This window comes from Pseudonocardia sp. CA-107938, from assembly GCF_050936315.1.
Lineage (GTDB): Bacteria > Actinomycetota > Actinomycetes > Mycobacteriales > Pseudonocardiaceae > Pseudonocardia.
In genome coordinates, this window is record NZ_JBNJNA010000002.1 from 1,230,261 (window position 1) to 1,285,163 (window position 54,903).

Below are 54,903 nucleotides of genomic sequence, written 5' to 3' on the forward strand. Positions count from 1 at the left end.
GAGCAGCGCGAGCAGGAACGAGCCGGCCAGGAGCTCGGGTACGCGGAACAGCCGCACCTTGGCCAGGAACACCTCGGCGAACGCCAGCGCCGCGGCGAGCACGGCCACCTTGGCGACGAACGCGGCGACCCCGACCAGTACCGCGACGAGCCCGGCGTCGGTGGCGATCCCCCACGGCAGGAACAGGTTGGCGAGCAGCCCGAGGTAGACCGACAGCCGCATCGCCGAGCCCAGCTCGATCAGCGCAAGATCTGGTCCGGCGTACTCGAGCACCATCGCCTCGTGCACCATCGTCAGCTCGAGATGGGTGGACGGGTTGTCCACCGGCAGCCGCCCGGTCTCGGCCACGATCACCACGATCAGCGCGACTGCGGCGAGCAGGCTGGCCGGCGAGACCACCCTGGCCGGATCGGCCAGGGTCGAGCTGATGATCGCCGAGAGGTTCGTGGAGCCGACCCGCACCGACAGCGCGAAGATCGCCACCAGCGCGGTGGGCTCGACGAGAGCCAGGATCGTGGTCTCCCGGCTGGCGCCCATCCCGCCGAACGCGGTGCCCGTGTCCAGGCCGGCCAGTGCCAGCACGACGGTGCCGTGCGCGAGCAGGGCCACCACCACGAACAGGTCTGCGACCGCCGGCAGCGCAGATGCGGTGGTCACGAACGGCGCGATCACCGCGACGGTCAGTGTCATCGCCACCATCAGCACCGGCGCGGCGCGGAACATCTCGCTGGTGCCGCGCGGCGTGATCGACTCCTTGCGCAACTGCTTGCGCAGATCGCGCCACGGCTGCCCGACCCCCGCGCCCACCCGGCCCTCCAGCCGGGCCCGGACCTGCCGCATCAGCCCCACCACCAGCGGCGCTCCCGCAACGATCGCCACCGCCTGCAGGACGGCGCCGACGACCCCGAGCGCGATGATCATGCGATCACCAGCAGGACCAGCAGCGCGCAGAGGGTGTAGAAGCCGTAGCCGAGGTAGCGGTGCACGCTCCCGGTGGCCAGCAGCCGCCCGGCCCGTCCCCACGCCGCGGCCGCGGCCAGCATCGGGTCGTAGAGGCGTCGCTCGACCCGGTCGGGCACCCGCCTCCGGTACGCCACCGCCGAGACCAGGTAGCGCGACTCCCGTAGGTGGGTGACGTCGACGTCCTGCACCGGCTGCAGCACGTCGTCGAACACCCGCTGCAGCGGCTCGGCGAACGAGGTCGCGGTGTACTCCATCCGCTCGGTCAGCGGTCCGCCACCGCAGTCCCACAGCCGCGCCGTGCGGCGCGGTCGCCGCGCTCGTCTCACCAGGAGCAGCCGCGGCACCGTCACCACCAACACCGACGCGCCTGCCAACGCGACCGCCAGTAGGAGTGGTGAGAGCGACCCGGCGATGCCGACCAGCTCGATGGTGATCACCCCGGCCACCGGGGCCGGCGACCCGATGAGACCGGCCGCCACCTCGCCCAGCGTCGGCAGCACCAGCATGGGCGCGACCGCCACCCCGAGTGCGGCGAGCCCGGCCAGCGCCATCCCGATGATCATGGTCGGCGGGCTCTCCCGGGCCTGCGCGGCGGCGTCGCTGCGGGGACGGGCCAGGAACCCCACTCCGAACGCCTTCACGAACGTGACCGCTGACAGTCCGGCGGTGAGCGCCACCGCCGCGACGGCGATCGGCAGCACGATCGACGGCACGATCGACGGCACGATCGACGCGGCCGTGCCGGGTGCGGGCAGGCCGTGGATCAACGCCTGCACCAGCACCCACTCGCTGACGAACGCCGTTCCCGGCGGCAGTGCCGACGCGGCCAGCGCGCCCGACCCGAACGCCGCGGTCGTCAACGGCATGTTTGCCCGCAACCCGCCGAGGGCGTCGAGATCACGGGTGTCGGTGGCCTGCAGGACCGAACCGGCCGACAGGAACATCGCCGTCTTGAACGCGGCATGGCCCAGCACGTGCAGCAGGGCCGCGGCCAGGGCCAATGCGGCCAGCACGGGGTTCCCGGTGGCGGCGAACAGCCCGCTCGCGCCGACCCCGACCAGCACCAGCCCCATGTTCTCGGTGGTCGAGTAGGCCAGCAGCCGCTTCAGGTCGGTGCTGATGACCGCCTGCAGGATCCCGTACACCGCCGAGCCGGCGCCCAGCGCCAGCACGAGCAGCCACCACCAGCGCTCGCCCCCGCTCAGCAGGTCGAACCCGACCCGCACGATGCCGTAGACACCCAGGTTCACCATCGCTGCCGACATCAACGCCGACACGTGGCTGGGCGCCTCCGGGTGTGCGCGGGGCAGCCAGGCGTGCAGCGGCACGATCCCGGACTTGGCACCGAACCCGACCAGGCACAGCACGAACGCAAGTCCGGCCACCGACGGCGACAGGCTCGGCGCGGCCGCGCGCACCGCGGCGAAGGAGTCACCGGCCGCCGGCGCGGACAGCAGCAGCAACCCGATCAGGACGGCCACGAATCCCAGGTGGGTCATCACTGCGTACCAGCGCCCGGCGGATGCCACCTCGACGCGGCGGCGGTGCTCGGCGATCACCAGCACCAGCGAGGCCAGCGCCATCAGCTCCCAGCACACCAGGAACGTCGCGACGCTGCCGGCCACCGGCACGAGCAGCAACGACAGCACGAACATCGGGACCGCGGCCTGCACGCACCGCCCGTCCAGGCCGTGGCGCGCGTACCCGATCCCGTACACCGACGCCGCGACGGTGACCGCACCGCCGACGGCCAGGAACACCCCGCTCAGCCCGTCCACTGCCACCACGACACCCGAGAGCGGCAGCACCGCGGGCAGCTCGACCGACCACCGCTGCCCCAGTGATGCGGCCGCACCTGCCACCACGCCGGCCGCCCCGGCCGCGGCCGTGAGTGCCCCGACCAGCACCGGTCGCGCGCCCCGCCGGACCACGAGCGCGGCCACGACGGCGGCGAGTGCGGTGCCGACCGCGGCGCCCAACGCTGCTGCGATCGGACTCATCGCCCGGTCAGCGTCCGCAGCGACTCGACGATCACCTCCGGGCGTGGCGGGCAGCCGGGTACCTCCAGGTCGACCGGAACCACCTCACCCACCGGACCGACGACGCCGTACGCGCCGGCGAACAGACCGCCCGTGCAGGCGCAGTCGCCCACCGCGACGACCAGCCGCGGTGCCGGCACGGCGTCGTAGGTGCGGCGCAGCGGCTCGGCCATGTTCCGGGTCACCGGACCGGTCACCACCAGCGCGTCCGCGTGCCGCGGCGAGGCCACCAGCCGGGCGCCGTAGCGCTCGGCGTCGTACACCGGGCCGAACGCCGACCCGATCTCCACCTCGCACCCGTTGCACGACCCGGCATCGACGTGGCGGACCTGGACCGAACCACCCAGCGTCAGCGCGACTTCCGGTCGTCCCGCTGTCGGGGCGGCAGGGGCCGGTTCGGCGACCCGCCCGAGCCGCCGGATCTTGCGCCACAAACTCAGCACGGCATCGTCCATCCCACTCGAGCGCCAGGACCCACCGACGATCACCGCGTCGACGGACCGAACATCCATCATCTTGCCGTAGTCCGCACTTGCTAAGATGCGAAAGTCTGGAAATGGCATTGTGCCGTGTCAGGAGGTGCCGCGGTGAAGCAGGTGGCCCGGTACCGATCCCCTGCCGTCGCAGTGCTGAGCGGCCCTGGCGGCCCCGCGGCGGCGGGATCACGATCCGCGCGGGTCCAGGCAGACCCGGCTGCCCTCGCCGCGCAGGTGCGCACCTTGGGAAGGTTCGACCCGGAAAGAGTGATCATCCTGCCGGTCGGCGACGATCTCGCGGCTCGGGTGGACGACCTGCCGGATCAGTTCCGCGCCGTGGTCCTGGCTCAGATCGACCCCGTGCGCGCGCGAGAGGAAGCGGAGCGGGCGGCCGAGCACGGCCTGCGCCTGGTGGTGAGCGATCACGACGGCGCCGCGGCTGCGTTGTGCGCGGCAGTGCTGCGCCACCTCAGGATCGTCGGGCGACCCACCGAGGTCGCCAAGGTGGCGATCGCCGGTGGCGACCATCTGCCCGCACTGGCCCCGCTGCTGATGATCGCCGGCGTGTGCGATCTGCTGTCCTGGCAGGACAGGTACGCGACAGCATTCCCGTGGACACAGGCGATCCGCGATGCCGACGTCGCGGTCGACCTGCGCCCGGGGATGCGCGCTGCGGCTGAGGCGGAGAGGATCGCGCAGGACCGTCCTGAAGGCTCGATGCTGCGCCCGGCCGATGCCGCGTGGAGCCACCACGTCGTCGCGGGCGTGCTGCGCGTGGCGTTGGCCTGCCCGCCCGGGTCGATGCACCTGGATCTGGGCGTGTTGCGCGCATGCGCGACCGCGATGGTCTTCGCCGCCCCGCGACCCGGACACGGGCGGATCAACGACGCCGCGATCACCGACGCCGTGGAAGCGGCGGTGCGCCGCTGCATCGACCCGCGGCTGGCCACGTCGGGCGCACCCGACGGCAGTGAGGTGATCTGAGGTGTATGCCCGGGTCAACACTGTCTTCGGGCGGCGGGACCAGGTTGCCGCCGGCGTCGCACGCGCGGAAGGAACCGATCGCGCCGCGGTCGAAGCCGCCATCGGCAACCGGGGCCTGACGACCCTCATGGACAGCGACGCCGGCGTGGTCGTCGCGGTGTCCTACTGGGATCGTCCCATCCAGTCCTCCGCCCCCAACCTCACCCGGGTCCGGGAACGCATCAAGGCGGCAGCCGGCGGCGATCTCGTCGCCGAGAGCTACGCCGTCGCCTGGCAGGAACCCGGCCTCGCACCGGCATGGCCCGGCGCCACGGTGCGCATCGACCGCATGCAGATCGATCCGGCCACCGCTCTCGCCGAGCAGGAACTCATCCGTACACACCTGATGCAAGAGACCGTGTTCGACAAGGCCTTCCGCGGCGCCGAACTCATGATCGACCACGGAACCGGGGCGACACTACTGGCCACGACGTGGACCAGCGCCCCGGCGGCCACCCGCGCCCACGCGGTCGTCGCGCAGCTGCGCCACACGGGAGGCGGGACCACCATCACGCTGCAACGGACCGAGACCTACGTGCTGGTGCGCGGCTGCGGCCCGATCACCACCCCGGAACGGGTCGAGCGCAGGGTCGGGACCGATCGGCCTCAGGTGCGCGAGGCCCGCGTCGACGGTTCGGACGATGGGTGCGAGACGACAGTGGGGGCGCAGCTGCGGTGAGCAGACCCCTCTATCAGCTCAAGGCCGAGTTCTTCAAGACGCTGGGCCATCCGGTGCGGATCCGCGTACTGGAGCTTCTCGGCCAGCGTGAGCAAGCGGTGTCGGAACTCCTGGCGGCCATCGCGATCGAGCCGGCGAACCTGTCCCAACACCTGGCCGTGCTGCGTCGCGCAGGTCTCGTGACCACGCGCAAGGACGGATCCGCCGTGCACTACTCGGTGACCGGCCACCGCGTTCCCGAGCTTCTGGCGGTGGCCCGCTCGATCCTGACCGGGGTGCTGTCCGAGCAGATCGAGCTGCTGCAGGGCCTGCGAACGCCGTGACCGCGCACGCGTCCCTTGCGTCCTTGTCGCAGTCATGCGGGCCAGATGCCTGACCGGGTTCTGAAACCGCCCGGTCGACACGGCCGGGTCGACGCGGCCGGGCACACCGCCACGCGCATCAGGTTCGGTAGCGGGCCGCGTAGCGAGCAGCGGCCTGGGCTCGCCGCGGTGCCGATGCGGCGTCGCGGACCCGATCGGCCGTGCCCGGTGGGTAGCCGGCGGCCTGCACCCGATGCTCGACCGAACCGTCCATGATGAACAACGAGTACTGCAGGGCCACCAGCCAGCCCAACAGGACCGCGACCAGCCGAGCCCACAACGGACCAGGAATGACGATGACGATCGGCACCGCGAGCGGGCTGACCTGGACGAACGACCTGACCAGGTGGCGCAGTCGCCATGTGCGACAGGTCGCGTCGTGCAACACCCAGCCGCGAAAGGCCTGTGGCAGCCTGCCGCCGAACGCGTACCACAACCATCGCAACGGCCCCGGGCGCCGGCTCACCGTCACCCCTCAACCGTAGACCACCAGCAGCAGGCCAGCACTTGCGGGTTTTCGCAACTGCGTACATCATTGACTTCCGCTGAGGCTGTCGGAAGTTGGTGATCATGCTCGGGGAACTGCGCGAACAGACGATGCTGGCCCGGCACAACCTCGCCATGGCCAGGCAGAACGGACCTGACCACGACGTGGACATCCACCAGGCCCGTCTCGACGACCTGCTCGACATCGCGCACCGCCACGGAATCGATGTCGCCGCCTGGATGGACCAGGACACGGACTCAACCTCCGACCGTGGCGCAACGGAGCCGGCCACCTCTGAGGACTCCACGACCATCGCCCCGGGCTCGAGCATCACCCCGGAACCGTGCGAGCGGTCCACCGCAGGGATCCTGGGCGGACTTGCGAGCCTCAGCCCAGGTGATCACCAGGCTCCGGCCGGACCTCCCCGCCATGGCGTCGCAGAGCGGGCCATCGCCATCCACACCGCAGAGTGCTGGCAACACCATGAACGCAACGACCGCCACGCACCCGATCGCCGCTGAGGCCGAGCCGACCCGGGTGGCGTTGACGTCCGACATCGGTGAGGGGTTCGGGCGCTGGAGCCTCGGCGAGGACGATGCTCTGCTCGAGATCATCACGAGCGCGAACGTCGCCTGCGGTTTCCATGGTGGCGATCCGGGCATCATGCGGCGCACGTGCGCCATCGCGGTGGCGAACGGGGTGTCGATCGGGGCGCAGGTCAGCTATCGCGATCTGCACGGCTTCGGCCGTCGGTACATCGCGATGCCAGGCCCAGAGCTCCGGGACGACCTGCTGTATCAGATGGGAGCCCTGGAGGTCTTCGCGCGGTTGGCCGGCGGCCAGGTCGACTACGTCCGGGCGCACGGCGCTCTCTACAACGCGACCGCCAAGGATGCCGAGCACGCCCAGGCACTCGTCGACGCGACGGTGGAGTTCAACAAGAACCTCCCGCTCCTCTGCCAGGCGGGCACCGAGACGTGGCGTCGTGGCCAGGATGCCGGTCTGCGAGTCGTCTCGGAGGCCTTCGTCGACCGCGCGTACACCGCCGAGGGGTTGCTGCAGCCCCGCACCCAGCCACACGCATTGCTGCAGAACGCGGACGAGGCCGCTGATCGGGCCGTGCACATGGCGACCGACGGCGTCATCACCGCGAACGACGGCAGCCGGATCGAGGTGCGGGCCGAGGCGTTGCTCGTGCACTGCGACACCCCGGGCGCCGTCGAGATCGCTCGCCGGACCCGAGCCGCGCTCGAGGCTGCAGGGATCGAGCTTCGCCCGGTGCGGTGAACCGCAGTGCGGCACGGTCGATGCACCGGTCGACCGACGGATCGGGCGACGTGATGGGCCGCGGGCACCGCTCCCCAGCGTGCCCGCGGCCCCGCACGGATCGCGACAGTGGTGCCCATGCCCGCGATCCACGGCCCGGCGATGTCGTTCACGGTCGCACGGCGGCCGAGCCGCCGGGCAGGGTCGAAGGTCCTTCGGGCCGAACGATCTGCCCGTCGGGGACGAGCCCAGCCGCATCGTCAACCTGCGGCGGTTTCCTGGGCATCGGCCTGCTCACGGCTCACACTTCGGGTCGGGTGACCGGGCCCGGCCGTGCCGTTCGGCCCTGGAGGAGGGTGCGCGAATCTGAGCGTCCCGTGGTCCAGGCGTGCGCTCACTCAGCCGGCGGCGCGACTGGGGCGACGTGCCCAGCCTGGATCGCGGTGCTCATCAGCGTGGCTGTGGCTGGGGGAGTGCGGGGGAGGGGCGGTGATCAGGGTGTCTGCCACGGGTCGGCGTGGGGTGGACGGCACGGGCCATCCGCGGCCGATGCGCAGCAGTACTTGGGGGTTGTGGACGCCGCGGATCAGTGAGCGCAGCCGTTCCCGGGTCTGGTCGACCTCGATGATCTGGGAGAGGAATGACACTGCGAGTCCGGCGAGGGTGGCGGTGAGCAGTACCCGTTGCATCGCCTGTCCGGTGCTGACTTCGGAGGTCGGACCGAACATCTGGGCTGAGAGCACCACGATCGCGGGTCGGGTTTCGAAGACGATCCCGGTTTGGGCGGTGGTGCGGCCTTGCCCGTCGGTGAAGTCGCGCTTCACCCAGCGGTCGTGCAGCGCGGGGCGTTGCTCGCCGGGCAGGGCGGGGATTCCGTCCGCGCGGTCGGGGCTGACAGCGGTCCAGCGGGCGAACTCGGCTTGGAAGGCGGGATCGGCTTGTTGGACGGCGTAGGCCTGCGCGGAGAGGTCCTGGAGTTGGGCGCGTTCATCGGGATCGTCGACGACGTGCAGCCAGGCGCCCTCCTCGACCGCGGCGCGGCGTAGCGCGGTCAGCTCAGTGCCGGTTACTGGCTGGTCGGTGAACGGGCGGCGGTTGGTGCGCCGACGGGGGATGGCGGCGAGCAGATCGCGTTGGCTCGGGGTGGGTGGTTTGCGACCGCCGTAGCGGATGGTGGCGATCAGGTCGGGGTAGGCCCGGTCGGCCTGGAGTGTGACCAGTGGTCGGATGCCCAGGCCGTGCAGGGCCAGTCGGAGGTTGAACAGCGCCGCTCCGCAGGCCAGGCGCTGCTCGCGGCCGTGTGGATCGGCTGCGGGGAGCCGGCGGGTGGGGTCGGCCCATACCTCGATCACGTCGGGTGCGACGCGGAACAGCCACGGCTGGCTGTTGTGCAGGGAGGGGGCGCGGCCTGCCGCGGTGAGCAGGCCGACGACGTCCTCGGACGTCAGCCCGAGCGCGGCAGGGATATCCGTCATGTGGTCATGATCACCGGCGGCGGCCTCTCCGACCACGGCCGAAAGTCCCGTCCTGGAGCCCCTGCAATACCTGTGTCGAGGTTCCTGTGGCGCGGTCCCTGCGGCGCGGTCCCTGTGTCGAGCGCTGCGCGGCGCGGGCTGCGGCGGCGGACAGGGCCGAAGGTCCGCGCGGAGGCGGAGGAAGACCCCAGAACACCTCGTCGGCGCGCGCCCAGTGTCGTCCCGCGCCGGGACCTCGGACCGTCGTCGAGCACCGCGGGGGCGAGCAGGCTCGGAACCGGAGACACACCGCTTCTGTGTTCGGAGGAAGGGACTGCTGTGGACACGACGGCGCGCATCGTGGTCGGAACGGACGGATCACCGGCGGCCGCGACGGCGGTGCGGTATGCGCTGGAGGAGGCGGGCCGGCGGTCGGTGCCGTTGCGGGTGGTGGCGGCCGTGGCGGTACCCGACTACTGGTCGGAGGCGCTGGCGGTGGCCAGGGATCTGCCGGACCTGCCGGACCTGCGCCCTGCTGCTCGCCGCGCGGCCCAGAACCAGGTCGATGAAGCCGTCGCCGCCGACCCTGCGCTGGGCGGGGTCGATGTCGTGGTCGATGTCCGTGACGTGGTCGCCGGCTCGCCTGGGCGGGCGTTGGTCGAGGTCGCCGCCGGAGCGGAGCTGCTCGTGGTCGGTCACCGCGGCCGCGGAGTGCTGGGCAGCGCGATCCTGGGCTCCGTCGGCCTGTACTGCGTCCTGCACGCGACGACCCCGGTCACGATCGTGCCGGCCACCTGGTCGCCGCAGCGCGCCCGGGCCACCGACGCCCACGCCGACGCCCACGCCGGCGCGGCCACCTGAACCCCGTCAGCTCGACTGCAGGAGACGACATGGCCGGCGACCCGGCGCACCCCACGATCCTGGTGGTCGTCGACCACAGCCGGGGTGTCCTCGATACCGTGCGGTGGGCGGCCCGCGAGGCCGCCATCTGCGGTGGTGTGGTGCGGCTGGTGCCGGCTCATCGTGCGCTGCTCGGCCGGCTGCTCGCCCGGCTGCTCGGCCGGTCGCGGACCGCTGCCGTGCTGGCTGCGGCTGTGCGGGCCGCCGCCGCGGTTGCGCCGCGGATCCCGGTCGAGCTGTCCGGGACTGATGCTGGGACCCATGGCCGGTCCCTGCTCGTCGCGGAATCCGCCGCTGCTGACCTGCTCGTCGTGAGCGGCCGGTGGTGGGGCCGGGTCTGGTCGCTGAGCGCCGGTCCGGCCCGGTGGGCCGCGCGTTGCCCGGTCGTGGTGCTCCCGCCCGCCTGCGGTGGGCTGGACCCGACCCGTCCGGTCGTCGTCGGTGTCGACGGGACCGCGGCGAGCACGGCTGCGGTCGACCTCGCGTTCGCGTTCGCGGCCGGCCGCGGGGTTGCAGTCGTGGCGGTGCACACCTGGTGGGACCGCATCACCGACGGCGAGGTCGAGGACCAGACCGGTTGGGCGCGTGTCGCGGCCGAGGAGCAAATGGTGCTCGACGAGCACCTCGCCCGCACGGCCGCGACCTACCCGGCCGTGGTGGTGCAGCGGATCAGCTGTGCCGGCTTCGCCGCCGGTGCGCTCGTGGAGCTGTCACGCCGCGCGCAGCTGGTCGTCATCGGGTCGCACCGCCACGGCCGCCTGGGCGCGTACCTGGTCGACTCGGCCGGGCGCGCCCTCGTCCGCGCGGCCGGGTGCCCGGTGGTCATCGCCCCGGTCGCGGCACCGAGGCCGGCGACCACGGTCGGAACTGGTGGTCGTGGTGGCTGATCGCAACCCGCTGCGCCGGCCCATCGACGCGGTGGAGGCGCTCGTCGGGACCGTCCTCGCGATCCTCGGTGGGGTCGCGGTGTTCGTCGCGCTGGTGATCGGGTTGACCGTGCACGGCCAGGTCGGCGACCAGGCACGACGCGACACCGCCACGTCGAGGCCGGTGACCGCCGAACTGGTCGAGGACACCACGGCGGTGGTCAACCCGTCGAGCGTCACCGCCCGACCGCGGGTGACCGCGAGCGTGCGGTGGACCGGGTCCGACGGCACGCCGCAGCAGGGCGAGGCAGCAGTGGAGGCAGGTCTGCAGGCGGGCGCGGCCGTGACCGTCTGGCTCGACCGCGACGGTCGACCGACCCATTCCCCGCTCACCGCCTCCGATGCGGTGCTGTGCGGGTTGCTCGCCGGGCTCGGTGCCGCCGTGGCCGCCGCCGCGGCCCTGGTGTTCGCGTGGGTGCTGATGCGCCATGTCGTGCTGGCGGTGAACTGCCGGCGGTGGGCGGACGAGTGGGCGGCGGTCGAGCCGCACTGGCGGAAGGAGCTGAGATGAACGACGAGGAGACCCCCGTGCTGGTCCGCGACCTCATGCGCGCGCACCCGGTGACCACGCGCCCGCGACACCCCGCCACCGCCGCGGCGACGCTGCTGCTCCAACACCAGACCGTGGCCGTGCCGGTGGTGACGGCCGAGGGCCGGCTGTGCGGCGTCGTCGACGAGACCGAGCTGATGCGCGGCTTGTTCACCGAGGCCGACCAGGATCGCGTGCTGCTCGTCGCCGATCTCATGACCCCGGCCCCGTTCACCGCCGCCCCCGACGACAACCCGTCACCGACCATCCAGGCACTGCTCGACGGCGGCACCCCACTCGTGCCCGTCCTCGACGACGAACGACTCGTCGGCGTGGTCACCGTCCGCGACCTCGTGGAGCACATCATCGAGCACCCAGGCGGAGCCCCGGACCGATTCGCCCGGCTCTCAGCGACGACGACGCCGGCCCCTGCGGCGTCGGCCTGAGCCCGGAGAAGGAGGAGACCGTGCTCGTCCGCGATGTCATGACCACGGCCGTCGTCACCGTCGGTCCGTCCACCGCCATTCCCGAGGCCGCGCACCTCCTGGTGCGGCACGGGTTCACCGCACTGCCCGTCCTCGACCCCGACGGGTACTTGATCGGGGTCGTCTCGGAGACCGACCTGGCGGCGCTGCGTCGCCACGACGCCCGGTCGCCGCGCCTCGCGGCTGAGATGGCCCTCGCGGCGCCGAGCCGTGTCGCCGAGGTCGCGACCCCGGACCCGGTCACCGTCCCGCCGTGGGCCGACGTCGCGGACGCCGTGGCCACGATGCGCCGCACCGGTCACCGGTCGCTACCGGTCGTCGACGGCCAGCGCCTGGTCGGGATCGTCACGCGGGCCGACGTGCTGCGCGCCGACGACGTCGTCGACTCCCGCATCGCCGACGCCGTTCGCCGGCTCCTGGACACCTACATCGGGCACGACCGCTGCGCCACGACCGTGTCGGAGGGTGCCGTGCGCGTCCGCGGTGTCCCGGCCGCTGAACGGCACGCCGTCGCAGTCCTCGTGCAGCAGCTGCCCGGCGTACGTGCCGTCGAGGTCGCCGAGACCCCCAGCGAGAGCCGATGACCAGCATGGCCCGTTCGGTCACGGCGACCTGGTGGATCTGGACAGCCGGATGGCTGGGCATGCTGCTGCTCGCCCTGGTCAACGGCACGCTGCGTGCCGTCGTCGTGCAACCCGTGCTGGGTGAGTCGCTCGCGCGCGCGATCGCCACCGTGGTGCTGCTCGCTGCGCTCGCCGCGTACGTGTGGTGGATGCAGGGCCGGTGGCCCATCCCGACGGCGCGCCAGGCCTGGCTCACCGGGATGGCCTGGGTCGTGCTGACGTTGACGTTCGAGTTCGGGTGGGGACGGCTGGTGGAGCGGCTGTCCTGGTCGACGATGCTCGCCGACTACGACGTCGCGGCCGGGCGGATCTGGGTGCTCGTACCCCTCGGGATCGCGGTCGCGCCCGCACTTTCGCGATTCGCCGCAGCCCGGCGAAGGTCCACGACCACCCGGTGAGGTCTGGACCCGTCCGCCACGTGGCCGCCACCACGGCGATCTGGACCGCGGGCACGCCCGGCCGGGTGACCGCATCGGCGAGCATCGCAGCATTCGGCGGGCGTCCCCGGCGTCCGGGTCTGCGGCGGCCGCCACGATCACCTCGAACAGGTCCGGGTCGAAATCCTCGGCCGTGCAACGCTCGACACCGGTCGACCTCACCACCCACGTTCGGGTGGTTCGTGCCGCAGCCAGGTCCTCCGGCCCGCACAGACGGTCCCAACACCTCAATCGCCGCCCGCCGAACCGGCCTCGGGCGACGCCGGACGCGGCCGACAGGAGCACGTTCATGGGGAACGTAACGGCCAGGACAGGGTCGGTCCCGGTCGTGGCCGGCCGCGTCCTGAGGCGGTGTGTGACCGTCGCCATCTGCCCCGGCCCGTGTTCCTGCACGACTCGTAGCTCGATCCCGATCGCTGAGCGTTGTTTCCACAGCGGGGTCGCCGACGTGGGCGACCGGCACGTGAGCGCCGAGCGGCGATGAGCGGTCGTCTGATCAGCCGTCGCCGAGCCATCGTGCTCGGCGGTCTCGGGGTGGTCGGCCTGGCGACCGGGGCGGTCGGCTGGATGAACACCTCCGCCGGCACCGATCCCGCGGAGGCGTCACGTCCGTCGGTCACCGGTGCGGACCTGCTGCAGCCGGTCGAGCTGACCAGTGAGCATGGACGGCTGCAGGTCGAGCTGGTGGCGGCCACCGGGGTACGGCTGGCCGGCCGTGACACCGCAGGGTTCGGCTTCAACGGGACCTCACCCGGGCCGACGTTGCGGGTGCGGCCCGGTGACGAGCTCGCGGTGCGCCTGGTCAACCGCCTCGACCGACCCACCAACCTGCACACCCACGGCCTGCGGGTCTCCCCGCAGGCCAACAGCGACAACCCCTTCGTCCGCGTTGATCCCGGCGACTCGTTCGACTACCTCTACCGCATCCCGCCCGACCACCCCGCGGGGACGCACTGGTACCACCCCCACCACCACGGCAACGTCGCTGACCAGCTCTTCGCCGGCCTGGCCGGCGCGCTGCTCGTCGACGTGGACCAGGACCTACCTGTCACCGCCGAGCAGGTACTGCTCGTCACCGACACCACGCTCGACAGCGCCGGCCACATCGTCGCGGCGACCGCCGGCGAGCGCATGATGGGTCGGGAGGGCGCACTCGTGCTGGTCAACGGCCAGCACCAACCGGCCATCGCGGCCGTGCCGGGAGCGTCCCTGCGCTGGCGGATCATCAACGCCTGTGTCTCCCGCGTCATGGCGGTGCGTCTGGAGGGCCACGGCCTCACCCGGATCGCCGCGCGGACGGCACCTACCTGCCCGCGCCGCTCGCCGGTCCGGCAGTTCTGCTCGCCCCCGGCAACCGCGCTGACGCCATCGTGCAACCGACCGCCGCCGGCCGCTACCGGCTCCTCGCCGACCCGGTGGACCGGGGCGGGATGGGCGGGATGGGCGGGATGATGGGCGGTGCCGATGCACCGACCACCGGCCCGGTCATCCTCGCCACCCTGGTCGTCGACGGGGTGCCCGTGTCGGCGCCGCCGCTGCCGACCAGCCTGCCCGCCGAGGTGCCGCTCGCCGGACCGACGGCACGATGGCGCGACGTCGCCATGCAGATGGGCATGGGCATGGGCGGGATGAGCTTCGTCATCGACGGTCGCCCGTTCGCGGCGGACCGGGTGGACCAGGTCGTCGCCGCAGGCGCCATCGAGGAGTGGACGATCAGCAACGCCGGCCCGCTCGCGCACCCGTTCCACCTGCACGTGTGGCCCTTCACAGTGCTGGCCAGCAGTGACGCAACCCCACCGACCGGCGTACCCCAGGACGTCGTCCTCGTCCCCGCCGGCGGGTGGGTCCGCCTGCGCATCCCGTTCACCACCCACTCCGGGCGCAGCGTCTACCACTGTCACAACTTCGATCACGAGGACAGCGGGATGATGGCCACGATCACCGTCGATGGTTGATCAGCTTCGGATCAGAGTTCTCGGCGCGGTGCCCGCGCTCGTGCTCGAGCGACGGCGTGCCTGCCCCGGACCGACCACCGAACCCGACACCGCACGCGCCCGACCGGACGCACGACGTTCACGGCGACCCCTTCCCCGGGATCGGACGGAGGCCGCCGATCCGACGCGGCGTGGTCCACCGCTGACGAAGGTCCTGCCGCGGGTCGCCGTCTGGCCCTACCTGGTCTGCTGGCGTGCCCTCAAGCATGAGCAGGCCCGCAGACCTGGACCTCACACCGTGCGGACCGAACCCCGGGGCGAGGAGCGCCATGTCTGATCGGAGGTTCACCGCGCGGGCCAGGACGACCGCGCTCGTGCTCGGTGTCTTGGCCAGTCGCCATCGGCTGCGTCGACGTGACTCCTGGAGCCGTGCGCAGTTGCTCGACCACCAGACGCGCGCGCTCGCCGACCTGCGAAGCCACGCCTACTCCCGCTCCGCGTTCTACCGGGGCTTCCATGCCGGTCTGCACGGACGGCCGCTTTCCGAGCTGCCGGTGTTGACCAAGTCACTTCTGATGGAGCGCTTCGACGAGCTCGTCACCGCACCCGACGTACAACTCGCGGGCGTCGAGCGATACCTGGCCGGGCTGCACGGCGAGGACCTGTACCGCGGCCGCTACTACGTCGCCGCTACCGCGGGTACGACCGGGCGCCGAGGGGTGTTCGTGTGGAACTTCGCCGAATGGCGTCACGTCGTCGCCTCCTACAACCGGGCGTTCGACTGGGCGGGCTCCACGGCTGGGCTGACCCACCAGGTCAGGACAGCCGTCGTCAGCTCCACCAACCCGACCCACCAATCGGCACGAGTCGGCGCCTCGATCCACAGCCGCTGGGTGCCGACGCTGCGCCTCGACGCCGGCGACGACCTCGCCAGCATCGTCACACGACTCACCGAGTGGCAGCCCGACATGCTCATCGGTTATGCGTCGATGCTGCGCCTGCTCGCCGAGGAGCAGCTCGCCGGCCGGTTGAGAATCGCTCCGCGGTTCGTGTTCAGCGCCTCGGAGGTGCTGACCGATTCCACCCGCCAACTCGCCACAGCCGCCTGGGCGACAGCCCCGCGCAACGTCTACGGCGCGACCGAGACGTCGGGGATCGCCGCGGAGTGCGGCCATCACCCTGGCCTGCACCTGTTCGAGGATCTGGTGATCACCGAGGTCGTCGACGAGGACAACCAGCCGGTACCGCCGGGCGAGTGGGGCGCGAAGGTGCTGGTCACCGTGCTGTTCTCACGCACCCTGCCGCTGATCCGCTACGAGATGACCGACAGCGTCCAGCTCGCCCGCCACCACGACTGCCCGTGCGGCCGGCCGTATGCGCTGCTCACCGGGATCCAGGGCCGCGAGCAGGAGGCGTTGCGCTTCCCGACCGGCGCCGGACCCACCCGCGTCGTGCAACCCGTGGTCTTCCACCACGTCATGGACCGGGTCAGCGCCGCGGGCTGGCAGATCGTCCAACGGCCCGACGGCCTCGACGTCCTGCTCGCCCACCCTCGCCGGGTGGATCCACTCCGCCTCGCGGCCGCCCTGCGCACGGCGCTGGCCGAGCACGGCGTGACCGCGCCGGAGATCCGGATCCAGCACGTCTCCGCGATCCCGCGCACCGCGCTGGGCAAGGCACCACTGATCACCACGGCGGCGGCCCGGCCGGCCGGGCCCCCGACCGCACCCATGGCAGGCCCGGAGCAGGTCGGCTAACACTGCGCCAGCATCTGCGCCGCGCTGCAGACGGCAACCACACACCATCGGGCCGACGCCGTTCCGAGCTTCGGCTCGGTTGACGAGTCGCGTTCCCGGGCATGGGTTCGGCAGTGCGGCATCAACCGCGGTCCACCCCAGGGCCGTGCTGCTGATCGGGGCGATCAGTATGCCGGTCGGAGCCGCCGGGGCTGCCCCCGTGGCCGCCCATCATGAACATCATCATCAGCGGGCAGGCCAGCACGAGCAGGCCGAACAGGATCGTTTGCATCGGCACACCGACAACCGCCAGGCCCACGATGAGGATCGCCAGCGCGATCGCGTACAAGGGCAGATGCCGAGGCTTCATGGTTGCCTCCTTCCCGAGGTCTCGATCAGCCTCTGACGCCGGCGCCTCGACGGTGAGGGCAGCACGTCACCGGACACAACACCGAAGTGCCCTCCTCGGATGGGCCTTGGTCTCTACTCCCGGCCGGTGTCCGACGAGCAGGCTCGGAGCCGAATCTCGGCAACCCGGTGAAGGGGGCTCCGCCATGAGCACGGCCGACATCGTTGTGCTGGTGGCCGCGGTCGCCGTCATCGCTGGACTGGCCTGGTACTTCTTCGGGCCCCGTCGGGCCCACGAGGCCCAGCTGGCCGACGGCGTGCAGCGGGTCGAGGTGACCGTGCGCGGCGGCTACCAGCCCGACATCATCAGGGTCCGCCAGAACGTGCCGCTCGAACTGGTCTTCGACCGCCAGGAAGCGGGCGACTGCAGCTCGCACGTGGTCTTCCCCGACCTCGGCGTCAACGCCGCGCTCCCGGCGTTCTCGCGCACCACCGTCCGGGTCGACCCGGCCCGGACCGGCACGTTCGGGTTCGCCTGCGGCATGAACATGATCCACGGATCCCTCGTCGTCGACCCCGCCGACGAACCCCGAGCCACGACGCCGCAGACACCCGCGACGGCGACGCGGGGCGAGAGCTCGACACCGGAGTCGGGTTCCCGCACCGCCGCCGAGGAAGAAGCCGCCCAGGCCCAGGAGCGGCGCACCGAGATCCTCGATCTCACCCGCCGGGTGCTCGTGGGCACGGTCCTGACCCTGCCGGTGCTGATCGCCGTGATGGCGCACGAGCTGTTCGGCGCCGACTGGGTGCCCGAGGTGCTTCTCGACCACTGGGTGCAACTCGGCCTGATCACCCCGGTGATGCTCTACACCGGCTGGCCCATCCACCGCACCGGCTGGCTGACCCTCGCGCACCGCTCGGCGGACATGAACAGCCTCATCACCCTCGGCACGCTCGCCGCCTACGGCTACAGCCTGGTCGCCACCGTGGCCCCCGGCCTGCTGCCCGAGGACCTCCGCGAGGTGTACTTCGAAGCCGTCGGCGTGATCCTCACCCTGATCCTGCTCGGCCGGCTGCTCGAGGCCCGCGCCAAGGCCGGAACGGGCGAGGCCATCCGCGCCCTGCTCGGCCTGCAGGCCCGCACCGCTCGGGTCGTGCGCGACGGCACCGAAACCGAGATCGCCATCGACGAGGTCACCGTCGGCGACGAGGTGGTCATCCGCCCCGGCGAGAAGATCCCGGTCGACGCCACCGTGCTCGGTGGCTCGTCGGCGGTCGACGAGTCGATGGTCACCGGCGAGCCGATGCCGGTCACCAAACACGTCGGGGACACCGTCATCGGCGCCACCATCAACACCACCGGCTCGCTGCGGGTGCGGGCGGCCAAGGTGGGCGCGGACACCATGCTCGCGCAGATCATCCGCATGGTGCAGCAGGCCCAGGCGTCCAGGGCCCCCATCCAGCGGATGGCCGACGCCGCGTCGGCCTACTTCGTGCCCGCCGTCATCGCGATCGCCGTCGCCGCGTTCGCCGTCTGGTACATCGCCGGTCCGTCGCCCGCGCTCACTCTCGCACTGGTCTCCGCCGTGGCCGTGCTGATCATCGCCTGCCCCTGTGCCCTCGGTCTGGCGACGCCCCTGTCGATCATGGTGGGGACCGGCAAGGGCGCCCAGGCCGGCGTCCTCATCCGCTCCGCCGAAGCCCTGGAAACCGCGCACCGGCTCGACACCATCGTGCTGGACAAGACCGGCACGATCACCGCCGGAAGACCTGCGCTCACCGACGTCCGCGCCACCGCGGCCCTGGGCGAGCAGGACCTGCTCAGGCTCGTCGCGGCGGCAGAGGCCGACAGCGAACACCCGCTCGCCGCCGCGATCCTCGCCGGCGCCCGCTCCCGCGACATCGCCACCGCTACCGCGACCGGGTTCGACTCGATCACCGGCAAGGGTGTCCAGGCCACCATCGACGGCCACGCCGTGCTCGTCGGCACCCGACGGCTGCTCACCGACGCCGGCATCGACACCAGCACGCTCGACCCCATCGCCGCCGAGTTCGCCGCCCAGGGCAAGACACCCATCCTGGCCGCTGTGGACGGATCACCAGCAGGCGCGCTCGCCGTCGCAGACACGATCAAGGACGACTCCGTCTCCGCAATCGCCGCGCTGCACCGGCTAGGCCTGGACGTCGTCATGATCACCGGCGACAACGCGCGCACCGCCGCCGCCATCGCCCGCGAGGTCGGCATCCACCGGGTGCTCGCCGAGGTGCTCCCCGAGCACAAGGCCGACGAGATCCGCCGCCTGCAAGCCGAAGGCCGCCGGGTCGGCATGGTCGGCGACGGCATCAACGACGCACCCGCGCTCGCCCAGGCCGACATCGGCCTGGCCATCGGCACCGGCACCGACGTCGCCATCGAAGCCGCCGACATCACCCTGATCTCCGGCTCACTGGCCGGCGTCGCCACCGCCATCCAGCTGTCCCGCGCCACCATGCGCAACATCCGCCAGAACCTGTTCTTCGCCCTCTTCTACAACACCATCGGCGTCCCCATCGCCGCCGGCGCCCTCTACCCCCTGCTCGGCCTGCGCCTCAGCCCCATCCTCGCCGCCGCCGCAATGGCCCTGAGCTCGCTGTCGGTCGTCGGCAACGCCAACCGCCTCCGCCGGCACCACCCCGCGTCACTCCCCGCCCCGCCGGCAGCCGCCATCGAACCCACCGTCGAAGTCGGCGGACAGCGCGATGGGCGTGGCTCGAGCGAGGCCGCGATCACCACACCGACAAGACCGGTCGGGCCCTGATCCACCGAGACTGGTGTTCGGCGGAGGGCTGGGGCAAGTGCGGGTCGTCCCCAGCAGGCCGTCGACAACGCCCGCCGTGTGCGCGCCACTGGCCGCGATCCGAGCTGGCCGGGTACGGCGTCGATGTCGACCTCGATCGCGCCGAAGGAGTCGACGTTCTCGCTGTGGGCCGGGGGAGCTGTGGGCCGCCAGCACCTCGTCGTCGACGTGGCGGCCGCCGCTGCACAGCGGCTCGACCGCGAGCCGGAATCACTCCGTCGTCCAGCCGATGACCGCATTCGTGGTCAAGGTCGGACACCACGCTGCTCGACTGCTGCTCCAGGTGCCGCGCCGGGACGGGCGAATCGGGCCCTTGTGCCCGAGCGTGCGGGCCGAGCGCCGCTAACCGGGGCGTGCCTGGTCCGGCCACCGTTTCCGTGACGGACGACGGAGGAGGAACAGCGATGGTTGCCGAGGAAGTACGCAGGAAGGTCGTCGTCGGTGTCGACGGCAGCCAAGATGCGCTCAGGGCAGTGCGATGGGCCGCGCGCGAGGCGAAGCACCGGTCGGCGGACCTGCACCTGGTGGCAGCGATCCTCTGGTCCGACGACCGGCTGCCGGGTGTCCCTGCGGTCGGTCGCGACCGGACCGGCGAGGTGCTGCGGCGCCTCGCCGAGGCGGCCCTCGACACCGCTGTGGCGGCCGCGGAGGTGACCGCTCCCGGGGTGGTCACGGTGCGCCGGGAGATCGTGGGCTTCGCCCCCTCGGTGCTGCGTGACGTCAGCACGGGAGCCGAGCTGCTGGTCGTGGGGGACCGAGGCCGGGGCCGGATCGCCTCGCTGGTCGCCGGATCGGTCGCGGTGGCGCTCGCATCGCACGCCACCTGCCCGGTGGTCGTCGTGCGCGGCGCCGGCGACGACACGGAGCCGGCGTCCGGTCCCGTGGTCGTCGGGATCGATGCGAGCCCGCGCAGCGAGCCCGCGCTGGCGTTCGCGTTCGAAGCGGCTTCGGCCCGCGGGGTGCCGCTGGTCGCCGTGCACACCTGGTCGGACGCCCTCAACGACCCGTACCTGGCGCCGCTGATCGACTGGGACGCGGTGGCGACCGAGGAGGCGCAGCAGCTGGCCGAGCGGCTCGCCGGCTGGTCGGAGAAGTACCCCGACGTGGCGGTGGAGCGGCTGGTGGCCCGTGGCCGCGCCGCGCACGTGCTGCTCGACCGGTCGCACGGTGCCCAACTGGTCGTGGTCGGCTCACGCGGGCACGGCGAACTCGCGGGGATGCTGCTCGACTCGGTCAGCAATGCGCTCGTCCATGGGGCAGCCTGCCCCGTCGCGATTGTGCGGTGAGGTCGGCTTCGAGTGCTGCGCCGCGGGCCCGGGACGAAAGCCCGGGTCCGCGGCGTCTGCGTGTCGGTCGGGCCCGTCAGGGGACGACGACCGCGCGGCCGTCGAGCCGGCCTTCTCGCAGGTCGTGGTACGCGTCGACGGCGTGCTCCAGGTCGTAGACGGTGGATGCGGCGCGTACCAGCCCGCGTGCGCCCAGATCCAGGACCTCGACCAGCTCCGATCGGCTGCCCCAGTAGGTGGTCTGGACGCTGGCCTCGTAGGGGAGTCCGAAGAACGACACCGGGAGGGTGCCGCCGGCGATGCCGACGATGGTCAGGTCGCCGAGCGTGCGGACGACGGATGCGGCCAGTGCCAGGGTCTCGTCGCTGCCCACGCAGTCGACGACGACGTCGGCGCCGCGACCGCCGGTGCTCTCCCGGATCGTCGAGGCCGCGTCCTCACCGGCGGGCACCGTCAGATCCGCGCCGACGTCGGCCGCCAGCCGCAGCGCGTCGGCACGGGAGTCGACCGCGATCACGCGGGCCGCGGTCGTCTCCTTCAGGATCTGCACACCGACGTGCCCCAGCCCGCCGACTCCGATCACCACGGCGGTCGTCCCGGGCGCGAGCTTCGACCACGAGCGCCGGATCGCGTGGTACGGGGTGAGCCCCGCGTCGGTGAGCGGAGCGGCTTCCGTCGGTGTGAGCGTGGCGGGCAGCGGCACCAAGTGGCGGGGATCGGGCACGAGCATGTACTCGGCCATGCCGCCGTCGAGTCCCAGGCCACCACCGCCGCCAGGTACGGGCGCCGCCGCCGGGTTCTCGCAGTAGGTGTCGATCCCGAGCAGGCAGCGCGCGCACGTCCCGCACCCCCAGGGGCCGTGCACGGCGACGGCTTGCCCGACCTCGACACCGGTCACGCCCGTGCCGAGCTCCGCCACCCAGCCGGCGTTCTCGTGCCCGAGGGTGAACGGTGGTCCCCACGGCAGGATGCCGGGCGCGAAGTCGTGCATCAGGTGCAGGTCGGAGTGACAGACCCCGGCCGCCCCGATCCGGATGACGACCTGGCCGGGCCCGGGTACCGGCCGCGGTACCTCGACCAGTTCTGGTTCGGATTTCCAGTCCAGCAGACGCAGCGCGCGCACGGGCACATCCTCTCGATCGCTCGGGGTACTACCCGTCGATCGTTCGACGTCCGCGACCGGCCGGGCAGGGCCGTCGGACTCCGGTCCCGCGGGCCGCACGACATCTGCCGGGTCCGGCGGTCCCGGGAAGGCGGTGACCTCCGGCCGTACCGATGCGGTGGTCACGGGGGCACGGTGCGTGGGCAACGACACGACGGAGGAGGGGCTCATGGACGACAACCAGCGCGTCGCGGTCAGCGACACCGGGATCCGCATCGGACCCGTCGATGAGTCCGGCATCGTGCGGAACGCCCACGGTGCACGGATCGGCGAGCTGACCCCTGACGGCGAGGTCGTCGACCTCGCCGGCATGCGGATCGGGCGGGCGATCACCTGCACCGCGTCCGCAACCTGCTGATCGGGGCCGATCGAATGCCCCGGACCGCCGGGATCATCGCCGGTGTCGACGGCAGCCGAGAGGGCCTGCGCGCCGACCGGCACGCGGCACGAACAGCGCCGTCCCGACGGCTGACCGCTACACGGATACGGGCGGAGGTCAGCCGCTGTGGGGTCGAAACGCCCACCGGTCGAGGGTTGGTCGCCGCTGCCGACTCGCCGTCGCGTGGCGTGGACTCGACCGATGCCGACCGACCCGATGCCAGAGCACCGCGACGCCCAGCGCCGACTCCTGTCCGACGGGGCCACCGTGACGGTCGCCCGGCTCGGTCCCGCAGATCGCGCGGCGGTCGCCCGGCTGCACGCCGATCTTCCCCTCACTGACCGCTACCTGCGGTTCTTCGGCGTGTCGACGGCCCATGACGACGAACTCGCCGAGCGCGTCGTCGGTCCCGGTTGGACGTCCGTCGGCGCGTTCGAGGGGAACGAGCTCATCGGGGTCGCCCACTTCTGCCACACGGGGGACGGCGACCCGGAGCTCGCCGTCGCCGTGGCGCACGCCCACCAGCACCGCGGAGTGGGCTCGTTGCTGTTGCAGGAACTGGTGGGCGCCGCCCGCGCTGCCGGGATCCCCCGGCTCTCGGCCGACGTCCTCACGATCAACCACGGCATGATCGACGTGCTCGACCACCTCGGCCTGACCGTGCGCAGCCACCCCTCCTACGACGTCCGGGAAGTGACCCTGAGCGTCCCGCCGGCCGGTACGACGGACGCGGGCGAGCACTACGCCGGCGCGGTCCTCGACCGCGCGATCGTAGCCGAGGTGGCCGGCCTCCGCGCGGTGCTGCGACCGCGGTCGGTCGCCGTGATCGGTGCCGGGCACCGGCCGACCTCGGTCGGCCGGCTCGTCCTGCGTCGCATCATCGAAGGCGGCTACACCGGGACCGTCGAGGTCGTGGCCCCGCACTCGGCCGCGGTGGCGGGGATCCCGGCGCGGCGCGAGGTCGAGGAACTGCCAGAGGGCATCGACCTCGCCGTGCTGTGCGTCCCGGCCGATGCGGTGCCCGACACCGCGCGGCGGTGCGGTGAGCGCGGGATCAGGGCCCTGCTCGTGATCACGTCGGGGCTCTCGGCGACCTCTGTCGCCGAGCTGCAGCGGATCGCGGACCGGCACGGCATGCGGATCGTCGGCCCGAACTGCCTCGGGCTCGTCAACACCGAACCCGATGTCCGCCTGCAGGCGACCTTCGGCGCACCCGCCGCACCGGGCTGCGTCGGGCTCGCCGTGCAGTCCGGCGGGGTCGCCATCGCGGTGACCGAGGCCCTCAACCGGCTCGGGCTGGGCGTGTCGAGCTCGGTCTCGCTCGGCGACGCCGTCGACGTCGGCGCGGCCGATCTCGCTGCCTGGTGGGGTGCGGACGAACGAACCGCCGCGGCGGTGCTCTACCTCGAGTCGATGCCGCGCGTGCACGACCTCGCCCGGCACCTGAGCAGGCTCGCCACCGCCAAGCCGATCGTGGCTGTGCGTTCGGGCAGCTCCGCTGCCGCCGTGCGCGCCGCCGCGTCCCACACTGCAGCCTCTGCCACCCCGCGCGCCCACCAGGAGGCGCTCTTCGCGCGATGCGGAGTCCTCGCCGTGGACGACCTCGACGACGTACCCGGGCTGCTCGCACTCCTGATCTGGCAACCGCCGGTCGCCGGCCGCCGCGTCGCGGTCGTCAGCAACGCCGGCGGCCTCGGCGTGTTGGCCGCCGACGCCTGCGCGCACGCCGGCCTCGACGTGTGCGCCCTGCCGCAGACCGTGCAGCGCGCCCTGACGACCTGCCTGCCCGCGGGAGCCGCCGTGGCGAACCCGGTCGACGCGACCGCGACCGTCCCGCCGACCGCCTTCGCGGACGCGGTCGACGTGCTGCTGACGTCGCCGTCCGTCGATGCGGTCATCGTGCTGGCCGTGGCGACCGCGGAGGGTGATCCGCTGGCCGGCTTCACGCCCCGGGCCGTCGGGAAGGAGAAGCCGCTGGTCGTCGTCCGGCCGTCGGTCGGTATCGGCGTTGCCCGCCGGGAGCTCGCGGACACCGCCGTCCCGGAGTTCGCCGAGGCTGCCGCCGCCGCACGCGCGCTGGCCACGGTCGCGCGTCGCGCGCGCTGGCTGCGGGCCGATCGGCACCGGACACTCACCCCGCCGCCCGACGTCCGTACCGACGTCGTCGAGGACACGCTGCTGGCGGCAGCGGGGCGGACCGACGACGGGTGGTTGTCCGCGGCAGCGGCGCTCGCCGTCGGCCGCGCGGCCGGCCTGCCCCTGACCCGGACGACGATCGTGGACTCGGCGCAGGCAGCGGAGCGGGCGTGGCGCGAGCTCGGTTGTCCTGTCGCGGTCAAGGCCGACGCCGAGGGCCTCGTCCACAAGTCGGCCGGCGGCGGGGTCCACATCGGGTTGGACAGCCGCGCCGCGATCCGCGCCGCCGTCCGCGATCTGCGTGGGCGGTTCGGTTCCCGCCTGCGCGGCATCGTGGTGCAACCCATGGTCGACGCCGGTACCGAGTTGCTGGTCGGTGCGGTCTCCGATCCCGTGTTCGGATCTCTGCTCACCGTCGGTCTCGGCGGGACCGCCACGGATCTCGTGGACGACCGTAGCCATTGCGCCGTGCCGCCCACCGCCGCCGAGCTGGACCATCTCCTGGACGGCCTGCGCTGCGCCCCACGACTGCTCGCACGCCCCGACGCCGACGTGGTGGTCGCGGCGCTCCACGACGCCGCAGCGCGGATCTCCTGGTTGATCGACCGCTTCCCGCAGGTCGTCGAGGTCGAGGTCAACCCGCTCGTCGTGTCAGCGGGCCGTGTGCATGCCGTCGACCTGCGGATCCGAGTCGGACGCGACCAGGGATCGGCGGCGACCCCGCCGGGTCCCGAGCCGACCAACGGTCGGCGATCGCAGGACTTCCGACCCTGAGCACAGCACCTCCGCGTGCCGAGACTCGTCATGTGACAGCCGAACCGCTGGTGACGCCGCCGCGGGACCATCTCCCGACGATCGGGTTCGAGCACCTGCGCCGGCTGGCGCTGGCCGCTGTCGGGCACCCGGGCGGACGGCCGTGGTGTCTCGCACCGATCGACGGCGGGGTACAGCTGCTGACCGACGGGCCCGCCGTCGACCGGATGTCCGATGCCGGGGCACGCGCGCTCCGGCTCGCTGCCGGCGCCGCCGTCACGAACATGCGCCTGGGCATCGCGATGGGCGGACACCGACCGGTCGTCACGGTGTTGCCGAGCTCCGGCCGGACCACCGTGCTCGCCCGCCTGTACCACGGTCCGCAGGCTGGGCCGACACCCGTGGAGCGGGCACTGGCGTCGATGATCATGCCGGTCAACCGCTTCCTGCCCCCGGTTGCGGACCTCCCGGCACCGCCGGGACTGCTGTTGCGGTCCCGGGCTGCCGTGGAAGCGGAGGGCCTGTGGTTGCGCACCCTCGACCCGCGACGCCGCGCACAGCTGGCGCATGTCGACGCGCGGATCGCGGCCCTGCCGGACGGCGCGCGACTCATGGAGCTCGGGAGCAACCACGATGTGCCGGCCGAACACGTGCGCGCCGGGTCCGCACTGCAGCGCCTGTTGCTGACCGTGCGCCTGCTCGGCGGTGCGATCACGCTGGTCGCCTGGCCCGCGGATCTCTCCGGCAGGTTGCGTGCTGCGTGCACGACGGGCTCGGGTGACACCGCGCTGACCGCGCACGTCCTGGTGGCCCTGAGCGCCTGCGGTGCCACGCCGTGGAGCCCCGGCGCGCGCGGGTGATCAGCGGCCGGACCGCTGCTGTGACCGGCTGAGGACTGCGATCGCGCACCCGATGACGAGCATCGTGGGCTGCAGCGGGTCGTAGCGGCCGATGACGGCCCACTGGGCGAGGATCCACCCGATCTGCAGCACACCGGCGACCGCCGATGCACCGTGCGCCCACGGCGTCCGCCGGATCTCCCCGTACGCGGCGATCAGCATGGGTACTGCGACGACGATGATCAGCAGGATGCCCGGGATCGTCCAGTCGGGGAAGGGGGTGGCCGCCAGCCAGTCGGCCGGCATGCCGATCGCGTTGCCGGCGACCAGACCGATCCCGCCGCCGACCGCGGACACACCGGCGATCAGCTCGAGCCCGATCAGCGCGGCCCGCGCGGCGCGCGCCGGTCGGGTCGGAGCACTCGTCATCGCCCCTCGGCGTGCAGTGACGCGGCGTACTGCACGCCCTGGAACACCCCTTCGAGCCAGCCCACGAGCTGAGCGTGGGCGACGCGCAGTTCCGCATCGGTCACGGCGACGCCGTCGCGCAGGTGCGGCGCGATCGCGTCGAACTCGCGGCACAGTGCGGTCGGCAGCACCGCCTCGACCTCCGCCACGGCGAGAGCGTGGGCGGTGACCAACCGTTCGCGGCCGGCGGTGTCCGGCGGTGTTGCGCGGATCTCCTCCAGCATCTGCTTGATCATGCTTCCGACGCGCAGCAGCTTGGCGGGATCGGGGACGGGGAACTGGTCCGGTGCCCGGTCGGCGGCGATGCTCATGACCCAACGCTAGGAACCCGGCTCCCGTCCGGGCAGGGTCGAGGGGCGCTGCCCGATCGGGTCCTCGGTCCCCTGGTCGATGGCCGATGGGTGGGGTCGTCGGAGGCCGCGCAGTGCCGTCGTCGGTGGCGGTCGGAGTGCCGGCGACCCGGTCAGGACGAGCATGCCGGCCATCGCCAGCGCCAGTCCGCAGGCGAGCGGCCAGACCCATCCGGGACGGACGGCGTCGCCGAGGAGGAGGATGCCCGCGAGGCCGGGCAGCACCGTCTCGGTGACCAGCACGATCGCGGTCAGGCGGGCCACGCCGGTCAGTTCCAGGGCACGGGCGTGCGCCGCCAGCCCGGTCAGCCAGAACGCCGCGACCAGCGCGATGGTCACCGCGCCGGGCACGACGCCCCGGACGTCGAGGTGGCCGGCGCGCACGGCCAGCGCCGAACCGCCGAACGCGAGACCGGCGAGCACCCCGAGCGGCCAGCCCCGCCCGCCGTCCCACACCGCGACGACCCCGGTGACGAGCAGCACGGCGGCGGCCACCATGGCCAGCACGGTCCAACCGGAGATCCCGACCTGGGTGTCGCTGCTCGTGCCGGCCGCGACCAGCGCCAGCCCCACCGCGCAGGCGAGCGCCGCGGCATGGTCCTGCCGGCGCAGCACGGTCCCGTACCGGACCCGGCTCGCGTAGACGGTCAGCACGATGGCGCAGCCGAGCACGGACTGGACGAGCACCACCGGCAGCCGCTGAAGCGCGGCGACCGTGCTCAGCCATCCGAGGCCGTCGACGGCCAGCCCCGCGAGATAACGCGGCTGGCGGGCGAGCGGGCGGCGGCGGGTGACGAACCTGGTCGCATCGGACTGCAACAGCCCGGCGACCGTGTTGAGGACAGCCGCGAGAGCCGCCCACAGCAGCCCCGCGACCGACACGGCTAACCGAGCGCGGTCAGTGCGGCGACCTCGCCGAGCTCGAGCGGGAGCTGCATCGACTCATCCTCGCAGGTCCGCGACGCCGACGCGGCGCGACGGGAGCCACCCGGGCCAGGCGGGCTCGGCCGGCGGCACGACGGTCACGGGGCACGGTGGGCGCCGGGACAGCGCGAGCGCCGGGGAGACAGCGACGCTGTTCAGCAGCGCGCCGCGGGTCGGCCGGCCGAAGACCAGCAGCCGGGCGTGCAGCGCCACGGCGGCGAGCAGGTCGCTGCAGCGGTCGTCGACCACGAGGGTCTCCGCGACCACGTCGGGGAACGCGAGCCGGCACAGCGACAGCTGGTGATCGAGGTCGGCACGGATCTCGGCGTTCGCAGCGTCCCACCGCAGCGCCTGTCGTCCCGCCGGGGCGCCGAGGTCGATCAGCGGGTCGTGCCAGGTGCGGATGGCGAGCAGTCCGGCGTCCTGCGACTCCGCCTCGGCGAACGCGAACTCGATCACCTCCGACCCGGTGGTCGGCCCGACCGCCACCATCACGGGGTACGGGTCGACGGAGTGCCGCGGCCGACCCGGCCGCGGCGTCGACGGCAGGTCGGGCACCACGACGACCGGGCAGTACGCGCCCGTCACCGCCGCAGCGATGTGCGTGGAGGCATCCGGGAGCACGACGAGCTGGGCGTCGACCGACGCCGCCAGCCCGGCGCGGTCGACCGGACCCGGGATGACCGTCGCGGTGAGGACGACCTCCGGGGCGGTGCGGCGGGCGACGGACACGGCCCTCGCGAACGACTTGCGGCATCCCACGTGGTGGCGATGGTCGTCGGGCAGCACGACCTGCACGTGCAGGTGCCGGCGAGCAGCCTCGAGCACCGCCCAACGGACCGCCGCCTCGCACGGGTCGTCGGGTTCGAGGACGACCGCGATCCATCCGACACGGCCCCTGGTCACGTCACCGGTCTCGGCCGGTGCCTGTCCGGTCTGCATGGTTGCAGCGTTCCGCCCGGCCCGTCCGGGCGCTGCGGGCCGAAGGCCGTGCTGCGGCCGGCATTGGTCCCGCCGGTGACGGTGCGCCGGACCCTGGGCCGACCGCGGGCGCGCGACGACGCTGCTGGAGCAGACCTGTCGAGGAGGAACCGTGAAGGCACTCGTCGTGGTGGAGTCGGTGTTCGGGAACACCAGGCAGATCGCCGATGCCGTCGCGAACGGGATCGGGCGGCACATGGACGTGCAGGTCGTCGACGTGCGCGATGCACCGGCGGTCGTGGACGGCGTCGACCTGCTCGTCGTCGGTGGTCCCACGCACGCGTTCGGCATGACCAGGGCCGAGACGCGACGGGCGGCGGCCGAGCAGTCCGGGGGCACCGTCACCGCCGATGCGGTGGGACTGCGCGAGTGGCTCGTGACCCTGCACGTGGTCGGCGCCGCGGGGGCGACGTTCGACACCCGGATGGACCGGCTGCGGCTGCCCGGCTCGGCGGCGAAGGCCGCGGGTCGGGCGCTGCGCCGGCGCGGGGTGCAGCTGGTCGCCCGACCGCAGACCTTCCGGGTCGTCGGCACCCGCGGTCCGCTCCGCGAGGGCGAGCTCGCCCGCGCCGAGGCGTGGGGCGCCCAGCTGGCCGTCCAGCTCACGCCCGCCCGGCCAGGAGCGGACGCATGACCAGCGCTGTCGGCAGCGTCCGGGTCGGCGCTCGCCTGGACACCCCGCTGAGCCGCTGGCTGTGGCTGGTGAAGTGGGTCCTGGTGATCCCGCACGCCATGGTGCTGGTGCTGCTCTGGGCCGGCTTCCTGGTGCTCAGCGTGGTCGCGCTGGTCGCGATCCTCGTGACGGGTCACTACCCGCGCCGGATCTTCTCCTACACACTCGGCGTCCTGCGCTGGACGTGGCGCGTCGCCTTCTACACCACCGCTGCGTTCGGCACGGATCGCTACCCGCCGTTCTCGCTGGGGGAGTGCCCCGACTATCCGGCGACGCTCGACATCGCCTACCCCGACCACCTCTCCCGCGGGCTGGTGCTGGTCAAGTGGTGGCTGCTCGCGCTACCGCACTACATCGTGCTCGCGTTCCTGCTCGGCGGCGGGTACGTGGCGTCCAGGTCGGACGCAGCCGCCGGCGCAGGCCTGATCGGGCTGCTCGCCCTGTTCGCCGTGATCGCGCTGCTGTTCACCGGTCGCTACCCGCGCGGCCTGTTCGACCTGGTGCTCGGCCTGGACCGCTGGGTGCTGCGCGTCGGTGCCTACGTGGCGCTGATGACCGACGAGTACCCGCCGTTCCGGCTCGACCTGGGCGGTGCGGAACCCGCGGCGCTCGACATCGGCGCGCCACCGCCCGCGCCGGACGAGCTCGGCACCGGTGCGCAGTCCGCTACCGGAAGCGGTCCGTGGACGGCCGGTCGGGTGGTGTCCGTGGTGCTCGGCAGCGTGTTGGTGCTGTCCGGCCTGGGCGCACTCGCCGGCGGTGCGGCACTGCTCGGCGCCGACACCTTCGGCGGCGACACCGCGGGATACGTCACCTCGCCGGACTTCCGGGCGACCGGAACCGGGTACGCCCTCGTCGCCGAGCCGCTGCGGCTCGGCCGCGCCACCGGCGCCGCCCCGTCGGACCTGCTGGGCGAGATCCGCATCCGCGCCGCCGGCACGAACCCGGCCGGTGTCTTCATCGGCATCGGCCCGGCCGCCGCCGTGGATCGCGCGCTCGGCGGCGTCGCGCACGACGACCTCGTCGTGCCCGGGGACAGGGGTCGTCCCGCGCCCCGGCCGACCGCGGGCGGTGCTCCGTCCGGTGTGCCGGCACAGCTGATCGGCTGGACCGCGAGCGTCGCCGGCCCGGGGACCCAGGAGCTGCGCTGGACGCCGGTCGCGGGGGACTGGGCTGTCGTGGTGATGAACGCCGACGGGTCGCGGCCCGTCGTTGCGGACCTGTCCGTGGGGGCCACCGCGCCGGGGCTCCGGCCGCTGCGGGTCGCATTGCTCGTCGCAGGGGGATTCGCGCTCGCCGTGGGCGCGATCGTGGTCGCGGCTGCGCTCGTCGCCGCGGGATCCGGGCATGCCCGGGGCAGGGAGGATCGATCGTGAGGGCACAGCCGGGCAGCCGGGCGATCGTCGTCGGGGTCGACGGTTCGGACATCGCGCTCCGCGCCGTCCGGTGGGCGGCCCGGGAGGCGCGGAGGCGACGGGCACCGCTGCGGCTGGTGCTGGCCTTCACCCAGGTCGCGGACTACGTCGTCGGGCACCCGGCGCTCGGTCGGCGCACCTGGGACCTGCTGCTCGACCGGGCACGGCAGAGCCTGCGCGCAGCCGCGATCGCCGCACGCAGGGTCGAGCCGGCTGTCTCCGTGATGGAGGAGCTGGTCATCGGATTCCCGACCCAGGTGCTCGTCGACGAGTCCCGCGCAGCGACCCTGGTCGTGGTGGGGGAACAGGGCACAGGCGGGTTCACCGCAGCCCTCACCGGGTCGGTCGCGGTGTCGGTCGCCGCGCACGCCGCCTGCCCGGTCGTGGTCGTCCGCGGGCAGCAGGGCACGGACACCACCGGCCTGCCCGTCGTGGTCGGGATCGACGGCACACCGGTGAGCGAGGCTGCGCTCGCCTTCGCGTTCGATGCGGCCGACCGGTTGCGCGCGCCGCTCGTCGCCGTGCACACCTGTGCCGACCCCGCCGTCACCGTCGAACCGACATTCCACGACCGCGAGACGTTCGAGGCCGAGCGGGCACTGCTCGCCGAGCGCCTGGCAGGTTGGTCGGAGAAGTACCCGGACGTGCGGGTGCAGCGGGTCGTGACCACGGCCGAGCCGGCTCAGCAGCTGATCCAGCAGTCGCGCGTCGCGCAGCTCGTCGTCGTCGGATCCCGCGGGCACGGCGAGTTCGCCGGGCTCGTGCTCGGCTCGGTGAGCAACGTGGTGGTGCACCGCGCGGCGTGTCCCGTGGTCGTGGTCCGCCCCGAACCGGCGGAGGGACAGCGATGAGCGCCCCCACCGCAGACCGGACGGCGTCGCGGGTGCGCGGTCTGGACGCGATCCGCGTCGGAGACGCGCCGACGGTCGGCGGCAAGGCCGCAAACCTCGGAGAGCTGATCGCGGCCGGCTTCCCGGTGCCGCCCGGGTTCGTGCTGCCGGCCGACGCGTACCTCGACGCCATGGACGACGCCGGCATCCGTGGCGAGCTGCTCGCGCTGCACGACCGGGCGCTGGCCGCCGTCGGGGACATCGCGGCGCTGGACGCCCTCTGTGCCCGGGCCGCGTTGCTCGTCCGCACCGCCGGCGTGCCGCACCGGCTGGGTTCGGCGGTCCGCGCCGCCTACGCCGCGCTCGGCGGCGCCGGAGACGGGGACGCGTTCGTCGCTGTGCGGTCGTCGGCGGTCGGAGAGGACGGTGCCGACGACTCGTTCGCCGGGATGAACGCGACCTTCACCAACGTGCGCGGCGAGGCGGAGCTGATCCGGCGGGTCGTCGACTGCTGGGCCTCCGGGTTCGGCTCGCGCGTCGTGGCCTACCGGGCCGGGCGCGGATCGACCGCGGAGCCGGCCGTCGCGGTCGTCGTGCAGGTGATGGTGCCCTCCGAGCGCGCCGGGGTCGCGTTCACCGCCCACCCCGTGACCGGCCGCACCGACGTCGTGGTCGTCGAGGCCGCGCTCGGCCAGGGCGAGGTCGTCGTCAGCGGCTCGGTCCAGCCCGACACCTACGAGCTCTCCGCCGCGGCCGGCACCCCGCTGCGCAGCATGCGCATCGGCGACCAGACCCATCAGATCGTCCGCGGCCCGGACGGCGCTGACGTCACGGTCGACCTCGGTCCCGACCAGCGGCGGGCCCGCGTTCTCGACGACGCCCAGGTCGGCGCCGTCGCTCGGCTGGCACTGCAGGTGCAGGAGCACTACGGGGTACCGCAGGACGTGGAGTGGGCGCTGCAGGGCGGCACGCTGTGGCTGGTGCAGGCCCGCCCGATCACCACGCTGGGCAGGTCCGATCGCGCCCTCGTGGCCGGGCTCCCGGCCGCTCCGGGCCGCGCCGGCGGCGCCGTGCGCGTGCTGACCGCGCCCGAGCAGGGCGGGCAGCTGCGGGCGGGCGAGGTGCTCGTCGCGCCGATGACCAACCCCGACTGGCTGCCCACCATCCGCCGGGCAGCCGCGCTCGTCACGGATTCCGGCGGCACCACGTGCCACGCCGCGATCGTCGCGCGGGAGCTCAGGGTGCCGTGCGTCGTCGGCACGCACGACGCGACGACGGTCCTGCACGACGGCCAGGTGGTGACCGTCGACGGCAGCACCGGCGAGGTGACCGCCGGTGCCGTGCAGGCCACCACGGCACCGGTCACCACGACACCGGTCGCGCCCGCACCCGTCGCCGACCAACCGCTCGGCACGAAGCTCTACGTGAACCTGGCGATGCCCGAGCACGCCGCGGCCGTCGCCGCCGGCCCGGTGGACGGGGTCGGTCTCGTGCGCGCGGAGTTCATGCTCACCGAGGCGCTCGGCGGCCGGCACCCCAGGGAGGTCATCGCCCGGGGGGAGGAACAGCTGTTCGTGGACGCGATGTCGGCGTCACTGCTGCAGATCACCGAGGCCTTCGCGCCGCGGCCCGTCGTCTACCGGGCCACCGACCTGCGCAGCAACGAGTTCCGCGGCCTCACCGGCGGCGAGGCCCACGAGCCGGTCGAGCACAACCCGATGATCGGCTACCGCGGTGCGTTCCGGTACCTGCGCGAGCCCGACCTGTTCGCCCTGGAGCTGCGGGTGCTCGCGCAGGTGCGGGAACGCACCCCGAACCTGCACCTGATGATCCCGTTCGTGCGCACCCGGTGGGAGCTCGAGGCCTGCCTCGACCTCGTCGACGGAAGTGCGCTCGGCCATCACCGGGGCCTGCACCGCTGGGTCATGGCCGAGGTGCCCTCGGTCCTGCACCGGCTGCCCGAGTACGCGGCGATGGGCATCGACGGCGTCTCCATCGGCAGCAACGACCTGACCCAGCTCATCCTCGGCGTCGATCGCGACTCCGAGATCTGCGCGGAGCTCTACGACGAGACCGACGAGGCGGTGCTCGCCGCGATCCGCGACATCGTCGAGACGGCCACCCTGCTGGGCATCACGTCGTCGCTGTGCGGGCAGGCGCCGTCGGTCCACCCGGGATTCGTGGACCACCTCGTCGAGGACGGCATCACCTCGGTGTCGGTCAACCCCGATGCGGTCGCCGCTGCACGGGCTGCCCTCGCCTCGGCGGAGCAACGCCTGCTGCTGGACGCCGCGCGGGCCGAGCGGAAGGACGTGCGCCGGCCGTGAGGTGCGGCTGACAGCGCTGCTGAGCTGACCGCTGAGCTGACCGCTGAGCCGACTCCCGAGGCCGGCTGCACGTCACGACCCGTTCGTCACACCCCGGCCAGTACGGCGTCCAGCACGTCGCGCATCGAGACGATGCCGACGATCCGCCCGTCGCGCCGGATCGCGACGTGTCGCACCCCGGCCTCGATCATCTGCCGGCCCACGGTCGTGATCGTGTCAGCGACGTCCGCCGTGACGAGGTCCACCGACATCACCGCGGACCTGCTCGTGCTCCAGATCGGCGCCGACCGCGACCAGCGTCACGACGTCCCGCTCGGAGACGAGGCCGACGGGACCGGGTCCCGAAGCTTTCGGGAGTGCGGTGCGGCACAGGCAGGGATGGTCGGCGTTGTAGCCCCAGCACGTCGGACACATCGCGATCACGCTCCTCGATGGCCGGCGCGGACGTCGTCGAGGTAGTCGTCGACGGGGCGTCGGGGGGTCGATAGCAGGGTCGGCGTCGCCGCGCGCGGCCAGCCGACCCGCAGCACCATCTGCGGGTGGGCGTCGGTGTCGACGAGGACGCGTTCCGCGACCGCCATCCGGGTCGCGGGGTACTCGAGGACCTGGCTCAACGGTGCCGAGGCGAGGCCGAGCGTCGTGGCGCGCAGGAGGGCTGCGCTCGTCGCCTCGCCGGCACGCACGCGGCTGTGCGGGTCATCGGTGTGCGTGACCACCAGAAGCAGCGCGGCGCCGTCCGAGGGATCGGACGGCTGGTCGAGCGAGCCGGTGGGGAACCGCACCCCGCCCAGCACACCGGCCGGGTCGCGGGGCAGCGCGCTGGACGGGACGCCGTCGTCCTCGGCGAACGCGCCGCTCCACAGCTCGGCCTCGGACGTCGACTCGGGGTCACGCGCGGCCATCCGGCTGGCCCGCCCCATCGCGGAGATCAGTTCGTGGTGTGCGTGCGCGGAGGGCAGCGACACCAGCGTCGCGCCGGCGCCGGACACGGCGACCCGCAGCGCGTCTATGTCGGTGTCGGAGATCGGGCGGTCGGCGAAGCGGCGCCGATCGGTGTGCCGGCCGCTGATCGCACCGGCGAGCTCGGCGAGGCCCGCGTCTGCAGCACCGGGATAGAGGAACACCGTGGCGACGTGGTCGATGTCGGTGTGGTCGGGGAAGCGTTCCACGACGGTGCCCACGTCCAGCGCGGCGAGGGCGACCCGCAGGTGATGGAGCGCGGCACCGCAGCTGAGCAGCAGTCCCCGGCCGTCGGGGTCGGTGCCCGGGAGCTGGCGGGCCCGGTCGGCGTCGATCCGCACCGTCGGTCCGTCCCAACGCAGCCGCCAGGGCTGCGTGTTGTGCAGGGACGGCGCCCGGCCGGCCAGCTCGGCGGCGGCGCGGACGGTGCCGCGTCCGATGGTCCGCGTGGTCACCGCGCACCCTCCGCTTCGCTGATCGACGCAGGACTCGTCGCAGGACTCGGCGCGGCCACGAGCCGGGGCACGACCAGGACCGGGCACGGGCTGAGCCGGACGAGGTCCCGGCTGGTGGAACCGAGGACCGCCCTCGCCACGGCGCCGTGACTGTGCCTGCCGGTCACCACGAGCCGGGCGCGTGCGGTGGCACCGAGCAACACCGAGATCACGCTGCCGTGGTCGGTGCGGATCTCCACCGGGGTGCCGGGGTGGCGATCGCGCCACGGCTCGAGGCTGCGCTCGAGATGGGCGGCAGCAGCGTGGTCGCTCGTGGCGTGCACGACGATCAGACCGGTGCCGTGTCGCTCGGCATCGGCGAACGCGACGTCGATGGCCGACCGGTCCGTGACAGGGTCGGCGACCGCGAGCAGGACCGGTCGCGACGCCGAGTTCGCCTGCCGATGGCCGCGGACGACCGCGACCGCGCACGGCGCGGTCGCGGCGACCGTCGTCGCGACGGAGCCGATCAGCACGTCCGCGGCGTGTTCACTGATCATCCCGACGACCAGCAGTTCGGCATCGTCAGCGACGCCGGCCAGTGCGCGCGCCGGGGAGGCGTCGAGCACCCGGGTGCGGACAGGCACCCCCGGCACGTCGCGGCGGGCCACGGTGCGGGCCCGGCCGAGGATGCCATCGGCGTGCCTGCGGGCCGCCGGGGAGTCCGCGTACGGCGCTGCGTGCACGATCTGCAGCCCGGTGTCGCGCAGGCGGGCTTCCGTCGCTGCCCAGGTCACGGCCCGCAGAGCCGACATGGAGCCGTCGGTGCCGACGATCACTCTCGCCGGTGCGAGTGGTGGAGCGTCCTGGTCCATCGGGGTCTCCTCCCGGCGCGTCCTGGGTCGATCCTGCGGAATCCGCGCGCGAGCAGGCAGAGGCCCGTGCCCTGCGCCGCCGGGCCGGAAGGCCCGCGAAGCTCGGGCCCTGGAGTCATCCCGCGGGAACGCCGGTGCTGTGCGCGGCGTCCGGCACGTCGTAGGCGCGCAGAGCCTGCGCCAGCGCAGTCGCAGGGACACCGGAGGTGTCGACGACAACGGCCTGCGGCCAGGGGTCCGCGACGGCGGCCATCGCCGCGGCGATGGCCGGTGTCGCGTCGGAGGCGGTCGGGCCGCGGTCGGCGATGCGGCGCGCGGCGACGTCGGCTGACGCGCAGCAGCGCAGTGGCACGAACTCGCTGCCCGTACGCGCGGAGACGGCCGCCGCGGCGACCCGGTGCCGTGCGGCGATCCACGACGCGTCCAGCACGACCGATTCGCCGCGGCCGAGCAGGAGCTCCGCGCGGTGCAGGAGGTTCGCGTAGAGCTGCTCGGTGCGGTCCCGGGTGTAGATCCCGCCGGCGAATCCCGCTCCTGCAGGTGTTACCGGGTCGAGGCCGGCAGCCTCCTTGCGGATCCGGTCCGAGGAGATCACGACCGCGCCGCGCGCGTCGGCGAGCCCGCCGGCGACAGTGGTCTTGCCGGTCCCCGGCAGCCCACCGACCAGCACCAGCCGGACGGTTCCCACCCGCAGGTGATCCACGCTCAGTGCCGCGTACCGGCGCGCGGCGTCGGCGTCGGTCGCCGCTCCGGTCTGGTCGTGCCGCAGGCACGCGACCTTCGCGCGCACCAGCGCGCGGTAGGCGATGTAGTGGTGGCGCAACGCAGCCGGCGCCGGGTCGCCGGAGAACTCGGCGTAGGCGTCGAGGAAGTCGGCGCCCAGTTGCGGGCTGCCCAGCCGCTCGAGGTCCATCGCGAGGAACGCCACGTCGTCGAGGCCGTCGAGGTGGCGCAGCCGGTCGTCGAAGTCGAGGCAGTCCAGCGCGCGCGGACCGTCGTCGAGGCAGAAGACGTCGTCGGCGATGAGGTCGCCGTGCCCGTCGATCACCCGGCCGTCGGCGCACCGGCCGGCGAACAGGGCGGCGCGTCCATCGACGAAGCGCAGCGCGAGCCGGGCGATCTCGTCGACGTCCGCACCGTCCAGGACGGTGTCGCGGTAGGCGGCGAGCTCGGCGATGTTGGCCGTCCAGCGCGCCCGCAGCGCGGCTGCGCCACCGTCCACGGCGACCTCAGGCCCGCGGTGCGCGCGGGCATGGAAAGCCGCGACGAGCCGGGCTAGGTCGCGCAGCGCGGCGTCGACCGGGGCACCCTCGGTGACGAGCGTGGACAGGCGCCGGTCGGCAGGCATGCGCCGCATCACCAGCACGGCCTCGTCATCCCTGTCCGGGCCGGTGAAGGTGCCCAGTCCCAGGTAGACGTCGGGGGCGAGCCGTCGGTTGAGGTCGAGTTCGCGGCGCAGCGCGGCGCGGCGGTCGGCAGCGGTCGAGAAGTCGAGGAACGCGGTGCGGACCGCCTTCTTGGTCTTGTACGCGCGGTCGCCGACCAGCACGACCAACCCGACGTGCGTCTCGACCGCCTGCGCGTTCACCACAGTCGGGTCTGATCGTTCGTCGACGGCGAGAAGTCGGGCACCGTCCCGGTGAGGTGGTCGCCGGGCACGACCTCGACCGGAGCGGACGAGCGTCGCAGCACGTCCCGGCACGTCGATCCGAGGCGCACGCGCACCGGCGCCGAGCGGCCCCGGCTGCCGATGACGAGCAGCCGCGCGCCCCGCGCCGCGTCCAGCAGTGCCGTCGTCGGGTGCCCGGGGGATACCCGTGGGTGCACCTCGAGGTCGGGGTGGTGGTCCGCCAGCTCGTGCGCGAGGTCGTGGGTCGGCGCCCCGGCGGTGCCAGCGTGCAGCACGACCAGGGAGCAGCGGCGTCGCCGCGCAGCCTCGGCAGCGGCAGCCAGGATCGCGCCGACGAGCGGAGCACCAGGATCGGGGCTGTCGATGCCGGCCACGACCGGTAGGTCGTCGACCGCGGCTCGCGTGCGGCCCTGCACCACCACGACCGGGCACGGTGCGCTCTCCAGCACCCGCAGCCCGATCGACTCGGTGGGTTCAGCGTTCGGCCGGTCGGCGCCGCCGAGCACCAGCAGCCGGGCCCGCGCTGCCGCGCTGCCCAGCGCCGCCACCGGTGGTTCCGGCGCGCACCAGGTCGTGATGCGGAGCCCCGGCGCGCGGCGCCGCGCGAGGGCGGCGGCGGCCGCGAGCACCTCGCCGGCTCGTTCCCGGCCGGCGGCCGCTCCCAGCACGTAAGGCGCCGCGTGCAGGATGCTCAGCGGCAGCCCGCGCACGTGCGCCTCCGCCGTTGCCCAGCCGACGGCCCGCGACGCTGCGGCGGACCCGTCGACACCGACGACGATGCCCAGCGCGCCGGTGTCGTCGGTGTCGTCGAAGACGTCGCCGAAGACCTCGCCGAAGACCTCGCCGGTCACCGGTTGCTCCGGGGCCGACGGTTCACCGGCTGGGAGCCAGGGCCTGTCCTGGTGTCGTGCATGGGTGCTCCTTCGGTCCGCTCGCAGCCTGCGGGCGGGGTCGAGCGCGGGCCAGGGTCGGACGTCCGCGGTCGTCGGGTCGTCCGGTCCGCGTGAGTGGCGGAAGGGGTCCAACGGCTCTGGGGTGGTGATGCCGTCGCCCCTGACCGCAGTCGGCGCGGAGGCACACGCTCGGGCGACGCCGACAGGAGAAGGAGAAGGCGATGCGAGCACGTGATGTGATGACCCGCCCGGTGATCACGGTGGGACCGCGAACGCCGGTGCACGCCGCAGCCGCGCTGCTGGTCGCCCACGGTTTCGGCGGTGCGCCGGTGACGGACGCCGACGGCGCGCTCGTGGGGATCGTGACCGAGGCCGACCTCGTGCGGGGACGCATCCCCGCCGAAGGCAGGCCCGGCACCACCCCGCCGGAGACGACCGTCGCCGACGTCATGACCACGGCGCCGCTGACCGCCCGGTCCGCTGACGACCTGGCCGAGCTCGTCGCCACGATGCTCGAGACCCGCACCCGATCCGTGCCGATCGTCGACGACGGCGCGCTCGTCGGCATCATCACCCGCCGCGACGTACTGCGCTGCGTGGCCCGCCGCGAGCTGACCTCCGCCGATGTCGCGGCCCGTCGCGCAGACCTCGGAACCCACCGACGCGGATCCGCCGCCGGGGGATGACACAGGTCCACCGGCCGGTCCCTGGGGGACCTCAGGCCGTCGTCCATCGACCGGTTCTCGGGAAGGGTCGTGACCAGGCGACGCACGGGTGTCGCCGTGGCGGAGGGAACGGACGATGGACGAGCAGGGCACTGCGGACGGCGCCGTGGTCGTGGGGGTCGACGGTTCGCCGTCCTCCCGCGCCGCACTCGACCACGCGCTGCGCGAGGCCCGGCGGCGTGGCGCGCGCGTGCGGGTCGTCGCCGTGGCGCGGCTGCCGGAGTGCTGGGCGGGTGTGTACGGGCTGGGCGGGCTGCCGACACCGCGTGAGGTGGCCGAGGGCCTGCGCGCGAGCGTCACCGAGGAGGTCGCGGCCGCCGTTGCCGCAGCACCCGACCTCGGGTCGGTGCCCGTCACGATCGAGACCTTCAGCGGCGCGCCCGGTCCGGCGCTCGTCGAAGCGGCGGAGGGAGCCGACCTGCTCGTCCTCGGCCACCGAGGGCGCGGAGCTGTGCGCAGCTCGGTGATGGGCTCGGTCGGGCTGCACTGCGTGCTGCACGCGACGTGCCCGGTCACGATCGTCCGCGTCCCGGCGACCGCGCCGGCCGACGAGCCGGCCCTGGTCGCCGGCGTGACGGCGTAGGGGCCGGCGATGCGGCACGCGACCGTCGCCGACGTGATGTCCACCGACCTGGTCTGGGTGCGCCCCACCAGCTCGTTCGCGGAGGTGGCGCGGCTGCTGCACGACGCGGAGGTCCGGGCCGTGCCGGTGCTCGACGACGACCGGCACCTCCTGGGCGTCGTCTCCGAGGCCGATCTGCTGCCGACCGTCGACGCCGACGAGCGACCGCCGCACTGGTGGCGGCCGCGACGCGTCCGGCGCGACCACACACCCCGTGCGCGCGGTGCCGCGCCGACCGCGGCCGACCTGATGTCGACCGCCGTCGTGACGGCCGAACCGGACCTCGCCGTCGCGGCTGCCGCCCGCCGGATGCACGCCGAGGGCGTGCGCTGGATGCCGGTCGTCGACCCTGCCGGTCTGGTCGTCGGGGTGCTCGGCCGCTCCGACGTGCTCTCGCTGTTCCTGCGCGACGACGACGAGATCCGGCGGGAGATCGTCGAGGACGTGCTGGTCCGCATGGTCTTCGTGGATCCTGCGCGGGTGTCGGTCGACGTCCGGGGTGGCGTCGTCACGCTGACCGGGGAACTCGACACCGGAACGGAGGTCGAGCTGACGCAGCTGTTCACCGAGCGGGTGGACGGCGTCGTCGGCGTCGTCAACCGGCTCCACGCTGCGGTCGACGAGGGAGCTGCCCACTACGGGATCGATCCACTGCACTGATCCGGGCCGTCAGGTGCCGCACGGCAGGGGATCGGCGTGCAGGTCGACGCCGCGGCCGTGGATCCGCCACTTCCACGGCTGCCGGTGGACCGGCGGCGCCCGCAGGGCAACCGCGACCGCGGCGACCAGGTCGGTGTGGGTGATCAGCGGTCCGCGGTGGCAGCGGCGAGCGAGTCGCGGACCCGGACGATGAGGTCGCGGCGTTCGCGCAGTGCCCGGCGGAAGGCCGGGTTGTCGGTGCCGGCGATCTCGGTGGACAGGTCCCCCAGCCGGTCGGTCAACACCTCGCGCAAGGCCGCGGCGTCCTCGTCGCTCAGTTCGATCCTCATCGTCGGCCCTCCTCGTCGGTGGTGAACTCGGGTGCGGCGGCCGGGACGTCCGGGCGCGTGGTCGGGTCGGAGATGGCGGCGAGAAGGTCGTCCGGCCGCTCGACGGAGACGGCGAGGTCCCGCAGCCGTACCGGGACGCCGCACACCAGCGCGGGGCACGCGGGCTCGACGGTCAGGCGCAGCACGCCGCGGGACGACCCGTTGACGAGCCAGCGGCCATGCCAGCCGTGGACGCCCCAGGAGAGGACCGGCCCGCGGTGGGGTCGTACGTCACGGACGGCGGAACGGGGGATCCGGGCCCGGAACGCCCAGCCCATGCGGACCTCGATGACCTCCGCGTCGACGCGGACCCCGGACGCACGCGGGCCCATGCCCACTGCGGTCAGGAAGGGCCGCAGCGGTGCCGCGTAGCGGAGGCTGAACCGCGCATCGTCGGGAACGGGCATCGTCGTACCTCTCGTTCAGTCGCTCTCCCACCGCTCGAACGGGTCATCGCCGGATCCGTTCGATCATGTCCTCGAGAGGACGGCGCGGTGTCGGGGGCACCGGGCCCTGGGGCGCCCAGCCGACGCGCAGGATCACCTGAGGGGCCAGCCGTGCGCCGAGCAGTTCGTCGCGCAGGGCGCGGTAGGTCGATCCGACCTCCAACGGCTGGGTGAGCGGGCAGGTGGCCAGGCCGAGGTCGGTCGCGTGCAGCAGCATCGACGACAGGGCCTCGCCGGCGCGCAGCTGGGAGAGCGGATCGTCCGACGCCGTGCCCAGCACCAGCAGGACGGCTCCGTCGTGACCCGGTTCCTGCGTGATCGTTCCGGCGGGGAACGTCCTGGCCAGGCCGTCACCGGTGGACGCGTCCACCAGCAGGTTCGCGGCGGGGATCCCGTCGTCGCCGGTGAGGCGCCCGGTCCAGACGGTGGTCTCGGTCGTGTACTGGTCGAGGGCCTGCTGGCGCTCGGCTGCCGCCTGCATCGCGTCGATGAGTGCGGCGCGGCCGCCGGCCTCGTCGACCGGCCGGGCCACCACGCCCTCGGCGGCGGCGCGGGCGACGATCTCGTCGAGGAACGCGATGGGCACCGGCCAGTCGGTGTAGCGACGACGGTCGGTGCGCCTGCGGGTGATCATCGTGGCCGCGCGCAGCTCGGCGTCGGATGCCGGCCGTGCGCTCAGGCTGAGCGTCGCGAGGACATCCGGGTTGTCCGGGTCGGGCATCCGCTGGACGGAGGCGGCGACACCCGCGGCCGCGAGCGCTACGCGCAGGTGGTGCAGGGCGGCTCCGCAGGAGATGACGAGGTCCCGGCCCGGGGTGTCGGTGACCGGTAGCCAGCGGCGCAGGTCGGCGACGAGGTGCACCGTGCGGTGGTCGTAGCGCCACTTCCACGGCTGGCTGTTGTGCACCGACGGTGCACGGGATGCCAGCACCAGGGCGCTGCGGACGGTCATGGCGTCCACGTCGTGGTCGGTCATCGCGACAGCACCTCCGGATCCGGGTGGATGGCGCGAAGTCTGCGCGTCGTTGCGCGGTGCCCGGCAGCGCCGAGCGACCCGTGCGGGTCGGGCCGACCGGCCCCTGGGTGTGAGCCCGGCGCACGTACCGGACGAGCGGTCCGAGCGGAGATCGTGGGGGCGACCCGACGACGGAGGTACGACATGACCGCGCAGCGCGACCCCGACCCGGCCTCGGCCCCGACGGTGGGCGGACCGGGTGACTGGCTGGTCGTCCCCGGACCGCTGCACCAGCACGAGTGGCGTTGGGGCCGCATCCGGGAGGCGATCTTCGACGGCAGCGGCCAGGTCCGCTACGTCGTGCGGTGGCTGAACGACGACAGCGACTCGCTGGTCGTTCCGCCGCCCGGGTCGCGGGTCGAACGGGCGAGCCGCTGGAGCCACCCCGGCGGGGACGCCATCGGCGTCTGGCCGCGGTGAGGGGCCCGGGCATGATCGACGACCGACCGGTCCTGGTGGGGATCGACGGTTCCGACGCCGATGCGGCCGAGCCCGTCGCGACGTCGGTCCCGGCGAACGCGTAGGGGTGGCCGTGCACCACGTCGTCGTCTCCGACGTCATGACGTCCGCCGTCGTCTCGGTCCGGCCGCAGGACTCGTTCGCCGAGGTGGCCCGAGTGCTGAGCGCAGCCGCCGTGCGCGCGGTGCCGGTCCTGTCGGACGCGGGCACGCTGCTGGGAGTGGTGTCGGAGGCGGACCTCATGTCCGCCGCGGCCCGCCCGGCCGGTACCGAGCCGCGTCCGTGGTGGCGTCCGCGGCACATCCACCTGCGCCTGCCTGCCCACCCGGCCGATGCCACCACCGCCGAGCAGCTGATGAGCACCTCGGTGGAGACGGTCCGTCCATGGACGCGCGTCGCCGAGGCCGCGCGGCGGATGCGGGCCTCCTCGATCAGCTGGATGCCCGTCACCGAGCCCGACGGGCGGGTCGTCGGGGTGCTCAGTCGCTCCGACGTCCTCAGGGTGTTCCTGCGCGACGACGCGGAGATCCGCGCCGAGATCGAACGCGACGTGCTGCGCCGGGCGCTCCGGGCCGACCCGGGGCAGGTCCGCGTCGACGTGACCGAGGGTGTGGTCACCCTCACCGGCGAGCTCGGCACGCATTCAGCGGTCGAGATCGCCCGGCACCTCGTCCGAGGGATGGACGGCGTGGTCGCCATCGTGGACCACCTGCGGTTCCGGGTCGACGACCGACGGACCGACGTCCACGTCGGGCCCTTCCGCTGACCGCCTGCGTGCTGCCGGGGCCGTACGCCCCTGGCCAGGATCTGCCGTCCCGGCGAGTCTGGGCGGATGCGCGCATGGGTGGTCGACGCTCCGGGTCCGATGGATGGCCGACCGCTGCGTGCCGTCGAGCGCGAACGGCCACAGCCAGGAGCAGGAGAGGTGCTGGTCCGGGTCCGGGCCTGCGGGGTGTGCCGCACGGATCTGCACCTCGCCGAAGGCGATCTCCGCCCGCGCCACCCGGCCACTGTGCCGGGCCACGAGGTCGTCGGGGAGGTCACGCAACGGGGGCCGGGTGCGCGCCGCTTCGCGCTCGGGGACCGGGTCGGCATCGCCTGGTTGCGCGGCACGTGCGGGAGCTGCCGTTGGTGCAGAACGGGGCGGGAGAACCTGTGCGCCGAGGCGACGTTCACCGGCTGGGACACCGACGGGGGCTACGCCGAGTACGCGGTGGTCCCGGAGGCGTTCGCGTACCGGCTGCCCGACGGGCTGGACGACGTCACCGCTGCGCCGTTGCTGTGCGCCGGCATCGTCGGTTACCGCGCGCTGCGGCGGGCAGAGCTCCCGCCGGGCGGTCGGCTGGGCATCTACGGCTACGGTGCGTCCGCGCACCTCGTGGCGCAGGTCGCGGCGGCGCAGGGCGCGACCGTCCACGTCATGACCCGGTCGGTCGCCGCGCGGGAGCTGGCCCTGTCCCTCGGCGCGGCATCGGCCGGTCCGGCGGACGCGGCACCTCCTGAGCTCCTCGACGCCGCGGTGCTGTTCGCTCCGGTCGGCGAACTGGTGCCGGTGGCGATGCGGGCCCTCGACCGCGGCGGCACCCTCGCCGTCGCGGGCATCCACCTCAGCGACGTCCCCGTGCTGCGCTACGGCGAGGAGCTCTTCCTCGAGAAGCAGCTGCGCAGCGTCACGGCCAACACGCGCGCCGACGGCGAGGAGTTCCTGCGGCTCGCCGCCGCACTGGCGATCCGCCCGCACGTGACCGCGCGACCGTTGGCCGAAGCCGATCGGGTGCTCGCCGATCTCGCCGCCGACCGGATCACGGGAGCCGCCGTGCTCGTCGCGGAGGAGTAGGGAGCAGGCCGTCCGGACACCCGACGCGGGTCCGACGCCTCTGCCCGACGGCTGCGCGTGCCGGCGATCCTCGACGCCGGGAGCTGCGCCGCTGCAGACCGGGCGCTCGCCGGTCGACGTCGGCGGGGGAGGCCTCGGATGGACGTGTCCATGGTGGTGGCGCTGGTCGTGGTGACCGCGCTGGCGTTCGACTACACCAACGGCTTCCACGACACGGCCAACGCGATGGCGGCCTCGATCTCGACCGGCGCGCTGCGCCCCAGGACAGCGGTCGCGATCGCCGCGGTGCTGAACCTGGCGGGTGCGTTCTGGTCGGTGAAGGTCGCGAAGACGATCTCCGGGGGACTCGTCGACGACACGGTCGTCACCCCGCAGGTGATCCTGGCCGGGTTGGTCGGGGCCATCCTCTGGAACCTGCTGACCTGGTTGCTCGGCATGCCGTCGAGCTCGTCGCACGCGCTGTTCGGCGGGCTGATCGGCGCGGTCTGGACAGCTGCCGGGGCGGACGCGGTCCGGTTCGGCGCGCTCGCGGGGAAGGTGCTGCTGCCGGCGGCCGTCTCGCCGCTGCTGGCCGGAACGCTGGCCGCCGCCCTCACCCTCATCGCCTACCGGGGCGCCGTGCGTCCCCCTGCCGGCCGCCGGTATCGGGTGGGGCAGATCGTCGCGGCGTCGATGCTGTCGCTGGCACACGGAACCAACGACGCGCAGAAGACGATGGGGGTGATCACGTTGACGTTGATCACCGCCGGCCTGCTCGCTCCCGGGTCGGCGCCGCCGGTCTGGGTGATCGCCGCGGCTGCGGTCGCGATCGCGGCGGGAACGTACTCCGGCGGCTGGCGGATCATCCACACTCTGGGTCACCGGGTCAGCTCGATCGAACCGCCGCAGGGCTTCTCCGCCGACGCGACCAGCGCCACGGTGATCCTCACCTCGACCTGGCTCGGCCTCCCCCTCTCGACGACCCAGGTGTGCAGCGGGTCCATCGTCGGAGCGGCCGCCGGACGTCGGACGGGCGGCGTGCGGTGGGGGATCGCCGGGCGCATGGTGCTGTCCTGGGCGCTGACGCTGCCCGCCGCCGCCGCGGTCGGGGCGGGGGCCGCCCGGCTCGCGTTCCTCGTCGGGCCCTGGGCGGTGGTCGGTGCGGGGGCGTTGCTGGTCGGGGTCGTCGTCGCGTGGTCGCGCCGCAGGCCGGTGACGGCTGCCTCCGTCGGCCCGGCCAAGGTCACGACCCTCCCGGCGCCACCCGCGGAACCGCCGGGCCGCCTCGCGGCGTGACGGGCCGCGTGTCCCGCAGGGTCGGGCCGATCGTCCCTGTTCCTGGCCGACGTCCGCGCTGCACACTCCGCCCGGTCGGATGCCCCGAGCAGAAGAGGCCGATGATGCGTGCTGGCCGACCGTTCCAGATCGCCGTCGAACCCGCGTCGGACGGCGTCGCCGAGGTGCGCGTGGCCGGTGATCTGACGGCCGAGTCCGGGTTGCGGCTCCTCCGGCTGCTCGACGAGCTGGTGGGCCGGGCCGCACGACGGGGTGGGATCACGCACCTCCTCGTCGACGTGGCGAACGTCCGGTCGTTCGAGCCCTCGGGGGGTGCGGCTGCTGCGCCACGCGCGTATCAGCGGCGCCCGGGCAGGCATGGAACTGCTCCTGACCGGCGTCGACGGCCACCGCGCTGCGCTGCCGTACGCGGTCGCCGAGGTGCTGGCCGAGTTCCGCACGGTCGACAGCGTCGACGATCCGCTCCTCACGTCTTGACCGGGCCGAGCGGACGCACGGTGCGACGGCGCTTGACCGCAGCGTCCACCAGCAGGACGGCGGGCACCGCAAGAGCAGCGAGCGCCCAGCCCAGAGCTGTCGGCACCGACTGCCCGAGCACCGCCGCGACCGGCGGGACGGCGAGGAACACGGCCAGCACGGCCAGCTCCACCGCCACTGCGACCGCCAGCAACCGGTTGCCGCGCAACGTCCAGCGACCGACCGGGCGACTCTCGCTGCGGCAGGCCGCGGCGTTGGCGAGCTGGCCGAGCACCACGGTGGTGAAGGCCGTGCCCGAGGCCGCGGCGAGCAGCGCGGGCGAGGCGTCGGCACCCCACGTCCACCCCCCGGCGTACAGGACGGCCAGGTAGGCGCCCAGCTGGACCAGCGCCTCGGTCGGGCCGAGGACGCCGAAAGCTCGGCCCAGCACGCGCCGGTCGACGAGGCTGCCGGTGCGCGCCGGCCCCTGCAGCACCGTCGCCGACGGGGGTTCGGCGCCGAGCGCCAGCGCGGGGAGCAGGTCGGTGCCGATGTCGATGGCCAGGATCTGCAGCACACCGAGCGCGAGCGGCACCCCGCCACCGCTCAGCCCCCACACCAGGAACGGCGCGAGCTCGGCGACGTTGTCGGTCAGGTGGTAGGTGAGGAACCGCCGGATGTTGGCGAAGGTGGCGCGGCCGTGCCGGATCGCGGTCACGATGGTGGCGAAGTGGTCGTCCAGCAGCACCAGATCGGCGGCCTCCCGGGCCACGTCGGTGCCCGTCGCGCCCATCGCGATGCCGATGTCGGCCTCGCGCAGCGCGGGACCGTCGTTGACGCCGTCGCCGGTCATCGCCACCACGTGCCCGCGCGCCCGCAGTGCCCGGGCGATGCGCAGCTTGTCCTCGGGCGTCGCCCTCGCCACGACGGTGCCGTCGACGTCGACGAGCGCACCGAGTGCGGTGTTGTCCGAGGGCAGGTCGGCCGCCACGACGACCCGGCTTCCGGCCGTCGTCAACCCGACCTGGTCGGCGATCGCCCGAGCCGTCAGGGGGTGGTCCCCGGTGATCATCATCAGGTGCACCTGGGCGCCGCGGCAGGCGGCGATCGCCTCGGCCACGCCGGCCCGCGGCGGGTCGTGCAGCCCTACCAGGCCCAGCAGCTCCGGCCGTGCCTCGACCCGGTCGATGGCGTCGTCGGGTGTCGTACCGGACGGGAGCGGCCCGGCGGCGACGGCGAGCACCCGCAGGCCGGCCGTCGCCATGCGATGCACCTCCTCCTCCGCGCCGGGCGCACGGCACAGCCGCAGGACGGTCTCGGGTGCGCCGGTGATCACCACGGTGGCCTGCCGTGGCGGCCCCAGGACCACGGTGGTGCGCCGGCGGTCGGGATCGAACGCGGCTCGGCGCAGTTCGGGCCGGTTCTCCTCGTCGAGCTCGACGTCGATCCCGCAGCGCATCGCGAGGACGTGGAGTGCGACCTCCATCGGATCCCCGACCGGGCCCCAGCCGTTCGGCCGCTGCACCGCACGTCCCGTGGCGCAGCGGACGGCGGCACGGGCGAGGTCGTCGACGGCGCCACGGACGGCGCCACGGACGGCGACCGGGTCGGCGCCGCCGGGCCGGACGGTTCCGGCCGGCTGGTAGCCGATCCCCTGGACCGCGGCCGGACCCGCCGGTGTCCACACCTGCGCGACCGCCATCTCCCCGGCGGTCACGGTGCCCGTCTTGTCGGTGCAGATGACCGTGGTGGAACCCAGCGTCTCCACCGCCTCGAGCCGACGGACGAGCGCGTGCTCCCCGGCCATCGTGTGCGCGGCCCTGGCCAGTGAGAGCGTGACGGTCGGCAGCAGCCCCTCGGGCACGAGCGCGACCGTCACGCCGACGGCCAGGAGGAAGCCCTGGGTCAGGTCCATCCCCAGCAGCAGCGCGATCACGAAGAACACGGCACCTACGGCGACTGCCGCCACCGCCACGACTCGCACGACCTGGTTCAAGCGCACGGCGAGCGGGCCGGGCGGGCGCGTGCCCTGCCGGGTGAGGGCCGCGATGCGCGCCAGCCGGGTTGCGGCACCCGTCGCAGCGACGACCGCCTGCGCCGTGCCCTGCACGACGAACGTGCCGGCGAACGCCGTCGCCCCTGGCGGCGGATGGACCGGCACGCTCTCCCCGGTCAGCATCGACTCGTCCACCGTCAGCCCGTCGACCTGCGCCACGTCGAGGTCGGCGCAGATGCGGTCGCCGCCCTCCAGGAGGACGAGGTCGCCGCGCACCAGCTCGGCGGCCGGGATGTCCTGCCGGTGGCCACCGCGCAGCACGGTGGCGTGCTGGGGGAGCAGGGACTGCAACCGCTGGCCGGCCCGATCGGCCCGGTACTCCTGCACGAAGGCGAAGAGGCCGTTGATCACGACGACGACGGCGATGGCGATGGCGAGCTGGGGCATGCCGCCGAGCCACGCGAGACCGGCCGCGACCCACAGCATCAGCGCGAAGAAGTGCGTGAGCTGGTGCAGCACCAGCAACAACGGCGACGGCGGGCGGCGCACCGGCAGCACGTTCGGCCCGTCCGCGGCGAGGCGGCGCGCGGCCTCCGCGACCGAGAGGCCGGCCTGCGCGGTCGGCGCTCGGCTCGGCGTGCGTGCCGGCGGGACGTCCGGCATGGGTTCCTCCTCGGCACGACGGGAAAGGCGGCGTCGAACGGTGCCTCTCCCGGCCGACCCGCGGCCACCGGTGAACGCCGTGGCTGCGGGGGCCCTTCGTCACCGGCGCGAGTGCCGTCCGCCTCCTGCCTGCCGGTGCCTCGCCGTCATAGCGTCGACCCGTGCTGAAGGTGGTGTTCGTCGATCCGGCCGCGAGCCGCGGTGCCGTTGCGGCACTCTGCGAGCTCGACCGTGCCGACGGCGAGCCGCTGCAGGTCGCTCTCGTCGGAAGCACGGACGAAGCGGGCACCGGGCGCTTCGCCGGGTACGGCCCAGCACTCGACGAGCTGCACGTCCGGGCCGACGACGGCCTCACCATCACCGCCGATGCCGCTCGCGCCGCGGAGGCCCGCGACCTGGGCCTGCCGGTCGTCCAGGTCGGGGTCGACGTGCCCGACTGGAGCGCGGTGCCACCGCTGGTCGCCCACCTCCTCGATCCCGAGGGTGTGGAGCAGGCGACGTTCGAGCGGTCGCTGCGCGCTCACGGGCAGATCGCCGAACCCGGGGTCGACGCCGTCGCCACGACGCACCACGTCGACAGCGAGGGAAGGATCCGGCGGGACCGGTTTGCCTCGGCCTGAGGTTTCCACCGCGCCGGCTGACCTCGCCGGCTGACCGCGCAGCGCTCAGAGCAGCGCTCAGGCGTCCGGCCGGGCGACCACCGTCACCATCCGCGGCCGCCGTGCCCGCGCCGCGATCACCGACGCCGCCACCGACGGGGGCACCGCAGCAACCGCCAGGCAGATCGACAGCTCGAGCAGCCCGAGTGGACGGGTCGACAGCAGGCCGGCGAGCGCCGGCAGGTAGAGGGCCGCGGCAAGGCCCGCGAGGCTCGTCGCGATCGCACCGTGCAGGGGCAGGTTCGCCCGGATCGGCACGCGCCACGCGGGGACGGTGTCGGACCGGGTCGTGAGCGCGATGCCGAGCTGGGCGAGCGCCAGGGTCACGAACACCATCGTCTGCCAGGGAAGCCCCGCCCGACGAGCCCAGAGACCGAGCGCGAGGCAGCAGCCGGCGACGAGGCCGCCCAGCACGGCGATCTCACCTGCCACCCGACCGTCGAGGACACCGGTGGACGGATCGCGCGGCGGGCGGTGCAGCACGTCGGGTTCGGCGGCCTCCGAGCCGATCGCCACACCTGGCAGCCCGTGCGTGGCCAGGTTGACCCAGAGGATCTGGCCGGGGAGCAGCGGCAGTGCCATCCCGACCAGCGGCCCGATCAGCATCAGGAGCAGCTCCGCGAGGCCACCCGCGACGGCGTAGCGGACGAAGCGCCGGATGTTGTCGAAGACCCGACGCCCCTCCTCGACGGCAGCCACGAGCGTCACCAGGCTGTCGTCGGTGAGCACGACGTCCGCGGCCGCTTTGGCCACTTCGGTGCCCCGTCGGCCCATGGCGACCCCGACGTCGGCGGCACGCAGCGCGGGAGCGTCGTTCACCCCGTCGCCGGTCATCGCCACCACCGCACCCGTGTCCCGCCACGACGTCACGATGTCGAGCTTGGAACCGGGGTCGGTGCGCGCGTAGACGGCGTGCAACCCCTGCCGCAGCTCACGGTCCGGCTCGCCGATGCCGACCTCGCGCGCCACCGCGTTCGCGGTTCCGGCGTGATCACCGGTGATCATGATCGGCGTGATGCCCGCGGCCCGGATCGCCGCGATCGTCTCCCGCGCGTCCGCCCGCACCGGATCGACGAGCGCGACGAGCCCGATCACCCGGACCGCGCCAGGCGGTCCGGTCGCGACGGCGAGGACGCGGCGGCCCGCGCCGGTCCAGCGGTCGAGCACGGCCGTGCCGGTCGCGTCGATGTCGCCCAGCACCTCGGGGGCGCCCTTGACCACTTCGAACGGGCGAGCATCGGCGTCGACGTGCCTGGTCGTCATCGTCCGGTGCGCCGCATCGAACGGGACGACGTCGGTCCGTGGGCTGCGGCAGCGCACCTGCTCGACGTCCATGCCGATGCGTTGCGCAGCGTCGAGCAGCGCGCCCTCGGTGCCCTGTGCGCCGGGGGCTGCGTCGGAGCAGAGGACGACCGCCTCCAGCACGGCGCGCACGTCTGCCGGTGCGGGCCCCGTCCCGCCGCCGATCTCCCACTCGCCACCGGCCGGTGTCCAGACAGCGGTGCAGGTGATGCGGCCGGTGGTGAGCGTCCCGGTCTTGTCCGTGGCCAGGACCGTGACCGACCCGAGCGCCTCCGCGGCCGGCAACGAACGGATGATCGCGCCTCGGGCAGCCATCCGCCTCGCGGCTGCGGCCAGCGCCAGCGCGACGACGGCCGGCAGCGATTCCGGGATGGCCGCCACCGCGAGGCTCACCCCGGACACGGCGACGAGGCGCCAGTCGCCGCCCTGCGCGAGGCCTGTCGCGACGACCACGGCGCAGGCCGCGACGACTGCCGCCGACAGGCGCCTGCCCAGGACGGCGAGCCGGAGCTGCAGCGGCGTCGGCGGGGCAGGGTGTCGGTGCAGCAGCGAGGCGACGGCCCCCATGCAGGTGTCGACACCGGTGGCCACCACCACGGCGGTACCTGAACCGTGCGTGACGAGGGTGCCTGCGTGGACCATCGACACCCGGTCCGCGATCGGCAGGGTCTCCGGGTCCGCGGTGCGCTGTGCCGCGACGGCCCGCTCGGACGGCTGGGACTCACCGGTCAGGAGCGCTTCGTCGACCTGCAGGGCGTGCGCGGAGCCGAGCCGCGCATCGGCTCCCACGACGTCACCCTCGGCGAGGACCAGCACGTCACCGACCACGAGATCGCGCGTCGGTACCCGAAGCACGCGGCGGTCGCGCCGCACCCGGACCGTCGGTGCCGCCGCGGCCCGCAACGCGGCGATCGCGCCGATCGCGCGGCGCTCCTGCACGACGCCGACGATCGTGTTGACGGCGATGACCAGGAGGATGACCGCGCAATCGGCGAGATCGCCCGTCGTTGCGGTCAGGGCGGCTGCACCGAGCAGCACGAGCACCACGGTGTCGCCGAGCTGAGCAGCGACGGAACGGATCAGCGAGCGGCTTCGCTCGACCGGCAGGTCGTTCGGCCCCGCCGCTTGCCGTCGAGCGCGCACCTCCGGCTCGGCGAGTCCGATGTCGGGATCCACCTGCAGGGCATCGGCGACCTCGGCGAACGGGCGGCCCCACGGAGCCCGTGGCGTCGCGGATGGGAACCGGCGGTCGCCGGGCGCCCGTCGTTCGCGACCCGAACCGACCGTCAACGACACGACGGCGCCACGGCCTGGTCGGCCACCTGCTGGCGCAGCCGGGCAGCGAGGTCCACGAGCGCCTGCGCTGTCGCGAGCGCTGCGACGGCGCGCGGGGAGCGGGTCGAGCCGCCGTCGCGCAGGACGATGCCACGACCGGTGAGTGCGTCGCTCTCCCTCTCGTACAGGTGGGCGCCGGCGCAGGTCAGGCCGTCGACGTGGCTGATGTCCACCACGATCGTCCATCGCGTCACGCCGTCCATCAGCTCCTCCTCTGGCCGCGTCGTCGACGAGTGTTCGGACCCACGCGTGACCGGGACAGGGTCGTTGGACCGTGGTCCCCCGTCCGAGCGCCCCTGCAGCAGGGGCAGGTCGCCACTGGATCCGGCGCGCGGGACGGCGCACGGTGTGGGCCGGGCGAAGGGAGCCGCAGATGCTGAGCGAGCGTGACCACAGGATCCTCGGCGAGATCGAGCAGGAGTTCGCGCGGTCCAGCCCGCGTCTTGCCCGCCGGCTGCGCTGCAGGACGGGCAACGCGCAACGGTTCCTCTACGACGCCACCGCGCTGGTGGCAGGATCGGCAGCCCAGCTGTGCCTGCTCGTGGCCAGGCAGGGCACGGGCGGTGCAGCGCTCGCCGCGGCCGCCCTCACGCTCGGCATCCTCGCCGCCCGGCACCGTCGCTTCCCGTACCGGTCGAGAACGGCTGCCGCGCAGGAATGGCCGCGCGGACCGGGCCGCGGACTCGCCCGCAGTTGATTCGCCGCCTGCTCGAAGCCGAGCGGGCCGTGCGTGAGGACGGCGAGAAGGGTCGTAGACCGCCGAGATCGCGCATCGCGGCGACCGGATCGCCCGCGCGAGCGTCGACCGTTGCGTCCGCACCGAGCTCCGTGGCGAGCGCCAGCTTCGGCTCCTCCACGTCCACACCCACCACGACCCCGCCGACGAGACGTGCGTACTGCACGGCCAGATGGCCGAGCCCGCCGATGCCGAACACCCCGATGCGCTCACCCGGGACGACCGCCGCCGCCTTGATCGCGCTGTACGTGGTTACGCCGGCGCACGTCAGCGGGGCTGCGTCGAACGGCGACACCGCTGCCGGTACGGGAACGGCAGCTTGACCGGCCAGTCGCCGCGGGCGGCGTGGATGTCGGTGTGGCAGATCCCGCTGGCCTCCATACGGACCAGTACCTGGCCGGGTCCCGGCCGGGGGATCGGCAGGTCGCCGACCTCCAGGCGGGCTCCCAGCGCGGGCACGACCGCAGCTCTCATCGTCGTGACGGCCCGAGGACCGCATGCGCCGCGCGCCCGGGCGATGGACCTGCGTCCGTCGGACGACGGACGCCCTCGGGACGCGCTGTGCTGCCGTGTCGCTGCCGTGTCGCTGCCGTGTCGGGACGTTCGGCTGCGCTCACCGGGACCGTCGGCCGAGGTGGGACGAACCCGTCCGGGACCACGATGGAGGGACTCGGAAGGCCGGTTGTCGGCCGGCTGGTCGGGAGGTGGCGGAGATGATGTGGTGGTACGGCCCGGGAATGGGCGGGTGGGGTTGGGTGCTGATGATCGCCGGCGGTGTCCTGCCGTGGGTGCTGGTCGTCGTCGCACTGGTCGTGATGGGCCGTCGGGGCGCGTCGGGTGCCGGTGGGGCAGCGCAGCCGCCGCCGGTGCCGCGGGACGCTGCACCGGAGGAGGTACTGGCTCACCGGTTCGCCTCGGGTGAGATCGATGCCCAGGAGTACCGCGACCGCTTGGACGTCCTGCGGGGCGGCTCCGGGGAGGCGCTGCGACCCTGACGCTGCCCGACGACCGGGCGGCTCGTCGTTCCGGTGAGCCGGGCCGCGCTACCGGAGGCGCCTCGCCGGTGCCGTGACCACGCCCGGGACCGGTCCTCCGGCGCTGGCCAGGACCTCCCGGGCGCGGGTGACGATCTCGGCCTCCTCGTCCGTCGGAACCACCGTGACCGCCACCGGGCTGCCGTCAGCGGAGATCGTCCGTGGCTGCGTGAGCGCGGTCGCCGCCGCATTGCGCGCCGTGTCCAGCCGAACGCCGAATCCCGCGAGGCCGGCGCAGACGCGCGCACGGACCTCCGGGTCGTGCTCGCCGATCCCGGCGGTGAAGACGATGCCGTCCAGCCGGCCGAGCGCGGCCGCGTAGGCACCCACGCAGCAGCGGATCCGGTAGCAATAGGTCTCGATCGCCTCGATCGCATGCCCGTCCCCCGCGGCTGCGCGTCGGTGGACGTCGCGCATGTCGGAGACGCCGGCAAGCCCCTTCAGGCCGCTTCCGTGGGTCAGCAGGTCTTCGATCTCCTCGATCGACAGGCCGGCA

58 protein-coding genes (2 of these 58 running past the window's edge) are annotated in these 54,903 nt (G+C 73.5%); 33 read left to right on the top strand and 25 right to left on the bottom strand.

All coding sequences use genetic code 11. From position 1 onward, the window contains the following. The 3 genes in view from ACQEVB_RS38805 to ACQEVB_RS38815 are tightly spaced (each overlapping or abutting the next) and all read right to left on the bottom strand, a layout consistent with a single transcriptional unit that may run on beyond the window. Positions 1-921: the 5' portion of a respiratory chain complex I subunit 1 family protein gene (locus ACQEVB_RS38805; RefSeq protein ID WP_432984238.1), read on the bottom strand. It extends 30 nt beyond the left edge of the window; only the first 921 of its 951 coding nucleotides appear in the window; its start codon is at positions 919-921; its stop codon lies off the left edge, out of view. Then, complete coding sequence (locus ACQEVB_RS38810) at positions 918-2,963, bottom strand: proton-conducting transporter transmembrane domain-containing protein (RefSeq protein WP_432984241.1); 2,046 nt, start codon at positions 2,961-2,963, stop codon at positions 918-920. The genes ACQEVB_RS38805 and ACQEVB_RS38810 overlap by 4 nt, the downstream gene beginning before the upstream one ends. Continuing rightward, on the bottom strand, positions 2,960-3,445 hold the full coding sequence (locus ACQEVB_RS38815) for an NADH-quinone oxidoreductase subunit B family protein (RefSeq protein WP_432984244.1): 486 nt from the start codon (positions 3,443-3,445) through the stop codon (positions 2,960-2,962). The genes ACQEVB_RS38810 and ACQEVB_RS38815 overlap by 4 nt, the downstream gene beginning before the upstream one ends. A gap of 276 nt (positions 3,446-3,721) precedes the next feature. On the opposite strand from ACQEVB_RS38815, the gene ACQEVB_RS38820 reads away from it, so the two are divergent. The 3 genes from ACQEVB_RS38820 (at position 3,722) to ACQEVB_RS38830 (ending at position 5,503) form a co-directional block, all read left to right on the top strand. Continuing rightward, a complete protein-coding gene (locus ACQEVB_RS38820) occupies positions 3,722-4,462 on the top strand; it encodes a hypothetical protein (RefSeq protein WP_432984247.1) in 741 nt (246 codons plus the stop codon). 127 nt (positions 4,463-4,589) lie between these two features. Beyond that, positions 4,590-5,180, top strand: coding sequence for a hypothetical protein (locus ACQEVB_RS38825; RefSeq protein WP_432984250.1), 591 nt, complete (start codon positions 4,590-4,592; stop codon positions 5,178-5,180). Beyond that, positions 5,177-5,503, top strand: coding sequence for an ArsR/SmtB family transcription factor (locus ACQEVB_RS38830; protein ID WP_432984253.1), 327 nt, complete (start codon positions 5,177-5,179; stop codon positions 5,501-5,503). The genes ACQEVB_RS38825 and ACQEVB_RS38830 overlap by 4 nt, the downstream gene beginning before the upstream one ends. A 118-nt stretch (positions 5,504-5,621) precedes the next feature. Here ACQEVB_RS38830 and ACQEVB_RS38835 read toward each other — a convergent pair whose 3' ends face one another. Further along, positions 5,622-6,014, bottom strand: a complete 393-nt coding sequence (locus ACQEVB_RS38835) for a DUF5313 family protein (protein ID WP_432984256.1) — start codon at positions 6,012-6,014, stop codon at positions 5,622-5,624. An 89-nt stretch (positions 6,015-6,103) separates the two neighbouring features. Between ACQEVB_RS38835 and ACQEVB_RS38840 the strand changes: the two genes are divergently transcribed. Together ACQEVB_RS38840 and ACQEVB_RS38845 are read left to right on the top strand one after the other, a co-directional pair. Beyond that, on the top strand, positions 6,104-6,550 hold the full coding sequence (locus ACQEVB_RS38840) for a hypothetical protein (RefSeq protein WP_432984259.1): 447 nt from the start codon (positions 6,104-6,106) through the stop codon (positions 6,548-6,550). After that, positions 6,513-7,316, top strand: coding sequence for a LamB/YcsF family protein (locus ACQEVB_RS38845; protein ID WP_432984262.1), 804 nt, complete (start codon positions 6,513-6,515; stop codon positions 7,314-7,316). Before ACQEVB_RS38840 ends, ACQEVB_RS38845 begins: the two co-directional genes overlap by 38 nt. A 377-nt stretch (positions 7,317-7,693) precedes the next feature. Here the strand turns inward: ACQEVB_RS38845 and ACQEVB_RS38850 are convergent, their stop codons facing one another. Further along, positions 7,694-8,770, bottom strand: coding sequence for an Acg family FMN-binding oxidoreductase (locus tag ACQEVB_RS38850; RefSeq protein WP_432984265.1), 1,077 nt, complete (start codon positions 8,768-8,770; stop codon positions 7,694-7,696). A gap of 318 nt (positions 8,771-9,088) precedes the next feature. Between ACQEVB_RS38850 and ACQEVB_RS38855 the strand changes: the two genes are divergently transcribed. From ACQEVB_RS38855 to ACQEVB_RS38895, 9 genes are all read left to right on the top strand, one after another. After that, a complete protein-coding gene (locus ACQEVB_RS38855) occupies positions 9,089-9,610 on the top strand; it encodes a universal stress protein (RefSeq protein ID WP_432984268.1) in 522 nt (173 codons plus the stop codon). A 29-nt stretch (positions 9,611-9,639) separates the two neighbouring features. Further along, on the top strand, positions 9,640-10,536 hold the full coding sequence (locus tag ACQEVB_RS38860; protein ID WP_432984271.1) for a universal stress protein: 897 nt from the start codon (positions 9,640-9,642) through the stop codon (positions 10,534-10,536). Continuing rightward, positions 10,529-11,086: an Rv1733c family protein gene (locus ACQEVB_RS38865; RefSeq protein WP_432984274.1), complete on the top strand. Its 558-nt coding sequence runs from the start codon at positions 10,529-10,531 to the stop codon at positions 11,084-11,086. The genes ACQEVB_RS38860 and ACQEVB_RS38865 overlap by 8 nt, the downstream gene beginning before the upstream one ends. Then, complete coding sequence (locus ACQEVB_RS38870; RefSeq protein ID WP_432984277.1) at positions 11,083-11,550, top strand: CBS domain-containing protein; 468 nt, start codon at positions 11,083-11,085, stop codon at positions 11,548-11,550. The genes ACQEVB_RS38865 and ACQEVB_RS38870 overlap by 4 nt, the downstream gene beginning before the upstream one ends. A gap of 20 nt (positions 11,551-11,570) precedes the next feature. Continuing rightward, a complete protein-coding gene (locus tag ACQEVB_RS38875) occupies positions 11,571-12,173 on the top strand; it encodes a CBS domain-containing protein (RefSeq protein ID WP_432984280.1) in 603 nt (200 codons plus the stop codon). Next, a complete protein-coding gene (locus tag ACQEVB_RS38880) occupies positions 12,170-12,610 on the top strand; it encodes a hypothetical protein (RefSeq protein WP_432984283.1) in 441 nt (146 codons plus the stop codon). The genes ACQEVB_RS38875 and ACQEVB_RS38880 overlap by 4 nt, the downstream gene beginning before the upstream one ends. Positions 12,611-13,129: 519 nt before the next feature. Next, positions 13,130-14,101, top strand: coding sequence for a multicopper oxidase family protein (locus ACQEVB_RS38885; protein WP_432984286.1), 972 nt, complete (start codon positions 13,130-13,132; stop codon positions 14,099-14,101). Continuing rightward, on the top strand, positions 14,020-14,604 hold the full coding sequence (locus ACQEVB_RS38890) for a multicopper oxidase domain-containing protein (RefSeq protein WP_432984289.1): 585 nt from the start codon (positions 14,020-14,022) through the stop codon (positions 14,602-14,604). The genes ACQEVB_RS38885 and ACQEVB_RS38890 overlap by 82 nt, the downstream gene beginning before the upstream one ends. A gap of 308 nt (positions 14,605-14,912) precedes the next feature. Continuing rightward, positions 14,913-16,340, top strand: a complete 1,428-nt coding sequence (locus tag ACQEVB_RS38895) for a phenylacetate--CoA ligase family protein (protein WP_432984292.1) — start codon at positions 14,913-14,915, stop codon at positions 16,338-16,340. A gap of 121 nt (positions 16,341-16,461) precedes the next feature. On the opposite strand, the gene ACQEVB_RS38900 is transcribed toward ACQEVB_RS38895, so the two are convergent. Further along, complete coding sequence (locus ACQEVB_RS38900; protein WP_432984296.1) at positions 16,462-16,611, bottom strand: DUF2933 domain-containing protein; 150 nt, start codon at positions 16,609-16,611, stop codon at positions 16,462-16,464. Here ACQEVB_RS38900 and ACQEVB_RS38905 point away from each other — a divergent pair. Continuing rightward, a complete protein-coding gene (locus ACQEVB_RS38905) occupies positions 16,553-19,465 on the top strand; it encodes a heavy metal translocating P-type ATPase (RefSeq protein WP_432984299.1) in 2,913 nt (970 codons plus the stop codon). The two genes, ACQEVB_RS38900 and ACQEVB_RS38905, sit on opposite strands and share 59 nt — an antisense overlap. Positions 19,466-19,908: 443 nt before the next feature. After that, positions 19,909-20,790, top strand: coding sequence for a universal stress protein (locus ACQEVB_RS38910; RefSeq protein WP_432984302.1), 882 nt, complete (start codon positions 19,909-19,911; stop codon positions 20,788-20,790). 76 nt (positions 20,791-20,866) lie between these two features. On the opposite strand, the gene ACQEVB_RS38915 is transcribed toward ACQEVB_RS38910, so the two are convergent. After that, positions 20,867-21,913, bottom strand: a complete 1,047-nt coding sequence (locus ACQEVB_RS38915; RefSeq protein ID WP_432984305.1) for an NAD(P)-dependent alcohol dehydrogenase — start codon at positions 21,911-21,913, stop codon at positions 20,867-20,869. Between the two features lie 208 nt (positions 21,914-22,121). Here ACQEVB_RS38915 and ACQEVB_RS38920 point away from each other — a divergent pair, with 208 nt between their 5' ends. From ACQEVB_RS38920 to ACQEVB_RS38930, 3 genes are all read left to right on the top strand, one after another. Beyond that, positions 22,122-22,310 (top strand): hypothetical protein, encoded by a 189-nt coding sequence (locus ACQEVB_RS38920; RefSeq protein WP_432984308.1) that lies wholly within the window; start codon positions 22,122-22,124, stop codon positions 22,308-22,310. Positions 22,311-22,532: 222 nt separating this feature from the next. Further along, positions 22,533-25,241 (top strand): GNAT family N-acetyltransferase, encoded by a 2,709-nt coding sequence (locus tag ACQEVB_RS38925; RefSeq protein WP_432984311.1) that lies wholly within the window; start codon positions 22,533-22,535, stop codon positions 25,239-25,241. 32 nt (positions 25,242-25,273) lie between these two features. Beyond that, positions 25,274-26,080 carry a hypothetical protein gene (locus ACQEVB_RS38930; RefSeq protein ID WP_432984314.1) on the top strand — a complete coding sequence of 269 codons (807 nt, stop codon included), beginning with the start codon at positions 25,274-25,276 and terminating at the stop codon, positions 26,078-26,080. Here the strand turns inward: ACQEVB_RS38930 and ACQEVB_RS38935 are convergent, their stop codons facing one another. From ACQEVB_RS38935 to ACQEVB_RS38950, 4 genes are read right to left on the bottom strand one after another with little or no spacing between them, the layout of a single operon-like run. Further along, a complete protein-coding gene (locus tag ACQEVB_RS38935; RefSeq protein ID WP_432984317.1) occupies positions 26,081-26,488 on the bottom strand; it encodes a hypothetical protein in 408 nt (135 codons plus the stop codon). Continuing rightward, complete coding sequence (locus ACQEVB_RS38940; RefSeq protein ID WP_432984320.1) at positions 26,485-26,838, bottom strand: proteasome activator; 354 nt, start codon at positions 26,836-26,838, stop codon at positions 26,485-26,487. Before ACQEVB_RS38940 ends, ACQEVB_RS38935 begins: the two co-directional genes overlap by 4 nt. A 9-nt stretch (positions 26,839-26,847) precedes the next feature. Further along, positions 26,848-27,759 (bottom strand): hypothetical protein, encoded by a 912-nt coding sequence (locus tag ACQEVB_RS38945; protein WP_432984323.1) that lies wholly within the window; start codon positions 27,757-27,759, stop codon positions 26,848-26,850. 60 nt (positions 27,760-27,819) lie between these two features. Continuing rightward, on the bottom strand, positions 27,820-28,743 hold the full coding sequence (locus tag ACQEVB_RS38950) for a universal stress protein (RefSeq protein ID WP_432984326.1): 924 nt from the start codon (positions 28,741-28,743) through the stop codon (positions 27,820-27,822). 151 nt (positions 28,744-28,894) lie between these two features. On the opposite strand from ACQEVB_RS38950, the gene ACQEVB_RS38955 reads away from it, so the two are divergent. From ACQEVB_RS38955 to ppsA, 4 genes are read left to right on the top strand one after another with little or no spacing between them, the layout of a single operon-like run. Further along, complete coding sequence (locus ACQEVB_RS38955) at positions 28,895-29,416, top strand: flavodoxin (RefSeq protein ID WP_432984329.1); 522 nt, start codon at positions 28,895-28,897, stop codon at positions 29,414-29,416. Further along, the gene (locus ACQEVB_RS38960; RefSeq protein ID WP_432984332.1) at positions 29,413-30,831 is read left to right on the top strand and encodes a DUF4389 domain-containing protein; all 1,419 of its coding nucleotides are present in this window, start codon (positions 29,413-29,415) and stop codon (positions 30,829-30,831) included. Before ACQEVB_RS38955 ends, ACQEVB_RS38960 begins: the two co-directional genes overlap by 4 nt. Then, positions 30,828-31,721, top strand: coding sequence for a universal stress protein (locus tag ACQEVB_RS38965; protein WP_432984335.1), 894 nt, complete (start codon positions 30,828-30,830; stop codon positions 31,719-31,721). The genes ACQEVB_RS38960 and ACQEVB_RS38965 overlap by 4 nt, the downstream gene beginning before the upstream one ends. Continuing rightward, positions 31,718-34,027, top strand: coding sequence for a phosphoenolpyruvate synthase (ppsA, locus tag ACQEVB_RS38970; protein WP_432984338.1), 2,310 nt, complete (start codon positions 31,718-31,720; stop codon positions 34,025-34,027). The genes ACQEVB_RS38965 and ppsA overlap by 4 nt, the downstream gene beginning before the upstream one ends. Positions 34,028-34,113: 86 nt before the next feature. On the opposite strand, the gene ACQEVB_RS38975 is transcribed toward ppsA, so the two are convergent. From ACQEVB_RS38975 to ACQEVB_RS38995, 5 genes are all read right to left on the bottom strand, one after another. Beyond that, a complete protein-coding gene (locus ACQEVB_RS38975; RefSeq protein WP_432984341.1) occupies positions 34,114-34,278 on the bottom strand; it encodes a CBS domain-containing protein in 165 nt (54 codons plus the stop codon). Between the two features lie 168 nt (positions 34,279-34,446). Beyond that, positions 34,447-35,442, bottom strand: coding sequence for an Acg family FMN-binding oxidoreductase (locus ACQEVB_RS38980; protein ID WP_432984344.1), 996 nt, complete (start codon positions 35,440-35,442; stop codon positions 34,447-34,449). Then, on the bottom strand, positions 35,439-36,296 hold the full coding sequence (locus ACQEVB_RS38985; protein WP_432984347.1) for a universal stress protein: 858 nt from the start codon (positions 36,294-36,296) through the stop codon (positions 35,439-35,441). The genes ACQEVB_RS38980 and ACQEVB_RS38985 overlap by 4 nt, the downstream gene beginning before the upstream one ends. A 115-nt stretch (positions 36,297-36,411) precedes the next feature. Further along, the gene (locus ACQEVB_RS38990) at positions 36,412-37,884 is read right to left on the bottom strand and encodes an AAA family ATPase (protein ID WP_432984350.1); all 1,473 of its coding nucleotides are present in this window, start codon (positions 37,882-37,884) and stop codon (positions 36,412-36,414) included. Continuing rightward, entirely contained in the window at positions 37,881-38,777 is an 897-nt protein-coding gene (locus ACQEVB_RS38995; RefSeq protein WP_432984353.1) for a universal stress protein, read from the bottom strand. Before ACQEVB_RS38995 ends, ACQEVB_RS38990 begins: the two co-directional genes overlap by 4 nt. Positions 38,778-39,040: 263 nt before the next feature. Between ACQEVB_RS38995 and ACQEVB_RS39000 the strand changes: the two genes are divergently transcribed. The 3 genes from ACQEVB_RS39000 (at position 39,041) to ACQEVB_RS39010 (ending at position 40,826) form a co-directional block, all read left to right on the top strand. Next, the gene (locus ACQEVB_RS39000) at positions 39,041-39,505 is read left to right on the top strand and encodes a CBS domain-containing protein (protein WP_432984356.1); all 465 of its coding nucleotides are present in this window, start codon (positions 39,041-39,043) and stop codon (positions 39,503-39,505) included. Between the two features lie 115 nt (positions 39,506-39,620). Continuing rightward, complete coding sequence (locus ACQEVB_RS39005; protein ID WP_432984359.1) at positions 39,621-40,127, top strand: universal stress protein; 507 nt, start codon at positions 39,621-39,623, stop codon at positions 40,125-40,127. Positions 40,128-40,136: 9 nt separating this feature from the next. Further along, entirely contained in the window at positions 40,137-40,826 is a 690-nt protein-coding gene (locus ACQEVB_RS39010) for a CBS domain-containing protein (protein ID WP_432984362.1), read from the top strand. A 143-nt stretch (positions 40,827-40,969) separates the two neighbouring features. On the opposite strand, the gene ACQEVB_RS39015 is transcribed toward ACQEVB_RS39010, so the two are convergent. The 3 genes from ACQEVB_RS39015 to ACQEVB_RS39025 are packed head-to-tail and all read right to left on the bottom strand — an operon-like array spanning position 40,970 to position 42,616. Next, positions 40,970-41,155 (bottom strand): hypothetical protein, encoded by a 186-nt coding sequence (locus ACQEVB_RS39015; RefSeq protein WP_432984365.1) that lies wholly within the window; start codon positions 41,153-41,155, stop codon positions 40,970-40,972. Beyond that, positions 41,152-41,601, bottom strand: a complete 450-nt coding sequence (locus ACQEVB_RS39020) for a hypothetical protein (protein ID WP_432984368.1) — start codon at positions 41,599-41,601, stop codon at positions 41,152-41,154. Before ACQEVB_RS39020 ends, ACQEVB_RS39015 begins: the two co-directional genes overlap by 4 nt. Before the next feature lie 43 nt (positions 41,602-41,644). After that, positions 41,645-42,616 carry an Acg family FMN-binding oxidoreductase gene (locus ACQEVB_RS39025; RefSeq protein WP_432984371.1) on the bottom strand — a complete coding sequence of 324 codons (972 nt, stop codon included), beginning with the start codon at positions 42,614-42,616 and terminating at the stop codon, positions 41,645-41,647. Between the two features lie 183 nt (positions 42,617-42,799). Between ACQEVB_RS39025 and ACQEVB_RS39030 the strand changes: the two genes are divergently transcribed. The 4 genes from ACQEVB_RS39030 to ACQEVB_RS39045 all read left to right on the top strand — a co-directional run bounded on the left by ACQEVB_RS39030 (position 42,800) and on the right by ACQEVB_RS39045 (position 46,226). Further along, complete coding sequence (locus ACQEVB_RS39030; protein WP_432984374.1) at positions 42,800-43,075, top strand: DUF1918 domain-containing protein; 276 nt, start codon at positions 42,800-42,802, stop codon at positions 43,073-43,075. Positions 43,076-43,187: 112 nt separating this feature from the next. After that, a complete protein-coding gene (locus tag ACQEVB_RS39035) occupies positions 43,188-43,880 on the top strand; it encodes a CBS domain-containing protein (RefSeq protein WP_432984377.1) in 693 nt (230 codons plus the stop codon). Between the two features lie 66 nt (positions 43,881-43,946). After that, a complete protein-coding gene (locus ACQEVB_RS39040) occupies positions 43,947-44,951 on the top strand; it encodes a zinc-dependent alcohol dehydrogenase family protein (RefSeq protein WP_432984380.1) in 1,005 nt (334 codons plus the stop codon). Between the two features lie 138 nt (positions 44,952-45,089). Further along, a complete protein-coding gene (locus ACQEVB_RS39045) occupies positions 45,090-46,226 on the top strand; it encodes an anion permease (protein WP_432984383.1) in 1,137 nt (378 codons plus the stop codon). Positions 46,227-46,692: 466 nt separating this feature from the next. Here ACQEVB_RS39045 and ACQEVB_RS39050 read toward each other — a convergent pair whose 3' ends face one another. After that, positions 46,693-49,341, bottom strand: a complete 2,649-nt coding sequence (locus ACQEVB_RS39050) for a cation-translocating P-type ATPase (RefSeq protein WP_432984386.1) — start codon at positions 49,339-49,341, stop codon at positions 46,693-46,695. 161 nt (positions 49,342-49,502) lie between these two features. Between ACQEVB_RS39050 and ACQEVB_RS39055 the strand changes: the two genes are divergently transcribed. Further along, complete coding sequence (locus ACQEVB_RS39055) at positions 49,503-49,961, top strand: hypothetical protein (RefSeq protein WP_432984389.1); 459 nt, start codon at positions 49,503-49,505, stop codon at positions 49,959-49,961. 57 nt (positions 49,962-50,018) lie between these two features. Here the strand turns inward: ACQEVB_RS39055 and ACQEVB_RS39060 are convergent, their stop codons facing one another. Both ACQEVB_RS39060 and ACQEVB_RS39065 read right to left on the bottom strand, forming a co-directional pair. Then, complete coding sequence (locus tag ACQEVB_RS39060; protein ID WP_432984392.1) at positions 50,019-52,598, bottom strand: cation-translocating P-type ATPase; 2,580 nt, start codon at positions 52,596-52,598, stop codon at positions 50,019-50,021. Next, positions 52,589-52,840: a dsRBD fold-containing protein gene (locus ACQEVB_RS39065; protein ID WP_432984395.1), complete on the bottom strand. Its 252-nt coding sequence runs from the start codon at positions 52,838-52,840 to the stop codon at positions 52,589-52,591. The genes ACQEVB_RS39060 and ACQEVB_RS39065 overlap by 10 nt, the downstream gene beginning before the upstream one ends. Positions 52,841-53,010: 170 nt before the next feature. Between ACQEVB_RS39065 and ACQEVB_RS39070 the strand changes: the two genes are divergently transcribed. Beyond that, positions 53,011-53,334: a DUF3040 domain-containing protein gene (locus ACQEVB_RS39070; protein WP_432984398.1), complete on the top strand. Its 324-nt coding sequence runs from the start codon at positions 53,011-53,013 to the stop codon at positions 53,332-53,334. Here ACQEVB_RS39070 and ACQEVB_RS39075 read toward each other — a convergent pair. Continuing rightward, positions 53,225-53,668 (bottom strand): zinc-binding dehydrogenase, encoded by a 444-nt coding sequence (locus ACQEVB_RS39075; RefSeq protein WP_432984401.1) that lies wholly within the window; start codon positions 53,666-53,668, stop codon positions 53,225-53,227. The genes ACQEVB_RS39070 and ACQEVB_RS39075 overlap by 110 nt on opposite strands. Further along, complete coding sequence (locus ACQEVB_RS39080; RefSeq protein ID WP_432984404.1) at positions 53,641-53,832, bottom strand: alcohol dehydrogenase catalytic domain-containing protein; 192 nt, start codon at positions 53,830-53,832, stop codon at positions 53,641-53,643. The genes ACQEVB_RS39075 and ACQEVB_RS39080 overlap by 28 nt, the downstream gene beginning before the upstream one ends. 254 nt (positions 53,833-54,086) lie before the next feature. Between ACQEVB_RS39080 and ACQEVB_RS39085 the strand changes: the two genes are divergently transcribed. Continuing rightward, positions 54,087-54,368, top strand: a complete 282-nt coding sequence (locus ACQEVB_RS39085) for an SHOCT domain-containing protein (RefSeq protein WP_432984407.1) — start codon at positions 54,087-54,089, stop codon at positions 54,366-54,368. Positions 54,369-54,416: 48 nt separating this feature from the next. On the opposite strand, the gene ACQEVB_RS39090 is transcribed toward ACQEVB_RS39085, so the two are convergent. Beyond that, positions 54,417-54,903 carry the 3' end of an acetate/propionate family kinase gene (locus ACQEVB_RS39090; protein ID WP_432984410.1) on the bottom strand. Its footprint extends 731 nt past the window's final position, so 487 of the gene's 1,218 nt are visible here — the last part of the coding sequence; its start codon lies off the right edge, out of view — the gene reads right to left on this strand; its stop codon occupies positions 54,417-54,419.

Excerpts from the sequence above, each read along its gene's own strand:
- ACQEVB_RS38810 (WP_432984241.1), bottom strand. The coding sequence starts at position 2,963 with ATGAGTCCGATCGCAGCAGCGTTGGGCGCCGCGGTCGGCACCGCACTC.
- ACQEVB_RS38825 (WP_432984250.1), top strand. The coding sequence starts at position 4,590 with ATGGACAGCGACGCCGGCGTGGTCGTCGCGGTGTCCTACTGGGATCGT.
- ACQEVB_RS38845 (WP_432984262.1), top strand. The coding sequence starts at position 6,513 with ATGAACGCAACGACCGCCACGCACCCGATCGCCGCTGAGGCCGAGCCG.
- ACQEVB_RS38850 (WP_432984265.1), bottom strand. The coding sequence starts at position 8,770 with ATGACGGATATCCCTGCCGCGCTCGGGCTGACGTCCGAGGACGTCGTC.
- ACQEVB_RS38860 (WP_432984271.1), top strand. The coding sequence starts at position 9,640 with ATGGCCGGCGACCCGGCGCACCCCACGATCCTGGTGGTCGTCGACCAC.
- ACQEVB_RS38870 (WP_432984277.1), top strand. The coding sequence starts at position 11,083 with ATGAACGACGAGGAGACCCCCGTGCTGGTCCGCGACCTCATGCGCGCG.
- ACQEVB_RS38880 (WP_432984283.1), top strand. The coding sequence starts at position 12,170 with ATGACCAGCATGGCCCGTTCGGTCACGGCGACCTGGTGGATCTGGACA.
- ACQEVB_RS38885 (WP_432984286.1), top strand. The coding sequence starts at position 13,130 with ATGAGCGGTCGTCTGATCAGCCGTCGCCGAGCCATCGTGCTCGGCGGT.
- ACQEVB_RS38895 (WP_432984292.1), top strand. The coding sequence starts at position 14,913 with ATGTCTGATCGGAGGTTCACCGCGCGGGCCAGGACGACCGCGCTCGTG.
- ACQEVB_RS38905 (WP_432984299.1), top strand. The coding sequence starts at position 16,553 with ATGAACATCATCATCAGCGGGCAGGCCAGCACGAGCAGGCCGAACAGG.
- ACQEVB_RS38900 (WP_432984296.1), bottom strand. The coding sequence starts at position 16,611 with ATGCAAACGATCCTGTTCGGCCTGCTCGTGCTGGCCTGCCCGCTGATG.
- ACQEVB_RS38910 (WP_432984302.1), top strand. The coding sequence starts at position 19,909 with ATGGTTGCCGAGGAAGTACGCAGGAAGGTCGTCGTCGGTGTCGACGGC.
- ACQEVB_RS38920 (WP_432984308.1), top strand. The coding sequence starts at position 22,122 with ATGGACGACAACCAGCGCGTCGCGGTCAGCGACACCGGGATCCGCATC.
- ACQEVB_RS38925 (WP_432984311.1), top strand. The coding sequence starts at position 22,533 with ATGCCGACCGACCCGATGCCAGAGCACCGCGACGCCCAGCGCCGACTC.
- ACQEVB_RS38935 (WP_432984317.1), bottom strand. The coding sequence starts at position 26,488 with ATGACGAGTGCTCCGACCCGACCGGCGCGCGCCGCGCGGGCCGCGCTG.
- ACQEVB_RS38940 (WP_432984320.1), bottom strand. The coding sequence starts at position 26,838 with ATGAGCATCGCCGCCGACCGGGCACCGGACCAGTTCCCCGTCCCCGAT.
- ACQEVB_RS38950 (WP_432984326.1), bottom strand. The coding sequence starts at position 28,743 with ATGCAGACCGGACAGGCACCGGCCGAGACCGGTGACGTGACCAGGGGC.
- ACQEVB_RS38960 (WP_432984332.1), top strand. The coding sequence starts at position 29,413 with ATGACCAGCGCTGTCGGCAGCGTCCGGGTCGGCGCTCGCCTGGACACC.
- ppsA (WP_432984338.1), top strand. The coding sequence starts at position 31,718 with ATGAGCGCCCCCACCGCAGACCGGACGGCGTCGCGGGTGCGCGGTCTG.
- ACQEVB_RS38975 (WP_432984341.1), bottom strand. The coding sequence starts at position 34,278 with ATGTCGGTGGACCTCGTCACGGCGGACGTCGCTGACACGATCACGACC.
- ACQEVB_RS38985 (WP_432984347.1), bottom strand. The coding sequence starts at position 36,296 with ATGGACCAGGACGCTCCACCACTCGCACCGGCGAGAGTGATCGTCGGC.
- ACQEVB_RS39000 (WP_432984356.1), top strand. The coding sequence starts at position 39,041 with ATGCGAGCACGTGATGTGATGACCCGCCCGGTGATCACGGTGGGACCG.
- ACQEVB_RS39005 (WP_432984359.1), top strand. The coding sequence starts at position 39,621 with ATGGACGAGCAGGGCACTGCGGACGGCGCCGTGGTCGTGGGGGTCGAC.
- ACQEVB_RS39010 (WP_432984362.1), top strand. The coding sequence starts at position 40,137 with ATGCGGCACGCGACCGTCGCCGACGTGATGTCCACCGACCTGGTCTGG.
- ACQEVB_RS39015 (WP_432984365.1), bottom strand. The coding sequence starts at position 41,155 with ATGAGGATCGAACTGAGCGACGAGGACGCCGCGGCCTTGCGCGAGGTG.
- ACQEVB_RS39020 (WP_432984368.1), bottom strand. The coding sequence starts at position 41,601 with ATGCCCGTTCCCGACGATGCGCGGTTCAGCCTCCGCTACGCGGCACCG.
- ACQEVB_RS39025 (WP_432984371.1), bottom strand. The coding sequence starts at position 42,616 with ATGACCGACCACGACGTGGACGCCATGACCGTCCGCAGCGCCCTGGTG.
- ACQEVB_RS39030 (WP_432984374.1), top strand. The coding sequence starts at position 42,800 with ATGACCGCGCAGCGCGACCCCGACCCGGCCTCGGCCCCGACGGTGGGC.
- ACQEVB_RS39040 (WP_432984380.1), top strand. The coding sequence starts at position 43,947 with ATGCGCGCATGGGTGGTCGACGCTCCGGGTCCGATGGATGGCCGACCG.
- ACQEVB_RS39045 (WP_432984383.1), top strand. The coding sequence starts at position 45,090 with ATGGACGTGTCCATGGTGGTGGCGCTGGTCGTGGTGACCGCGCTGGCG.
- ACQEVB_RS39050 (WP_432984386.1), bottom strand. The coding sequence starts at position 49,341 with ATGCCGGACGTCCCGCCGGCACGCACGCCGAGCCGAGCGCCGACCGCG.
- ACQEVB_RS39065 (WP_432984395.1), bottom strand. The coding sequence starts at position 52,840 with ATGGACGGCGTGACGCGATGGACGATCGTGGTGGACATCAGCCACGTC.
- ACQEVB_RS39070 (WP_432984398.1), top strand. The coding sequence starts at position 53,011 with ATGCTGAGCGAGCGTGACCACAGGATCCTCGGCGAGATCGAGCAGGAG.
- ACQEVB_RS39085 (WP_432984407.1), top strand. The coding sequence starts at position 54,087 with ATGATGTGGTGGTACGGCCCGGGAATGGGCGGGTGGGGTTGGGTGCTG.